The organism is Streptomyces sp. NPDC002853 (assembly GCF_053591915.1).
Map to the genome: position 1 here is coordinate 332190 of NZ_JBSFUS010000005.1, position 57671 is coordinate 389860.

Genomic DNA, 57671 nt, shown 5'->3' on the forward strand with positions numbered 1-57671 from the left:
CCTCACCCGAAGTGCTGCGTGCGCCTCTCGTTGTTGAGTTTCCCTTTACCCGCTCCCTCGGTCCCGTGCAGAGCGCGTTTCTCACCGGGCTGCGTGAGCGCACCGTGCTCGGGGTCAGGACCACCGACGGGCGCACGCTCGTTCCGCCCGTCGAGTACGACCCCGTGACAGCCGACGAGATACGCGATCTGGTCGAGGTCGCCGCCACCGGCACCGTCACCACCTGGGCCTGGAACCACGAACCCCGCAGGGGACAGCCCCTGGACCGCCCCTTCGCCTGGGTCCTGGTGAAGCTCGACGGCGCCGACACCGCCCTGCTGCACGCCCTGGACGCGCCGGGGCCCGACGCCGTCGAAACCGGCATGCGCGTCCGGATCCGCTGGGCCGGCGAACGTGTCGGCGCCATCACCGACATCGCCTGCTTCGAGCCGGACGACACCCCGGCGGGAGACGAACCCCGTCCGCACACCGGGGAGTTCGCAGACCCCGTCACCGGCATCATCGCGGCCGCCCGCCTCGACTACACCTACGCGCCGGGCCGCGCCCAGACCGCCTACATCAAGGCACTCTCCGACAGGAAGACCGTCGGCGAGCGCTGCCCCTCCTGCCGCAAGGTCTACGTCCCGCCCCGCGGCGCCTGCCCCACCTGCGGCGTCGCCACGACCGAGCGGGTCGAGGTCGGGCCGCGCGGCACCGTCACCACGTACTGCATCGTCAACATCAAGGCGAAGAACCTCGACATCGAAGTGCCCTACGTCTACGCCCACATCGCCCTCGACGGCGCCGACCTCGCCCTGCACGCACGTATCGCGGGCATCCCCTACGACCAGGTGCGGATGGGTCTGCGCGTCGAGCCGGTGTGGACCGAGGGCGCCCGCTTCCCCGATCACTACCGGCCCACGGGCGAGCCGGACGCCGACTACGACACGTACAAGGAGCTGGTGTAGATGCCGTCCGCCAAGCAGTCGGTGATGCGGCCCGTCCGGGACATCGCCATCGTGGCCTTCGGTCAGACCGACCATCTGCGCTCCACCGACGAGCTCTCCGAGGTGGAGATGCTCATGCCGGTCCTGCACCAGGTACTCGCCGCCACCGGCCTGAAGACCAGCGACATCGGCTTCACCTGCTCGGGTTCCTCGGACTATCTCGCGGGACGCGCCTTCTCCTTCACGATGGCGCTCGACGGGGTGGGGGCCTGGCCGCCGATCTCCGAGTCGCACGTCGAGATGGACGGGGCGTGGGCCCTGTACGAGGCGTGGACCAAGCTGCTCACCGGCGACGCCGACACCGCGCTCGTGTACTCCTACGGCAAGTCGTCCCCCGGGTCGGTGCGTGACGTGCTGACCCGGCAGCTCGACCCGTACTACGTGGCGCCCCTGTGGCCTGACTCGGTCGCCCTCGCCGCACTTCAGGCGCAGGCCCTGATCGACGCGGGGGACACCGACGAGCCCGCCCTCGCCGGGGTCGCGGCGCGCAGCCGCCGGGACGCGTCCGGCAACCCGCACGCGCAACTGCGCGAAGCGGTGCCGCAGGGCGACTACCTCGTACGCCCCCTGCGTACCGGTGACTGCCCGCCCATCGGGGACGGCGCCGCCGCCGTGATCCTCGCGGCGGGGGACCGGGCCCGCGAACTCTGCGAACGGCCCGCGTGGATACGGGGCATCGACCACCGCATGGAGGCGCACAGCCTGGGCGTGCGCGACCTCACCGACTCACCGTCCAGCCGCCTGGCCGCCGAGCGCGCCGGTGCCTTCGAACGCCCTGTGGACACGGCCGAGTTGCACGCCCCCTTCACCTCCCAGGAGGTCGTCCTGCGCAAGGCGCTGAAGCTGGGCGACGAGGTCGCGGTGAACCCCTCCGGGGGCGCCCTTGCCGCGAACCCCGTCATGGCCGCCGGACTGATCCGGCTCGGCGAGGCCGCCGCCCGCATCCACCGCGGCGAGTCGGACCGGGCCCTGGCGCACGCCACATCGGGCCCGTGCCTGCAGCAGAACCTGGTCGCCGTCCTCGAAGGAGAACCGTCATGAGTGGGGTGAATGGGGCGGGCAAGGAGCCCGTGGCCGTCGTCGGGATCGGCCAGACCAAGCACGTCGCCGCCCGGCGGGACGTGTCGATCGCGGGCCTCGTCCGTGAGGCCGCCCAACAGGCTCTCGCGGAAGCCGAGTTGACGTGGGCCGACATCGACGCCGTGGTCATCGGCAAGGCGCCGGACTTCTTCGAGGGCGTCATGATGCCCGAGCTGTACCTCGCCGACGCGCTCGGTGCGGTGGGCAAACCCATGCTGCGCGTCCACACCGCGGGCTCCGTCGGCGGCTCCACGGCCCTGGTCGCGTCGAACCTGGTCGCGGGCCGCGTCCACGGCACCGTGCTCACCCTCGCCTTCGAAAAACAGTCGGAATCCAACGCGATGTGGGGGCTCTCCCTCCCCATCCCCTTCCAGCAGCCGCTGCTCGCGGGCGCGGGCGGCTTCTTCGCCCCGCACGTGCGCGCGTACATGCGGCGCACCGGCGCCCCCGACACGGTCGGCTCGCTCGTCGCGTACAAGGACCGCCGCAACGCCCTCAAGAACCCCTACGCCCACCTGCACGAACACGACATCACCCTGGAGAAGGTGCAGGCGTCGCCGATGCTCTGGGACCCGATCCGCTACTCCGAGACCTGCCCGTCGTCCGACGGGGCCTGCGCGATGATCCTCACCGACCGTGCGGGCGCGGCCCGTTCGCCCAGGCCGCCCGCGTGGATGCACGGCGGTGCCATGCGCAGCGAGCCGACGCTCTTCGCCGGCAAGGACTTCGTGTCGCCGCAGGCGGGCAAGGACTGTGCCGCCGACGTCTACCGGCAGGCGGGCATCAGCGACCCGCGGCGTGACATCGACGCCGTCGAGATGTACGTGCCGTTCTCCTGGTACGAGCCGATGTGGCTGGAGAACCTGGGCTTCGCCGAGGAGGGCGAGGGCTGGAAGCTGACCGAGTCGGGTGTGACGGAGCTGGACGGCGATCTCCCCGTCAACATGTCGGGCGGCGTCCTTTCCACCAACCCCATCGGCGCCTCGGGCATGATCCGCTTCGCCGAAGCGGCACTTCAGGTGCGCGGCCAGGCCGGCGAGCACCAGATCGACGGGGCGCGCAGGGCGCTCGGACACGCTTACGGAGGCGGCTCGCAGTTCTTCTCCATGTGGCTGGTCGGCGCGGAGCCGCCCACGACGTGACGGGTGTGTCGGACCGGGCGGGCGGGTGTCCTCCTGTCGCGGCCTGTCCGGTACCGGAACCGAAAGCTAGGCTGGCGGGCGGACGACGCATCGGGAGGAGCACGGACGTGGCCGAAGGCACCATTCAGCAGCATCCGCTCGCAGGTCAGCAGCGCCCGCTCGCGGGCTGGGACAAGCCGGAGCTCGACCTCAGCACAGCGGACTGGCAATCGAGCAGCGAGGGGCGGGGTGATGTGGAGATCGCCTTTGTCGAGGGCTTCATCGCGATGCGCAACGCAGGCCGTCCCGAGAGCCCGTCCCTCATCTTCACTCCGGCGGAGTGGGGAGCGTTCGTGCACGGCGCGCGTGCGGGGGAGTTCGACCTGACGTAGGCCGTGCGGGGCGTTGTGACCCCTCGTCTCCGGCTGTCGCGACCGCTCGCGGCTCGTGCCGTGCTGACCTGGTGACCTCGGAATCCGCCGCCGGCCCGCCTTCGAGAACGGGGCAGGGACCGGCAGCGGAGACGGTCGACCTTGGCCTTGCGCCGGAGACGAGGAAGCCATGAGTGACGACACCCCCGTTGAACCTGTCGCGGCCGTCGACGGACCGGTCGTCGTGGCCGTCGACGGGTCGGCCGGCAGCGACCACGCCCTGGAATGGGCGCTGACCGCGGCGCGCCTGCGGGACGCGCCGCTGCGGATCGTGCACGTTCGGCAGTACGCGATGCCGCTCGCCGACGGTCCGTACATGCCGGCCATCGACCACCGCCCGGACGCCGACCCGGTCGTCGACCGGGTGCGCGCGGCCCTGGAGGGGCGGGCGCAGCTGCCCCCGCTGACCGTCGAGGTCATGGAGGGCACCCCGGGGCGGGACATCCCCCGGCTCGGCGACGCGGCGCGGCTGCTTGTCCTCGGGTCACGCGGGCGCGGCGGCTTCGCCAGCCTGCTGCTCGGCTCGAACGGCATCGCGTGCGCGCGGGAAGCGGCGTGCCCCGTGGTCGTGGTGCGGCCGGACAAGCAGCTCACGGCGGGGGCCGAGCCGTGCGTGGTGCTCGGTCTGGACGCGCTCTCCCCGCACGAGTACACGATCGGCTTCGCCTTCGCGGAAGCGGCTCTGCGCGGCGCGGTGCTCCGGGTCGTGAGCGCCTATCCCGGGCCTGTCCTCGTCTATACCGCCACCGGCGACTTCGTGACCTCGGCGGAGGCGGACGCGGCGACCGCGGCGCAGTACACCGAGCTGGCGGGTGAGCAGCTCGCGCCCTTCCAGGAGCGGTACCCGAACGTGCGCGTCGAGCGGGAGGTCCTGCCGGGGGACGCGGCGGGTCTCCTGGTGGACGCCTCGCGGGAGGCCGAGCTCGTGGTGGTGGGACGACACCACAGCCGCAGGTCGCTGGGGCGGCTGATGGGATCGGTGACCAACGCGGTGCTGATGCACGCGAAGGGCGCGGTCGCCGTGGTGCCTCCGGAGTCCCGGTAGGGGCGGTCTCACCCTCCGGCCCGGTCCCTGAGCCTCACCGCAGCACCACGCATCCCCGCCCCTCCAGCCTCCGCAGCAGCACCTCGGGCACGTCGACCTCGTTCCAGCGCAGGTCGAGTTTCTCCAGCGCGGGCAGGTCGCCGATCCAGGGCGGCAGCTCGCGCAGGCGGTTGGCCCGCAGGTCGAGCCGCCGCAGCAGGGGCAGTCCCCGCACGGCGTCGGGGACCCTCTCGAACTCGTTCTCCCGCAGCTCCAGTTCGCGCAGCTCGCGCAGGCAGCCGAGCGATTCGGGGAGCGAGGAGAGGCGGTTGCCGCGCAGCCACAGTTCACGCAGGGCCGTCAGGGCGCCCAGCGACGAGGGGACCGAGGTGAGGCGGTTGTGCTGGGCGCGCAGTTCCACCAGGGCGTCCAGTGAGCCCAGCGTGTCCGGCAGCGCGGTGAGCCGGTTCTCGCCCACGTTGAGATAGGTCAGCCGCTTCAGGTTGCCCAGGGAGTCCGGCAGCGACGTGAGGCGGTTGTCGTGGACGTAGAGGAAGCGGCTCAGGGCGGTCAGATCTCCCAGCTCCGGCGGGAGCTCGGTCAGGGAGTTGTGGCCCAGGTCCAGTGTGTGCAGTGAGGTCAGGGTGCCGATCCGGGCCGGGAGGCGTGTGAGCGCGTTGTCGGGCAGCAGCAGCACCTCCAGGGACGCGTGGTGCCACACCTCGGCGGGAACGTCGCTCAGGCCGCCGTGCCAGTAGTTGAGTACGTTCTCGGAGCCGACCGTCACGTGTGGACCCTTCGCCCGGGGTGGATGCCCCATGGGATTTCGATGGACAGGGGATGACCATGCCCCATCGCACCGCTGTGGCCGAATCGGCTCCCGGCGGGCCCCACGGGCGTAACCTGAAGTGCCTGAAGTCCAGGGCCCGCGCCGCGAGAAGCGCCCGGCGCACCACCGTGGCGAGGGGTGTCCCATGGTGCATCACGTCACGCACGGCAGGCGGATCCTCTTCGAGCGTGAAAGTGAACTCGCCGCGGTCGACGAGGCGTTGAGCGAGCTGTGCGGCCTTTCGCGGGACGGCTCCGAGCCGCCGGACAGGGCCCGCGGCGCCCTCATCGCCTTTGCCGGGCGAGCGGGCCTCGGCAAGACCTCCCTGCTCGCCGAGGCGCGGCGCCGCGCCGTCGCCAAGGGCTGCACCGTGGCACCGGCCCGCGGCGGCGACCAGGAGCAGCGGGTCGCCTTCCACGTGGCGCGGCAACTGGTCCAGCCGCTGCTCGCCTCCGTCCCGGACGCGGAACTGCGGGACGTGCTCGGCAGTTGGTACGCCATCGTCGGCCCCGCCCTCGGGCTGTGCGCGCCGCCGGACGACGCGCCGCCCGACCCGCAGGGGCTGCGGGACGGCCTCGACTGGGTGCTCACCCACCTCGCCGTGCAGCGCGCCCCGCTGGTCGTCGTGATCGACGACGCGCACTGGGCCGACGCCGAGTCGCTGAGCTGGCTCTCCGCCTTCGCGCCCCGCGCGGAGGCCCTGCCGTTGCTGCTGGTCGTCGCCTACCGGCCCGAGGAACTGCCCGCGCACGCGGAGGAGTTCAGAGGTCTGCCCGGACGTGCCGGGCAGCGGCCCATCGGACTCGAACCGCTCAGCGCCACCGCCGTCGCCCGCCTCGTACGGGACTCGCTCGGCGCCCGTGCCGACGACGCGTTCTGCCGCGAGTGCTGGGCGGTGACCGCGGGCAATCCGTTCGAGGCCGTGGAACTGACCGCGAAGGTCCGCGACCGCGGTCTCACCCCGGACGAGGCCGGCGCGCATCTGCTGCGTGATCTCGCCGCGGCCGTCAAGGGCAGCGGCCTCGTCGGCCGCCTGGAGCGCCTCGGCACCTCCACCGTTCGGTTCGCCTGGGCCTGCGCCGTCCTGGGCACCTCGATCTCTCCGGCGCTCGCCGCGACCGTCGCGGGCATCGGCGAACGCGAGGCCGCCGACTGCGCGGACCGGCTGCGCCGCGCGCGGGTCCTGACCGGCGCCCACACCCTGGAGTTCGTGCACCCGCTGATCGCCACCGCCGTCTACCGCGCCATCCCCTGCGGCGTACGCGTCGCCCTGCACGGGCAAGCGGCCTGGAGCGTGGTCAACGCGGGACTCGGGGCGTCCGCCGCCGCACGCCATCTCCTGGAGGTCCACCCGACGGCGACACCTGGGTGGTGCAGCAACTGCGCGCTGCCGCCCGCGAGACCGTCCGCGCGGGCGCCCCCGACGCCGCGCGGCGCTACCTCGCCCGCGCCCTGCGCGAACCCCCGCCCTGGGAGGACCGTGCCGCCGTCCTCTACGAACTCGGCTGCGCGTCCCTCCTGACCGAACCGGCGACCACCGTCAACCACCTGCGCGCCGCGCTCGAGGAGCCCATCACCGATCCCGCCCTGCGCCACGGCATCGTCTACCGCCTTTCCCAGGTTCTCGCCCACTCCGACCGCCTTGGCGAGGCCTCCGACACCCTCGCCCGCGAGATCCGTCTGACCGCCGAGCCACGGGTGCGGATCCGGATGCAGGCCGAGCAGTTCATGTGGGACGCCTTCCGGGCCGACGAGCCGGACTCGCCCGCCCGTTCACGGCGCCTGGCCCGCCTCGCCGACCGGCTGCCGGGCCACGACCTCACCGAGCGGTACATCATCGGGCTGCGCGCCTGGGACGCGATGCTGCGCGCCGAACCCGCCGGGACGGCCGTGCGCCATGCCGAGCGCGCCCTGGTCGGCGGGCTCGGCTGGGCCGAGGAGGGCAGGGGCTTCGAGGTCCCCGTCCTGGTCGCGCTCACCTTCCTGTACGCCGACCGGCCGGGGCGGGCCGAGCAGCTGTTCGCCGCCGGGATCGCCGACTTCGAGCGGCAGGGCTGGCGCGGCGCCCATCTGTCGTTCGCGTACACGCTGCTCGGGTACGTGCGTTTCCGCCGCGGGCGCCTCGCCGAGGCCGAGGACTTCGTGCGCGCGGGGCTGCGCATCGCCGAACGGGTCGGACCGGGAACCCCCGCCCACTGGTACGCCGTCGGCATCCTCGTCGAGATCCTGCTGGCCCGCGGCCGCGTCGCCGAGGCCACCCGCGTCGCGGAGGAGTACGGCTTCGGGGCGCCGTTCCCCGCGGCCGTCGTCTTCCCCGACGCGCAGGCCGTGCACGGTGAACTGCTGCTCGCCCGTGGCCTCACCAAGGACGCGGCCGCCGAACTCGCCGCGGCGGGGCGCCGCCTCGACCCGCGTGGCATGCGCAACCCCGCCTGGTGTCCCTGGCAGCTGCACCTCGCGCTCGCCGAGGCCGAGGACGCCCCCGAGCGCGCCCTCGCCACCTCGTACGAGGCGGTCCGGCGCGCCCGCAGGTTCGCCACCGCGTCGGCGGTCGGGCAGGCGCTGCGGATCACCGCGGACGTCGCATCGGGATCCGTGCGCATCAAGCTCCTGGAGGAGGCCGTCAGCCATCTGGAGCGGTCGCCCGCGGCCTACGAACTCGCGTGTGCGCTGGTCCGCCTCGGCGCCGAACTGCGACGTGCGGGCCGTCCCAAGGACGCCGCCGATCCCCTCTACCGGGGGTTGGAGGCGGCCGTCCAGTGCGGCGCCGACGGCCTGGTCGAGCAGGCCCGCGACGAGCTGGCGGCGGCCGGCCTGCGCCCGCGCCTGCTGCACAGCACCGAGACCGACACGCTCACCGCGCGCGAGCGCACCGCCGCGGCGCTCACCGCGGGCGGCGCGTCCGCCGCCCGCGTCGCCGAGGAACTGCACACCGACGAGCCGGCGGTCGTGCGACTGCTGTCCGCCGTCTACCGGAAAGTGGGAACGGACCGCTCCGGTCTCGCCGCAGCACTCGCGCCCCACCACCCCCGCTGACCTCGCGCTGACCTCGCGCTGAACACGGTCCCGCCCGCCGCGCGCCTCGCGTGCGGCGCCGCCGCCCCCGCGCCGACAAGCACCGCGGGCCACGTACCATTGGCGCATGTCCTTCCTCCGCCGCCGCAGCTCCGCCACTCCCGCTGGCCCGGACTTCGATGTCCTGGCCATGGACCCGGGTGACTGGCCCGGCAACCTCGGCGCGGGTCTGCTGCCCGCCCCCGACGGCAGCTGCCAGGGCGTCTTCCTGCGCTACGACCTGTTCGGCGGGCGCGGCCCCGCGATGATCATCGGCAATCTGCCCGAGGGCTCCCCGGCACGTGAGCTCGCCGACGACGAGGTGCCCTTCGAGGTGGCCCAGCTGCTGCTCGCGCTGGAGAACGACGAGGAGGTCACCGTCGTCACCACCGAGGACATGCCGGTGATGCAGGGCGACAACCTCCTCATCGTGCGCCGGCTCAAGCTCTCGGAGAGCCGCATCTCCTGCGTGCAGTTCGACCGCAGCGACGGCGTCCTGGTCACCATCGCCGCCTGGGACCGGCCGATCACCGACGATCTGTACGCCCTCCTGAAGCCGCTGCCCGCGGAGCTCTTCCAGCAGGGCTGACACGCCCGGCCCAGCACAGGAATCCGGCCCACCCCTCCTGCCGGAGGGGTGGGTTTTGTCATGCGCCTTGCCAGGCCAGTCATCGGACTTTTAACGTGACCGGTCATGACTCCCGGGATCTCGCGAAGAACCACGATGAAGTCCGCCGTAGGTGGAGCAGCCGTACTGGCTACGGCCAGAGGTGTGCTCGCCGGGCCTGCGGCCGCAGATGAGGGCCGACCCGACGAGCACGACACATCCGATGAATCGCTGCTCTGGTACGCGGTACCTGCCGCCGACTGGGAACGCGAGGCCCTTCCCATCGGCAACGGCGCGCTCGGTGCCATGATCTTCGGCACCCTCGCCTCCGAGCGGCTCCAGTTCAACGAGAAGACCCTGTGGACCGGCGGCCCCGGCTCCCGCGAGGGCTACGACCACGGCAACTGGCGCGAGGCCAGACCCGGCGCCCTCGCCGCGGTGCAGAAGGAACTGGACGAGAAGGGCAAGCTCGCCCCCGACGCGGTCGCCGCCGACCTCGGCCAGTCCCGCCGCGGCTACGGCGCCCACCAGACCTTCGGCGATCTGCACCTGGACATGCCCGGCGGCCCGGCCGAGCCCGACGCCACCTACCGCCGCGCCCTGGATCTGCGCACCGGCCTGGCGACCGTCACGTACACCCACCAAAATGTGCGCCACGAGCGGGAGTTCTTCGCGTCCTGCCCCGACGGCGTGCTCGTGGGCCGCCTGGCCGCGGACCGCCCCGCGAGCGTCACCTGCACCCTGCGACACACCTCGCCCCGCGCCGACTTCACCGCGAAGGCGAGCGGCGACCGGATCGCCGTACGCGGTGAACTCGCCGACAACGGACTGAAGTTCGAGGCGCAGCTGCGTGTCATGCACCAGGGCGGCACGCGCACGGCGAACGCGGACGGCAGCATCACCGTCAGCGCCGCCGACCACGTCTGGTTCGTGCTCGCCGCCGGAACCGACTACGCCGACACCTACCCCGACTACCGCGGAAGCGACCCGCACGCCCGCGTCACCGGCGCCGTCGACAAGGCCGTCGCCCGCGGCCACGGCGCGCTGCGCGCCCGTCATCTGCGCGACCACCGCGACCTTTTCGGCCGCGTCACCCTCGACATCGGCCAGGCCGCACCCGCCGATGTCCCGACCGACCAGCTGCTCAAGGGGTACGGGTCAGGTGCGAGCGCGGCCGACCGAGCCCTGGAAGCCCTCTTCTTCCAGTACGGCCGCTACCTCCTCATCGCCTCCTCACGGCCGGGCTCGCTGCCCGCCAATCTGCAGGGCGTGTGGAACAACAGCACGACGCCGCCCTGGTCGGCCGACTACCACACCAACATCAACCTCCAGATGAACTACTGGCTCGCCGAGGCCGCCAACCTCGCGGAGACCACCGCCCCCTACGACCGCTTCGTCGAGGCACTGCGCGCGCCGGGGCGGCGCACGGCCAAGGAGATGTTCGGCTCACGGGGCTGGGTGGTGCACAACGAGACCAACCCCTACGGCTTCACCGGCGTCCACGACTGGTCGACCGCCTTCTGGTTCCCCGAGGCGGCCGCCTGGCTCACCGCGCAGCTCTACGAGCACTACCGCTTCGGCGGCTCCATCGAGTACCTGCGCACCACCGCCTATCCGGTGATGAAGGAGGCCGCCGAGTTCTGGCTCGACAACCTGCGCACCGACCCCCGCGACGGTACCCTCGTCGTCACCCCCAGCTAGTCGCCGGAGCACGGCGACTTCACCGCGGGTGACTCCATGGCCCAGCAGATCGTGCACGACCTGCTCACCAACACCCTGGAGGCCGCGCGCGTGCTCGGCGACTCGGCCGCGTTCCGCGCCGAGCTCGAGAAGACCCTTGGCAAGCTCGACCCCGGCCTGCGCGTCGGCTCCTGGGGACAGCTCCAGGAGTGGAAGGCCGACCTGGACTCAAGGACCGACGACCACCGCCACGTGTCCCACCTCTACGCCCTGCATCCCGGCCGCCAGATCCAGCCCGGCAGCGAGTGGGCCGACGCCGCGAAGGTCTCACTGACCGCGCGCGGCGACGGCGGCACCGGCTGGTCCAAGGCGTGGAAGATCAACTTCTGGGCGCGGCTCCGCGACGGCGACCACGCGCACAAGATGCTCGGCGAACAGCTCAAGTCCTCGACGCTGCCCAACCTCTGGGACACCCATCCGCCGTTCCAGATCGACGGCAACTTCGGGGCGACATCGGGCATCGTGGAGATGCTCCTGCAGAGCCAGTTCGACGTCATCGAGGTGCTGCCCGCGCTGCCCGCGAGCTGGCCCGACGGGTCGGTGCGCGGCCTGCGGGCCCGCGGCGGGGCACGCCTCGACGTCGAGTGGTCGGGCGGCCGGGCCACCCGCATCGTGCTCACCGCCACGCGCACCCGCGAACTGACCCTGCGCAGCGACCTGTTGAAGGGCGGCGAGAAGACCTTCAAGGCCCGCGCCGGACAGCGCCACGTCTTCGACTGAGTACCCGTCCACCCAGACGTCAGGGCCGGGCCCGCCCCCACGCGAACCCGGCCCTGACCGTCCTCGGCGCTCTAGGAGCCCGAGCGCACCACCTTCACGTCGGCCGCCCGGACGTATGCCACGCGATGCCCGAACTGCACCTTGTAGTACATGTCCTTGCCGCGCACCACCTTGTGCGGCGTCGTGTCGAACGTCGGCGCGTAGAAGTACTCGCCCGGCACCTTGCCCCCGGTTGCGTACTTCTGGCCCGCGAGGAGCTTGTACGGCAGCGGCGTGACCGGCTGCACCGGGACGCCCGCGGGGTACGCCTCCTTCTCCGGGTAGGCCCGCCCGTACACCGGGACCTCCGTGGCGTCTGCCTTCGGCGTCACCACGAGCCCCTTCGCGTCGACGGCCGTCGGCTGCTTCCTCGGGTTCTTGAACCACGCCTTCTGGCCCAGGTACCAGACAGCGGTCCAGTCGCCCTTGCGGTCGGCGACCGCGTACTGCTGGCCGGTGGAGAGGCGGGCCCCGGTGTCGTTGACACCGATCGTCGATTCGCCGCCGCCGGGCCGCAGGCCGATGTCCTTGATGAGCGGTGCGTCGTCACGCGGCTCGGTGTGCACGCGTACCGCGGCGGAGCCGTGCGGCACGCACTTCTCGCCCGGCTTGACGCAGCCCGTGTACTCCGGCCGGTTCTTGGAGTACTCGGGCGCCACCGTCACAAGGCCGCCGTTCGGGCCCGCCGTGCGCTTGAACGGCTTGCCCATCAGCGTGAAGTAGTGCTGCCAGTCCCAGTACGGTCCGGGGTCGGTGTGCATGCCCGCGATCGTCGACGGCAGCGTGCCCGGGACGTTGTCGTGCCCGATGATGTGCTGTCGGTCCAGCGGGATGTCGTACTTCTTCGCGAGGTACTTCACCAGGCGCGCCGACGAGCGGTACATCGCCTCCGTGTACCAGGTGTCGGGCGCCGTCAGGAAGCCCTCGTGCTCCAGGCCGATCGACTTGGAGTTCACGTACCAGTTGCCCGCGTGCCAGGCGACGTCCTTGGCCTTCACGTGCTGGGCGATGTGGCCGTCGGTGGAGCGCAGCGTGTACTGCCAGGAGACGTACGTGGGGTCCTGCACCATGTTGAGGACGCCTTCCCAGCGGCCCTCGGTGTCATGGACGACGATGGTGTCGATGCGCTGGCTCCTGGGCCGGTCCGCCAGGTCGTGGTTGCCGTAGTCGTCGTTGCCGTTCGGGTCCTTGAACTCCTCGTACGGCGCCGGGATCCACTCGCACGACACGGTCGAGGGGCACTCGGTCTCGCCCTTCGGCGCTTTCCGCAGCCCCATGCCCCGGACCTGCGCGGCATCCGGCTTCAGGCCGGCGACCGGCGCGAGCGCCACATGCTGGCCGGCGTCCGTGGTCCGCGACTGGCCGTCGTGGATGACGGCGAAGACGTCGTTGGCGTACGTCGCCGCGGTGGCCTGGTCGTCCGCGCCGGAGAAGCGGGCGATCGCGCCGTACCAGTCGGCCGGGTCGTCGCTCAGGGGCTTGCCGAGCTTCTTCTGCGCGGCGGCGAGCAGGGCGGCGCCGCCGCGTACGTTGGCGGCGGGGTCGGTGCGCAGCCGCTCGGCGGGGAGACCGCTGACCTCGGCGGCGCGGCGCAGGGTCTTGAGCCGGGCGGGCAGTTCGGAGTTCTCGGGGACCTCGGCCGTGAACTCCTGCGGCTTGAGGACTCCCCGTGACGCGTCGCCGCGCGGGTCCTCCTCGCCCTCGCTGTGGTGCGGGGCCCCGGCGACCGCGGTGCGCGCGTCGGTGAGGTGCATGGGGCCGTAGCCGCCGGTCACGCTCGGCGCGCCGCCGTGCGCGTCCCAGCGGGACTGCAGATAGGACACTCCGAGCAGCACGCTCTGCGGTACGCGGTATTCGGCCGCCGCGGCCGCGAAGGCGCCCTGCAGCTCTTGCGACGGGGCTCGCCCGGGAGCGCCGGACGAGGGCGCGGCACCGAGCAGCGGAAGCAGCAGGCCGGCGGAGACAAGAGCGCCCGCAGTCCTGACGGCGCGTCTGCGCGCGGCAGGGGTGCGGGCGGTGGCGGATCCTCGCAATGCAGCCTCCTGGGACGGTGAAGCGTGATGGGGCGTGCGGGGCCGGGCGTGCGTCAGTGGTACCGGCTCGCCGACGATCCGTCAATCATGCCCAGGACAGCGGATTTCCCATGTCAGCGCCGGTCCCGGCGGGTTTCGCCCCAGGAGGCGGCACGGCCTGCGACGCGTCAGTGGATTGGACCAATAGGGTGTGGTCCGGTCGGATGGGGCTTGCTCTCCTCGGCGGGCTGATCCCGCTCAGCGGGCCGCGCCCGACAGGGCCCGGTCCACCTGCCGCGGGGACAGCGCGTGCTCCACGGCCAGGATGCCCGCGCCGATCGCCGCCGCGTTCTCACCCGTACGGCTCGGCTCGATCCGCAGCACATGGGTGGCCAACGGGTGCGACCGCCGGTACACCGCCTCCCGTACGCCCGCGAGGAGCTGGTCGTGCACCGCGGCGAGCGCGCCGCCGACCACCACCGTGTCCGGGTTGAAGAAGTTCACCAGGCCCGCGAGCACCTCGCCCACCGCACGGCCCGCCTCACGCACCATGCGTACGGCGTCACGGTTCCCGGACTTCACCAGGCGTACGACATCACTGCCCGAGGTCGCCGGCAGGCCCAGCTCGGACAGCTTGCGGGCGAGGGCGGCGCCGCCCGCCACCGCCTCCAGGCAGCCGGAGTTGCCGCACCGGCACGGGTCCTCGATGTCACCCACCCGGATGTGCCCGATGTCGCCCGCGCTGCCCTGCGCGCCCCGGTGCAGCCGGCCGTCGGCGACGATGCCGCAGCCGATGCCCGTACCCACCTTGATGTAGAGCAGGTAGCGCGTGTCGGGGAAGGCGCGGCGCTGCTCGGCGAGCGCCATCACGTTCACGTCGTTGTCGACGAGGGCCCGGGGCCCGAACCGCTCGGCGAAGAACTCCGGGATGGGGAACTGGTGCCAGCCCGGCATGATCGGCGGATCCACCGGGCGGCCCGTCGAGAACTCCACGGGCCCCGGCACCCCGACCCCGATGGACTGGAGCGACGCGGAATCGCGCCCGGTCTCCTTGAGCAGGGTGTGCAGTGTCCGCTCGACGTGGCCGAGCACCTCCTGCGGGCCGTCCGCGATGGAGATCGGGTCCTCGCGCAGGGCGAGCATCTCCCCGCCGATGTCCAGGAGGGCGACCCGGCAGTGCGAAGCGCCCAGGTCGACGCCCGCGACGGCGTGTTCACGCGTGCGCAGGCGCAGCCGCCGCGGGGGCCGGCCGCCCGTCGAGCCGCCGTCCGCCTCCTCGGTGAGGAAGCCGTGCGCGATCAGCGCGTCCACCCGCTGGGACACCGTCGACCGCGCGAGCCCCGTCATCCGGGCGATGTCGGCGCGGGTCTCCACCGCCCCCGTACGGAGCAGGGCGAGAACTTCGCCGGGTGTCGACGGTACGGAAACGGGGTGATCCGGCGCTCCAGACATGGCAGCAACCTTAGGGACGAGTTTGGCTGCTCACAAGGCTGATGCTGTTCGACGATCGACCTAAGTACCCGTCAACTTGCTTGTACAGAAAGCTGCTTGGACCCTTGACAGGTCAAAGCTCCCTCATCACATTGCTCTGCAGACCGCTGCCGAAGGAGCCGAGGGTGCAGGCGATACAGGCGACGCAACAGATGTTGGCGATGCGCGGGGTGTCCAAGAGCTTTCTCGGGGTGCGAGTGCTGCACGGCGTGTCGCTCGACCTCGCCGCGGGCGAGGTGCACGCCCTTGTCGGCGAGAACGGCGCCGGCAAGTCCACCTTGATGAAGGTCCTGGCGGGCGAGCACGTCCCCGACGAGGGCAGCATCGTGCTCGACGGAACGGAGCATTCCTTCAGCCACCCGGCGCAGGCGCAGGCCGCCGGGGTCGGCATCATCCATCAGGAGTTCGCGCTGCTCGCGCACCGGACGGTCGCCGAGAACGTCTTCCTGGGCCGCGAGCCGACCCGCTACGGCCTCGTCGACCGGCGCGCGATGGAGACCCGCACGGCGGAACTCCTCGCGGAGGTCGGCGTATCGGGCATCACGCCGCGCACGTACATCCGCGACCTGTCCGTGGCCCGCCAGCAGACCGTCGAGATCGTCAAGGCGCTCGCCTCCGACGTCCGCGTCCTGGTCATGGACGAGCCGACCGCGCCGCTCGCCGACCACGAGGCGGGCCTCCTGCACGACCTCGTGCGCCGCCTCGCGGCCCGTGGCCTCGGCATCCTGTACATCTCGCACCGCCTGCGCGAGGTCTTCGAACTCTCGCAGCGGATCACGGTGTTGAAGGACGGCCGCCACATCACGACGATCCGCACCCAGGACACCGACACCGACCAGGTCGTACGCGCCATGGTGGGCCGGGAGCTGAGCGCCTACTACCCGCCGCGCGCCGATCCCGACGACATCGGCGAGGTACGCCTCACCGTCACGGGCGGCGGCAACGACCGGCTGCGCGGCATCGACCTGACGCTGCGCGCCGGGGAGATCACCGGCATCGCGGGACTGGAAGGCTCCGGCCGTACCTCCCTCGCGCGGGCCCTGTTCGGCGCCGCCCCGTTCACCGGCGGGGTCATGACGGTGAGCGGCGAAGCCCTGCGCCCCACGAACCCGCGGCAGGCCATCCGCGCCGGGATCGCCCTGGTGACCGAGGACCGCAAGGCCGAGGGGCTCGCCCTGCGGCAGTCCGTGCGCGACAACGCCCTGCTGGTCACGCGCGCCGTGCCGGCCCGCGGGGAGCCAACCGCCGCCCGCGACCTCACCGCACTCCTCGAACGGGTACGGCTCCAGGCGCGCGGCGAGGACCAGGAGGCCCGCTACCTCTCGGGCGGCAACCAGCAGAAGGTCGTCATCGCCAAGTGGCTCGCCGCCCGCCCCCGCGTCCTGCTGTTCGACGAACCGACCCGGGGCGTCGACGTGGGCGCCAAGGCCGCCATCCACACCCTCGTCCGCGAACTGGCCCGCGAGGGCATCGCCGTCCTGATCATCTCCTCCGAACTGCCCGAACTCATCGGCATGAGCGACCGCATCCTCGTCATGGCCGAGGGCCGCATCGCCGGTGAACTGCCGGCGGGGGCGAGCGAGGAGGACGTCATGCGCCTCGCCACGAGCGCCGCGTCCGAAGACCCGACCGCCCCGTCCGGAGAGGAGTCCGTCGCGTGAGCGGTACCGCCCCCACCACCGTCGCCCCACCGCCTGCCGTGCAGACCCGTGCCCCGAGCCGCAGCAGGCTCACCGACCCCGCCGTCGGTGTCTGGCTCGCCGCCGCGGCCGTCACCGCGCTCGGCTGGATCGTGGTCGCCGCGCGCGGCGGTGACTTCCTCACGCTCTCGAACGTCGTCGGCATCCTGCAGAACTGCGTCGCCCTGGGCCTGGTCGCCGTGGGGCAGACCGCCGTCATCCTCACCGGATCCCTCGACCTGTCGGTGGCGTATCTGATCAGCCTCGGCACGCTCGTGGCCGCCACCACCATGGAGGACGGCAGCGTCGTCACCGCGGTGCTCGCCGTGCTCGCCCTGTCGGCGGCCGTCGGACTCGCCAACGGCCTCATCGTGACCGGGCTGAAGGTCAACGCGTTCATCGCGACGCTCGGCACCGCGTTCATCCTGCGCGGCTGGATCGAGGACAACTACACGGGCCCGGCGGGCAAGGTCCCCGCCTCCTTCCAGCACCTGGGCTACGACCGGATGGGCCCGATCCCCGTCTCGCTCTTCCTGCTCGCGGCCGTCGCCGCCGCGATGTGGCTGATCACCCGCCGCACCCGCTTCGGGCACCACCTGTACGCCACGGGCGGCGACGAACACGCGGCCCGCCTCTCCGGCGTCCGAACTCGCCGCACGATCATCGCCGCCCACGTCCTGTGCTCGCTCTGCGTCGGCGCCGCCGCCCTCTTCCTCGCCTCACGGCTCGGCGCGGGCGCCCCCTGGGCCGGCACCGAAGCCCGCTACGACCTGGAGTCGATCGCCGCCGTCGTCCTCGGCGGCACCATCCTCGCGGGCGGCCGCGGGGGAGTGGTGGGCACCCTGGGCGGCGTCCTGGTGCTGGCCGTGCTCGACTCCGTCTTCAACCAGCTCGGCGTCGACCCCTTCTTCAAGAACGTCGTACGCGGCGTCGTCATCATCGCCGCCGTCGCGATCTACGCCCGGCGCGGCAGCAGGAGGTCCGCATGAGCACTCAGGCCGCAACAGTGACCCCGTACAAGCGGGTTGCCCGCTCGCTCGGCACCGGAGCACCCGTCTACGCACTCCTCGTCGTCCTGCTCGTCGCGCTCGCCGCCTCCGACCCCGGCTTCTACGAACCCGACCGCTTCCTCGCCTTCGTCAAACGCGCCGCGCCCCTGGTGATTCTCGCCGCCGGGCAGTATCTGGTCATCGTCTGCGGTGAGTTCGACCTGTCGGTCGGTGCGATCGTCACCGCCGGCGTCGTCGCGGCGGCCGAGGTGTACGGCTCGTTCCCGGACGCTCCGTGGCCGCTCATCACGGCGGGCCTGCTGCTCGCGGGCGCGGTCACCGGCCTCGTGAGCGGGCTGATCACCACCCGTCTGAGAGTGCCCTCCTTCATCACCACGCTCGGCATGATGCTGATCCTGGAGGGCGCCGTCTTCTTCTGGACGGGCGGTTCCCCGCACGGTCAACTCGCTGAAGGCTTCCGGCAGATGGGACGCGGCACCGCCATGGGCTGGCTGCCCTGGGCGGTCCTCGCCTGCCTCGTCGCGGGCATCGTCGCCGTCCTGCTCATGCGCTCCGACTTCGGCCGTACGCTGATCGCGACCGGGGACAGCGAACGCGCCGCCGCCCTGGCGGGGGTCCGCGTGCACCGCGCCCGCGTCATCGCCTTCGTCCTGTCCGGCGTGGCGGCCGCGCTCGCCGCGGTCCTCGTCGGCGGCTTCTCCGGGGTCTCCGCGCAGGCGGGCCGCGGCTACGAGTTCGAGGCGATCACCGCCGTGGTCCTGGGCGGAGTCGTGCTCGGCGGCGGCCGGGGCAGCGTGGTCGCCGCGATGGCGGGCGCCTTCTCGCTGCAGGCCCTGTTCACGCTGCTCAACCTGCAGGGCGTATCGGGCGCCCTGGAGTCCACCGTCCAGGGCGTCATCGTCATCGCCGCGGTCGGGCTCGGGGCCGCCGACTGGTCCCGGCTGCGCCGCCGTCGTAGTACCCACTCCTCGGGAGGCAGACCCTCGTGATGCACAGCCCCATGAACCCCCTGAAGCGCAGGCGGGCGCTGGTACCCGCCGCCGCTCTCCTCGCGGGCGCCCTGCTCGCCTCCTGCTCCAGCGACACACCACCCGACTCGCCCGCCGCGGCCTCACAGTCAGGCTCCGAAGAGGGCGGTGACAAACCCTCCAAGTTCTTCGAACAGGCAGAGTACGAGCGCCAGTTGAAGCTCGGGAAGGAAACCCCCGAGGGCCCGGACGCCAAGCCCTGGGAGCAGATGCTCGAACCGAAGATGACCGACACCGCCCAGTACAAGAAGAAGGGTTCCGGCGGCACCCACCTCTGTTTCTCCAACGCCGGTGTCTTCAACCCCTGGCGCCAGGTCGGCCTGAAGAACATGAAGGCCGAGGTCGAACTCCACAAGGAGATCAGCGACTTCACCGTCCTGGACGCCCAGGGCAAGGACGACAAGCAGATCTCCGACATCCAGGAGCTCGCGGGCAACAAGGACTGCGACGCGCTCATCGTCTCGCCGAACACCACCGCCACCCTCACCCCCGCGGTGAAGGAGGCCTGCGGAAAGCTCCCCGTGATCGTCTTCGACCGGGGTGTGGAGACCGACTGCGCCGTCACCTTCGTCAACCCCATCGGCGGCTACGGCTACGGCGCGGTCGCCGCGGACTTCCTCGTCGACAAGGTCAAGCCCAAGGGCAAGATCCTCGCCCTGCGCATCTCGCCCGGCGTGGACGTCCTTGAGACCCGCTGGTCGGCGGCGAAGCTCGCCTTCGACAAGGGTGAACTGGACGTCGTGGACGCCAAGTTCACCGACGGCGACCCCGCCAAGACGAAGTCGATCGTCGCCGACGCGATCTCCCGGCACGGGTCCATCGACGGCGTCTGGATGGACTCCGGCGCCACGGCCGTCGCCGCCGTCGAGGCGTTCGAGGACGCGGGCGTCGACGTCCCGCCGATCACCGGCGAGGACCAGCAGGACTTCCTCCAGGCGTGGAAGGACAAGAAGCTCACCGCGATCGCCCCCACCTACCCGACCTTCCAGTGGCGCACGCCGGTCATCGCCGCCCTGCGCATCCTGGACGGCAAGGAGGTCCCCAAGGAGTGGAAGCTGCCGCAGCCCACGGTCACCCAGGCCAACCTCGACGAGTACCTCCAGGAGGGCATGCCGCCGCTGCACTACGCGATGTGCGGCTGCCAGGACCTGCCGGGCTTCCCGGAGAACTGGGGAGGCAAGAAGTGACGTACACCGGCTGGCAGTTGGGTGCCAATCCGTGGATCTGGCACTCGCCGGTCACCGCCGATGTGCTCGGCGAGACACTGCCGCGCCTCGCGGACTGGGGCTTCGACTGCGTGGAGCTGCCCCTGGAGCGGCCCGGCGACTGGGAGCCTGCCGCAGCGGCGAAGCTCCTCGGTGCCACGGGCCTGACGCCCGCGGCCGTCGTCGCCGTCATGCCCGACGAGCGCAACCTCGTCCGTGCGGACCAGGGGACGCTGCGCGCCACCCAGGACTACCTCCGCCGCTGCGTCGACGCGGCGCACGCGATCGGGGCGCCCGCGGTGGCGGGCCCGGTGTACGCGGCGGTCGGCCGCACCTGGCGGATGGACCGGGCGGCGCGAGTGGCAGCGTACGAGGAGTGGCGCGAGCACATCGCCCCGGTCGTCGAGTACGCGGCCCGCGCCGGTGTCCGTATCGCCGTCGAACCCCTCAACCGCTACGAGACGAGCCTGTTCAACACCGTCGCCCAGACCCTGGAGGGCCTCGAAGGCCTGCCCGAGGAATCGATCGGCGTCGCCCTCGACACCTACCACCAGAACATCGAGGAGCACTCCCTGCCCGAAGCGGTTCGCGTGGCGGCAGGGCGCATCGCACACGTCCAGGTGTGCGCCAACGACCGCGGCGCCCCCGGCGCCGACCACCTCGACTGGCCCGGCTTCCTGCGCGCGCTGAGCGAGTCCGGCTACCGAGGGCCGCTCTGCGTCGAGTCGTTCACGGCCCACAACGACGCCATCGCCGTCGCCGCCTCCGTCTGGCGGCCCCTCGCGGCCAGCCAGGACGCGCTCGCGACCGACGGGCTCGGCTTTCTGCGCCGGGCAGTGGCCGCCCTCTGACCTCCGGCAATCCCGCACGTCCGTCCGTCCTTCCCCACAGAGAGGACCACCACTCCATGGACTGTCATGTGCGTGACATGAATCCGCGTGACGCGAAAGGGTTACGAAGAACGGTCATCGCCGTCGTCGCGGCGCTGCTCCTCGCGGTCGGGTTCCTGCCCGCCACCTCCAGCGCCGCCGACAAGGCGCCCGCCTTCCGCGCGCTGCTCTTCACCAAGGCCGTGGGCTACGTCCACGACTCCATCCCGGCCGGCGTCCAGATGGTCAAGGAACAGGCCGCGGCGAACAACTTCGAGGTCGTCGAGACGGCCGACGCGACCGTCTTCGACGACGCGAAGCTCAAGGACTTCGACGTCATCATCATGCTGCAGAACTCCGGCATGGTCTGGGACACCGACGCCCAGCGCGACGCCATGAAGAAGTACGTCAAGAGCGGCAAGGGCGTGGTCGCCCTGCACAACACCCTCGACATGGGCGTCGAGGACTCCTTCCCCTGGTGGGACGACCTCATCAACGCCGGTGCCCACATGCCCGCCCACTCACCGGGCGTCCTGAAGGGCACCGCCAAGGTCGCCGACCGCGTGCACCCCTCGACCAAGGGCCTTCCCGAGCGCTGGGAGCGCCCGGAGGAGTGGTACAACTTCGACAAGAATCCCCGCGGTGACGTGCACGTCCTGGTCACCGCCGACGAGACCACGTACGACCCGGGCGGCTCCAAGATGGGCGCCGACCACCCCATTTCCTGGTGCCGCAACGCCGAGGGCGGCAAGGTCTGGGCCACCGCCATGGGCCACGACAAGGCCTCCTACACCGAGCCCGCCTTCCGCGAGCACGTGCTGGGCGGCATCCAGTGGGCCGCGGGCAACAAGCCCGGCGACTGCGGCGGCACGGTCTGGTCCGGCTACGAGAAGACCGCCCTGGACGACAACACCGCCGACCCGATGGAACTGGACGTCGCCAAGGACGGCAAGGTCTTCTACGTCCAGCGCAGCGGCGAGGTGAAGATCTTCGACCCGAAGAGCCACTCCACGTCCACGGCCGGCAAGCTCGACGTCTACACCGGCGGCGAGGACGGCCTCGTCGGCATGGAACTCGACCCCAAGTTCGCCACCAACCGCTGGATCTACCTCTACTACGCCCCCGCCAAGGCGACGGACGACGTCAACCGCCTCTCCCGCTTCACGGTCAAGAAGGACAACACGCTCGACCTCGCCAGCGAGAAGAAGCTCCTGGACGTCCCCGCCTACCGCGACCGCACCTTCCCCGAACCCGGCCACACCGGCGGCGCCGTCGAGTTCGGCCCGAACCGCACGCTCTACCTGGGCGTCGGCGACGACGTCCCGCCCAACCTCGACCCCAACTGGCAGGGCTACGCCCCGCTCGACTGGCGCGAGGGCAAGCAGATGCTGGACGCCGCCCGCACCGCCGGCAACACCAACGACCTGCGCGGCAAGATCCTGCGCATCAAGCCCACGGACAAGGGCGGCTACACCATCCCCAAGGGCAACCTCTTCGCCAAGGGCACCGCGAAGACCCGCCCCGAGATCTACGCCATGGGCTTCCGCAACCCTTTCCGCTTCACCGTCGACCCCAAGACGGGATACGTGCACGCCTCCGACTACGGCCCCGACCGCGGCGCCCCGACCACCGACCGCGGACCTGAGGGCCTGGTCGAGTACAACGTCATCAAGAAGGCGGGCAACTTCGGCTGGCCCTTCTGCCACGGCAACAACCAGGCGTACGCCCCCTACAACCCCGACACCCAGGAAGTCGGCGCCAAGTTCGACTGCGCCAAGCCCACCAACCCCTCGCCGAACAACACCGGCCTCAAAGACCTGCCGACGATCTCGCAGCCCGAGATCTGGTACGGCTACGGCGAGTCCAAGGAGTTCCCGGAAATGGGCGCGGGCGGGTCGGCGCCGATGAGCGGCCCCGTCTACCACTACGACGCCAAGAACCCCTCCAAGACGAAGTTCCCCGCCTACTTCGAGGGCGCGAGCTTCTTCTACGAGTGGGCCCGCGACTCGGTCAAGGAGATCCGCTTCGACAAGAGCGGAAAGCTTCTCAAGATCAACGACTTCCTGAAGTCGGCCAAGTTCGCCAAGCCGATGGACATGACCTTCGGGCCCGACGGCTCGCTGTACGTCCTGGAGTGGGGCAGCGAGTTCGGCGGCGGCAACAACGACTCCGGGCTCTACCGCATCGACTACGCCCAGGGCCAGCGCACCCCGCTCGCCCAGGCCAAGGCCTCCGCCACCAACGGCCCGACCCCGCTGAAGGTCGACTTCTCCAGCGAGGGCAGCAAGGACCCGGACGGCGACCCGCTCTCCTTCGCCTGGGACTTCAACGGCGACGGCACCTACGACTCCACCGACGCCAGCCCCTCCCACACGTACGACACCAAGGGAGACTTCAACGCCCAGCTGAAGGTCACCGACTCCACCGGAAAGTCCGGCTACGCCAACGTTCCCGTCACCGCGGGCAACACGGCACCCAAGGTGAAGGTCGAGACCCCGGTCGACGGCAAACTCATCGAGTTCGGCGACAAGATTCCCTACAAGGTCACGGTCACCGATCCCGAGGACGGCACGATCGACTGCTCCAAGGTCACCGTCAACCCGGCCCTCGGCCACGACGACCACGAGCACCCCACCACCGACATCCCCGGCTGCGAAGGCACGGTGGACACCGGCGACCTGGGCGGCCACCCCGAGGGCGCCGACCTCACGTACGTCCTCAACGCCAAGTACACCGACAAGGGCGGTGACGGCGTCAGCGCCCTCACCGGCTACGGCCGCTCCGTCATGCACCCCAAGCACAAGCAGGCCGAATACCACGACGACCAGTCGGGCACCCGCATCGTCTCCCAGGAGGGCGCCGAGAACGGCAAGCGCATCGGTGACATCAGTGACGGCGACTGGATCGCGTACAGCCCGATGAGCGTCGAAGGCGTCAGCAAGGTCAGCTACAAGCTGTCCTCGCCCTACGGCGTCGGCTCGATCGAACTGCGCGCGGACGCCCCGGACGGCAAACTGCTCGCCACCACGCCCGTCCCCAATACCGGGGGCTGGGACACCTATCAGGCCACACCCGACGTGCCGGTCGAGAACCTGTCCGGCACCCACAAGCTGTACGTGGTCTTCAAGTCGCCGCAGAACAATTCCTTCGACGTGGACGCGGTGCAGTTCACCACGTCATAGTCACCCGGAAGTAGCCGCCGGAAGTAGCCGACCGGAGTCGCCGGGGGCATAGAAAAGTCCGCAGTGCGCCACTTTCCAAGGCGCACTGCGGACCTTCCCCCCCGGGTCAGCGAGTGCCGACGGCCGCACGCACGGCCCGACGGGCCAGCTGGCAGTCGTCGTGCAACCGCCGCAGCAGCAGCCGCTGCTCCTCACCGGATGTCGCGGCACCGGGATGGGCGGGCCCCGGCGCCGCAGGCGACGCGTCGTGCATGGATCGCTGCACGGCCATCTCGTACGTACGGATCTCCCGGGTCAGCACCAGCATCAGGTTGACCAGGAACGCGTCACGCGCCGCCGGGCCCTGCTCCTGCGCCAGCTGACTGATCTCGCGCCGCGCGACCGGTGCGTCACCGAGCACCGACCACAGCGTCGCCAGGTCATAGCCCGGCAGATACCAGCCCGCGTGCTCCCAGTCCACGAACACCGGACCGGCCGGGGACAGCAGGATGTTCGAGAGGAGCGCGTCACCGTGGCAGAACTGCCACGTGCCGTGCTGCCCGGCCGAGTGCGCGATGCCGTGCAGCAGCTTCTGCAGATCGCCCATGTCCCGGTCGGTCAGCAGCCCCAGCTCATGGAAGCGGTTGATCCGCTTGCCGTAGTCCATGGGCCTGCCGAACAGCTCCTGCGGTGGACGCCACCGGTTGAGATGGCGAATGGAGTTGAGCGCGAGGCGCACGTCCGCGCGCGGCGGCGGCTCAACGGGGTGGCGGGACAGCGCGGCGACGCGCCCCTGCATCCGCTCGATCACCAGCGTGCAGTCCTCGGGGTCCGCGGCGATGAGCCGCGGGGCCCGGACCGGAGGACGGTGCCGGACGAACGAGCGGTATGCCGCTATTTCGTGCCGGATCCGCTCGGCCCACGCGGGCGAGTGGTCCAGTAAACATTTGGCGATCGCGGTGCTGCGTCCTGTCGTTCCCACGAGCAGTACGGTGCGTCCGCTGCGGCGGAGCACCTGTACCGGGTTGAACTCCGGACAGATGCGGTGCACCGAGGCGATCGCGGTGCGCAGTTGCGCCCCCTGGGGGCCTGACAAGTCGAGTCTCCCGCTGAGCGGTTGCGTGCCGGGCCCCGGAACGCGTCGCGTCCGGCCGGCGCCGAGCGACCCGGCCGCGGGGCGCGCGGGCTCCAGATACGGGCCGCTGCCCGGCTGTCGGCTGTGCAGCGGCCGGGGCGGGGCGGACACGGAGGACGATGCTGTGTACATGGGCGAAACAGATCCCTTCGTGTGCCAGCGAATTGCGGCGCCTCCCGTCCCCGGCCCCGTTGGGAGCACCCTGGGGAATGTCCCGCGGTGGACCGGGTCGGGGTGGCGCATTCCTACCTGACACCCGGCGTCCCCTGGCACACCATGTGGCGCACCCTGGCGAACCCTGGCGAATAGTCGCCCAGCAACTGACAGAGGGTTACTGTCAACTCAGCCGAGAACCTGGGGGCTTGACGTGAACGGACAACCCAACACCCGACTGTCGGACCTTTTCGGCCTGGCAGGCTGGTCCAAGGGGGAGCTCGCGAGACTGGTGAACCGGCAGGCGGCGGCCATGGGGCATCCGCAGCTGGCCACCGACACCTCGCGGGTACGGCGATGGATCGACATGGGAGAAATCCCGCGCGATCCCGTGCCCCGGGTGCTGGCGGCTCTGTTCACCGAGCGTCTCGGCCGTGTCGTGACCATTGAGGATCTTGGTCTGGTCCGGCACGGGCGCGTGGGGAAGCAGCGTGGCGACGGGAGTGTGGAGCACCCCGACGGCATGCCGTGGGCGCCCGAACGGACAGCCGCGGTCCTCACCGAATTCACGGGAATGGACCTCATGCTCAACCGACGCGGCTTGGTGGGCGCGGGTGCCGCGCTCGCCGCCGGCTCCGCACTGACCGGCGCCATGCACGACTGGCTGCACACCGATCCGGCCCTTGCTGCCGACGCTCCCCGATCCGACCATCCCCTGCACGCCGACCCCGCTGGGTTCGACCGCTACGAGGCCGCCCCCATCGGGTCGCAGGAGATCGAGGAACTGGAGACCTCCGTCGAGGTGTTCCGAGCCTGGGACGCCTCCCGTGGCGGAGGGCTGCAGCGCAAGGCTGTGGTGGGGCAGCTCAACGAAGTGGGCGGCATGCTCGCCTACCGACACCCCGACCATCTCCAGCGCCGCCTGTGGGGCGTCGCTGCCAATCTCGCCGTCCTCGCGGGCTGGATGTCGCACGACGTCGGCCTGGAGCCCACGGCACAGAAGTACTTCGTGATCGCCGCGCACGCGGCCCGGGAGGGCGGCGACCGGCCACGCGCCGGTGAGGCCCTGTCCCGGGCCGCGCGCCAGATGGTGCATCTGGGGCGTCCCGACGACGCACTGGACCTGATGAAGCTCGCCCAGTCGGGCTCGGGCGAGGAGATGCTGCCGCGCACGCAGGCCATGCTCTACACCATCGAGGCCTGGGCACAGGCGTCGATGGGCAAGGGCCAGGCGATGCGCCGCACACTCGGCATCGCGGAGGATCTCTTCGTCTCCGACAAGGGGGACGTACCACCGCCCAGCTGGATGCAGATGTTCGACGAGGCGGACATGCACGGCATGCAGGCCCTGGCCTTCCGCACCCTCGCCGATCACGACGCGTCCGCCGCCAACACCGCTCAGCGCCATGCCCGGGAGGCCATCGACCTGCGGGCCAAGGGCCGCGACCGCTCCCAGATCTTCGACTACATCTCGCTGGCATCGGCATGCTTCATCGCCGACGACCCCGAACAGGCCGACCGCTACGCACGGTTGGCGCTGGTCTCGATGGGGTCGAACTCCTCGCTGCGCACCTGGGACCGGCTGCGCGAGATGTACCGCCTGACGGCTCAGTACTCGGGCTACCCGAAGATCGAGGACCTGCGCGAGGAGATCAAGCTGGCCCTGCCCAAGGCCTCGGCCAAGTCCGGAGGTGGCAGCCGGGTCCGCGCATAGGACCCGGCACGGCTCGGGGGGTCAGGCACCCACCCGGGCGACCAACAGGCAGGCGTCGTCCTCGCGTGGGGCCACGCCGAACTCTTCGACGACCGTCCTCACACAGTCCTGCGCACCCCGCGTGTCCGTGAAACGTGGCGCGAGCGCGAGCAGCCGGCTCGTGGCCGCGTCCCTGGCGCGCCGGGGAACAAGCCCGTCGGTGTGCAGCAACAGCAGGTCGCCGGGCTCGAGTTGCACTTCGGCCTGCTCGTACGTGGCTCCGGAGGTCGCTCCGAGGATCACTCCACCCGGTGGCGTCAGCGCGCGCCCCGTCCCGTCGCGGAACAGCAGCGGGGCGGGGTGTCCCGCCTGCGCCCAGCTGAGGGTGCGGGTGGCGGGGGTGTACTGGCAGCAGACGGCGCTGCCGAGGGCCGGTTGCGCGGTGCTGTCCAGTAACTGATTGAGCCAGCCCATCAGTTGGGCGGGACGGACCCCGGCGACGGCCATGCCGCGCACCGCGCCGAGCAGCATCGCCATGCCCGACGTGACGGTGACGCCATGTCCCGTGAGGTCACCGACGCTGAGCAGGAACTGGCCGTCGGGCAGCTCCATCGCGTCGTACCAGTCGCCGCCGATCAGTGAGCTCGTGGAGGAGGGGAGGTAGTGCGCGGCGAGATCCAGTGCCGCGGGTCCGCCGTGCGGGAACCGCAGGGAGCCGCGCCACGGCGGCAGCACGGCCTCCTGCAGTTCGACCGCGAGCCGGTGCTCTGTCTGCGCGATGTGCCGCTGGCGCTGCAACGAGTCACGGGTCTCGCGCACCACTCGCTGGCTGCGGCGCAGCTCGCTGACGTCCCGCAAGACCGCCCACATCGAGGCGGTGCTGCCATCAGCGGCGAGCACGGGCTCGCCCATCATGTGCACCTGCCGGACGCCGCCGTCGGGGCGCACGATACGGAACTCGCCGTCGATCGGCTTCCCGTCGATCAGGCAGTCCGTGACCATGGCCGTCAGCATCGGCTGGTCGTCGGCGTGCACCAGGGAGGGCAGCTCGTCGAGGGAGAGCGGGGGAGCTTCCGGGGCCCGCCCGAGGATGTGGTACAGCTCGCCCGACCAACTCGCCTCGTCGTTCAGGAGGTTCCACTCCGCGCTGCCGACCCGGCTGAGCAGTGAGCCGTGCTGCGGTTCGAGCGGCGGGGGAATGGCCGGAGCGGCGGGCTCGGCGGCTGCTTGCGCGGGTCCGTCCCGCAACTGCGCGAGGTGGTCGTCCAGGTCGTTGAGCTGATGGACCGCAAGGTCGCACAGGGCGCGTCGCCAGCGCCCCTGCGGATCGCTCTGGTCGGGCACGGCGTCTCGGCGTACGGCGTCGACCTGGCCGCGGAGCCGACGTGTCTGCGTGATCAGCGCCTCGACCGAGCCGCGCTCGGGCGGCTGGGCGGAAGGGCGGTCCGCGAAGACATGGGACGGCATGAGGTGCTCCGTTGAGGATGCGGTGCGACCAAACGGGCGGGATGGACCGCTAATGACTTTCGCACAGCGGGGGGTGGCCCGTAAGGGATTTGGCAACACACGACGCGGGGTTGCTTGTGGCATATGTCTGTGTCCTTCGGAACGATATGTTCCGGTGGCGCGATCCCGATCACCCGCGCAAGTAGCGGATGACGGCGAGCACGCGGCGGTTGTGGTCATGTGACACGGGAAGCCCGAGCTTGTCGAAGACGGCGGCCACATGCTTCTCCACGGTCCCGGCCGAGACGACGAGACTCTGCGCGATCGCCGCGTTGGACCGGCCCTCGGCCATCAGCGAGAGCACCTCGCGCTCCCGGTCGGTGAGCGGCGCGAGTTCCTCCGCGCGGCGTCCGGCCCCGGCCAGCTGCGTGACGACCTCGGGGTCCAGAGCCGTACCCCCGGCGGCCACCCGCTCCAGGGCGTCGGTGAACTCCGCAACGTTGGCGACGCGGTCCTTGAGGAGGTACCCGACGCCCGCCGAACCCGCTGCGAGCAGCCGCGTGGCGTACTTCGTCTCCACGTACTGGGAGAAGAGCAGCACGCCCGTGCCGGGGTGGTCGCGGCGGATGTCGATGGCCGCGCGGAGCCCTTCGTCCGTGTGCGTCGGAGGCATCCGGATGTCGGTCACCATGACGTCCGGACGATGCTCGGCGACCGCTGCCCGCAGCATGTCCGCGTCGCTCACCGACGCACAGATCTCGTGCCCGCGCTCCTGGAGCATCTGACCCAGCAACTCCCGCAGTACGGCGGCATCCTCGGCGATCACGACGCGCATGGCGGAATGCTCTCACGCGTGCAGCGGCAGCTCGACCGTGACCGCCGTCGGCCCGCCTTCGGGACTTCTGACATCCATCCCCCCATCGACCGTGCGTACGCGTTGCATGAGTCCCGCGAGCCCGCTTCCCGCGCCGGCGTCCGCACCACCACGCCCGTCGTCACCGACCTGCAGAAGAAGCCGGCCGTCCAACTGGGCCACCGTGATGGAGGCCCGCCGGGCCCCGCTGTGCTTGATGACGTTCGCGAGCAGCTCCGCCGCGCAGAAGTACGCGATGGTCTCGATGGCCGGGGTCGGCCGCTCCGGTATCTCCGTCACCAGGTCGACGGGGATGCTGCTGCGTGCGGTGAGCGTGGCGAGCGCGTCCGGCAGCCCGTCGTCGAGGACCGGGGGATGGATGCCGCGGGCCAGGTCCCGCAGCTCGGTGAGGGCCTCGGTGGCGTGATGATGGGCCCCGTCGACGAGTTGACGCAGGCGGGCGACATCCAGGGGCCCGCCGCCTTGGCCGTCACCGGTGTCCTCGCTCTCGCCCAGCCGCTGTCTGATCATGTCGAGGCTCATCGCCACCGCGACGAGGCGGACCTGCGCCCCGTCGTGGAGATCACGCTCGACCCGGCGGAGCAGCGCCACCGAGTCGTCCACGGCGAGCGCTCGCGTCTCCTCCAAGTCCCGCACCCGATCGGCCAGTTGTCCCGGTCCGAGCAGGGCGCCGATCAGCCAGCGATCCGCCTCGGTCACCAGACGGGTCACCCAGGGCGCGCACAGCAGGACGCCCGCACCGACGGCGACCGCGAGGAACGTGCCGCCGAAGGTGTCCGCGTCCGGACTGCCGAAGAGCAACGGCGTGAGGACCGGCATGCCCTCGCGGGAACCAGGCTCGGGACGTTGCCCGAAGAGCGCCCACCGCACCGGCGCCGTGAGGTCGATCAGCCCCACGAGCCACCACAGGACGGCGTACGCCCCCAGGCAGCCGACCGGCAGCTTCGCCAGGACATAGGCAGCCGACCGCCAGCCGGCCCCGTCCGAGAGCCGGGCGTCGAGTCGGTTGACCAACCGCCCCTTTGGACGCAGTGGCGGCGGCGCGACCGTCCGGTCCCCGAGGAACAGGGCCGCGAGGCGCCGATGCGCGCCGCCCAGCGCGCGGGCCAGTTGCAGCCCCGTGATGAACAGAAGCGCCCCCAGCACGGCGAACAGCACCGACACGGTGAAACCCGCGCCCAGGGCCAGCGCCACCGCGAGGAGCACGCCGCCCAGGAGAGCCAGCGGAAACCCGATCAAGCAGTACGCCGCCTCGGCCCACGCCCGCCGGGTGAGAGGGGCGCGTCCCACGGCTCGTACGACCGCGCGCGCCCCTCGTGTGCCCGTCGGTGGCCCGGGGTGCTCCGGCGTGCCGGAGGTGGTGGAGCCGTCGGCCCGCGGTCGGGCCGTCGGACCGTCCCGCTCCGTGAGACCTTGCGCCTCCGTCATCCCAACTCCTGCTGCAGACCTGGTGGGGCCGGACAACCTCACGTTAGGCCCCCGCCGTGGCCCGCCGGAACGCGGATTTCCTCCGTCTGGCCTGGGGGTTTTCCCCCAGACGCCGGGGCGCGGACCAGCGCGGATAGACTCCTGCGCATGGTTCGATCGTCCCGTGGTGAGGCGACCCCCGGGATGTGGCGGCGCGAGGCGGGCACCGTGACGCGCCGGGCCGAGGCGCTGCCGGCGCAGGCTGCGGCGGGCGCCATCCTTGCCGGGTTCCGGGTGGTCCGCGCTCCCACGGAGTGGTCCCCGCACGCGCATCCCCTGCATGAGCTCGTATGGGTGCGCGGGGGAACGCTGACGTCCCGGGTGGGGGACCGTGTCTTCACCGTGGTCGAGGGGCACGGGCTGTGGATGCCCGCGGGAGTGGTGCATGCGGGCCGGGCGACGGCGGGTGCGCGGTTCTCCGACGCCTTCTTCGCCCTCGATCGCACGCCGTTCGCGTTCGAGGAACCGAAGGCGATCGCGATGACGCCCTTGCTGGAGTCGCTCCTTACCCATCTCTCCCGTACGGATCTTGACGCGGAGGCCAGGGCGAGGGCGGAGTCGGTCGTCTTCGACGTGATCCAGCCCTCGGAGCGGCAGTTCTCCCTGCAGCTGCCGGGAGACCCCCGTATCGACGCGATAGCCGAGGCCCTGCTGGACGATCCCGCCGACTACCGCTCGCTGGAGGAGTGGGCGCGACGCCTGGGGACCAGCGACCGCACGATCACCCGCGCCTTCCGTCAGACGACAGGTCTCTCCTTCGCGCGGTGGCGCCAGATGCTGCGCGTGCACCGGGCGCTGATGCTCCTCGCCGAGGGCTTCGACGTGACAACGGTCTCCGAGGTGCTCGGCTACGCCCAGCCCAGCTCCTTCATCGCCGCGTTCCGGCGGGTCATGGGGACCACGCCTGGCGCGTTCTTCGACGCGGGGACGGCGCACGGCACACCCGGCGATGTCCGGAATTCCGTATCGCGTGACCAGAACTCCTGATTGTCGACGCGGCAAGCGGAATATAGCCTTCTCCGAGTTAGGTAACCCTTAGTTGGTGCTCGCCGCGCACGGCGCTGTCCGTGCGCGGGTGAGCGCGCGGCCTGACCGGTGAAGCCGGACGGAGGGGTGCCGCAGCCCTCGCCCCTCCGATCGTCCGGACCCCTTCATGTTCACGAGCCCATTTCGGCCTGCCGCAAGAGCGGTGACCGGCCCCGCCGCTCCGGTGGCCGCCCTCCACGGGCACGACCTGGTGCTCCGCTACAGCGGCAAACCGGTCGTCCACGGCGTCTCGGTCGCCCTGGAACCCGGCCGTGCGACCGCCCTGGTGGGGCCGAACGGCAGCGGCAAGTCCACGCTGCTGCGCGCGCTCTCCCGCCTGCACCGGGTGGACGGCGGCCGGGTGACACTCGGCACACCCGACGGACAGAGCGCACCCGAAGGACGAAGCGCACCCGAAGGACGGCGCGAGCGTGACGCGGCCCTGCTCAGCCCCCGGCAGTTCGCGCGCGAGGTCACGCTGTTCTCCCAGTCCAGGCCCGCTCCCCAGGGGCTGACGGCCGCGGAGGTCGTCGCGTTCGGACGCCATCCCTACCGACGTGGCTTCGCCGGACCGACCGCCGAGGACCGGACCGCCGTCGACCACGCCATGGGGGTCACCGGAGTGCGGGACATGGCGGGACGGCAGGTCGGAGAACTCTCCGGCGGGGAGATGCAGCGCGTCTGGCTCGCGGCCTGCCTTGCCCAGGAAACCGGCGTCGTGCTTCTCGACGAGCCGACCAATCACCTGGACCTGCGCTACCAGTTCGAGACGCTCGATCTTGTACGGGATCTCGTCGAGGAACACGGCATCGCGGTCGGGATCGTGCTGCACGACCTCGACCAGGCATCCCGTGTCGCGGACACGCTCGTCCTCATGAGTTCGGGCCGGGTGTACGCCGCCGGCACTCCCGCCGATGTCCTGACCGCCGAGAACATCGGCGAGGTCTACGACATCCGGGTCGAGGTGAGCTCCGACCCCCGCACAGGCCGCCTCCGCATTGACCCACTCGGGCGCCACCTGTCCTGAACACGTCGGCACGCCTCCGCGTCGCTTACGCATCATTTGAGAAAGAGGACCCTTCATGAACCGTGCCCGTCGCCTGGCGGCATCAGCCTCCACCGGGCTCGCCCTGCTCGCCGCAACGGCCTGCGGTACGACCGACGTCGACAAGGCCACGGCCGGCAGCGGCGCCGACGCGTCCCCCTCGTCGAAGAGCTGCGCCAAGGACACCACGAACACCTCGACGAAGCCGGTCTCCTTCAAGGACGGCGTCGGCCGCCAGGTGAAGCTCGACAAGCCGGCCGAGCGGATCGCCGTCCTCGAATGGCAGCAGGTCGAAGACGCGCTGACCCTGTGCGTCACCCCCACCGCCGTCTCCGACGCGAAGGGATACCGCACCTGGGTCAGCGCGGAGAAGCTGCCCAAGGGCGTGACGGACATCGGCACCCGTGAGGAGCCCGACCTCGACACCCTCTACGCGGCCAAGCCCGACCTCATCGTCGTGGAGGCGTTCGACGCCAAGGACGAGATGATCAAGAAGCTGGAGAAGCGAGGCGTCCCCGTGATGGCCACGCGAGGAGCCGACCCGAAGGACCCGATCGGGAACATGCGGAAAGTCTTCGGCATGATCGGCGAGGCCACGGGACGCACCGAGCGGGCCGGCCAGGTGCTCAAGGAGTTCGACCAGCACCTCGCGACGGCGAAGAAGAAGGTCACCGACGCCGACCTGCCGACGAAGGACTTCCTGTTCTTCGACGGATGGCTCGAGGGAGGCAATCTCACCGTCCGCCCCTACAGCGACGGCGCCCTGTTCACCGAGATAGGCAAGGAACTCGGCCTGCGGCCCGCATGGACCAACGACGTCAACAAGAAGCACGGTGACGGCGGTGTCGACCCCGCCTACGGCCTCGCGCAGACCGATGTCGAGGGCCTCACCGGGGTGGGCGACGCCAACCTCTTCTACGCCAACGACGAAGGCGCGGGCGGCTACGTGTCGGCGCTGCGGAAGAACCCGATCTGGAAGACCCTCCCGGCCGTCAAGGAAGGCCGCGCCCACGCGTTCCCGGCCCGGGTGTGGGGCGCAGGCGGCCCGCGCTCCAACGAGCAGGCGATCGACGCCTACGTCGACGTACTCGACAAGAAGTGAGCACCGTACGCACAGCCGCACCTGAAGCGGGACCGCTGCCGCGCCGCGAGCGCGGTGGCGGCCCCGCCGGGGCGGCCGTCCTGGCGGTCCTCCTCGTCGCGACCGTCCTGGTGGGCATGTGGCACCTGACCCAGGGGACATCGGGCGTCGGCGTATCCGACCTGCTGCGCCATTTCGCCGGGGAACCCGCGAACAGCGGCGGCGCACCGGTCGGCGAGATCCTCACCGGCTCACGGCTGCCGCGCCTGCTCGCGGGCGTGGCGGTGGGTTTCGCCCTCGGCTGTGCCGGCACGCTGCTCCAGTCCGTCACGCACAACACGCTCGCCTCGCCCGACACCCTCGCCGTCACGGCCGGCGCCCACTTCTCCCTCACGCTCGTCGCCGCCTTCGGCCTCGCCGTCCCGCTGTGGGCGTCGGGCGCCGTCGCCTTCGCCGGTGGCCTGGTCGCGGCGGCACTCGTGCTGCTTCTCGCGGGCCGGGCCGCGGGCACCGCCGGCACCCGCCTCATCCTCGCCGGATCGGCGACGGCGATGGCATTGGACGCCGCGACCGGCATGCTCCTCATCCTGTTCGACCAGAACACGACCGGTCTCTTCGCCTGGGGGAGCGGCTCACTCGCGCAGTTGAACATCGACGCGTCGATACGCGCCATCCCTCTCATCGGCGTGATGCTGTGCGTCGCCCTGGCGCTGTCCCGGCGGCTTGACGTGATGAACCTCGGGGACGACACCGCGTCCACCCTCGGCGTACCCATCCGAAGCACCCGCGTGCTCGCCGTGGTCTGCGCGGTACTCCTGACCAGCACCGCGGTCACCCTCGCCGGCCCGATGGCCTTCGTCGGTCTCGGCGCTCCCGTGCTGGCCCGGCTGATCGCGGGGCGGGTCCGCGCGCTGCGCGGGCACCTGCTCCTGATCCCGGCGGCCGGCCTGCTCGGCGCGCTGCTCATCCTGCTCGCGGACGCGGTTCTGCGTGCGGTGCAGGGGGCGGACGGGGCCGCGTCCATTCCCACCGGTGTGCCGACCGCGCTGCTCGGCTCCGTCGTGATCGTGGTCCTCGCGCTGCGGCTGCGTGACACCGGCCGGCTCCGGCAGCCCCCGCGTACGCGCGTCGCCGTACGGTCCCGCCGCGCGTACCTCCTCGTCGTGTCCGGCGCCGTGGCACTGCTGGCCGTGGCCGCCCTCGTGGCGGTCCTGGCCGGAAGCCTCTGGCTGCGGACAGGAGACATCGGCCTCTGGGTCCAGGGCACCGCCCCGGACCTGATCGGCCAGGCGCTCGACGACCGGGTCCCGCGGGTGACCGCCGCGATCCTCGCCGGCGCGGCACTCGGTCTGGCCGGCTGCGTCGTGCAGAGCACCGTACGCAACCCCCTCGCGGAGCCGGGGGTGCTCGGCATCACGGCGGGCGCCGGGCTCGGCGCGGCGAGCGTCGTCACGTCGGGTCTGCCCGGGGGCCGACCGGTGCTCATCGCGGTCGCCGTCGCGGCCGGGCTCGCCACCTTCGCGGTGATCGCCCTGCTGGCCTGGCGCGGCGGCTTCCTGCCCGACCGGTTCGTGCTGATCGGCATCGGCATGGGGTACGGCCTCAGCTCCGTCACCACCTTCCTCCTGCTGCGCGCCGACCCGTACAACACGCCCCGGATCTTCACCTGGCTCTCCGGCACGACCTACGGGCGCACGTTCCCCGACGTCGTCCCGGTCGCGGTGGCGCTGGCCATCGCCCTTCCCGTGCTGCTGGCCCTGCGCGGCCGGCTCGACCTGCTGGCCGTCGACGAGGACACCCCGCGCATCGTCGGTGTCAGGGTGGAACGCACCCGCTTCACGGCCCTGGCGATCGCCGCGGTGCTCGCCGCGCTGAGCGTGATCGCCGTCGGCGTCGTCGGCTTCGTGGGGCTCGTCGCCCCGCATCTCGCCCGCTCCCTCGTGGGCGCCCGGCACGGCCGCGCGATCCCGGTCGCGATGCTGCTCGGCGGGGTGCTCGTGTGCGTGGCGGACGCTCTCGGCCGCACGCTCGTCGCGCCCGCGCAGGTACCGGCCGGCCTCATGATCGCCCTGGTCGGCGCACCGTACTTCGTGTGGGTGCTCCGGAAGTCCCGTTGAAGAACCGCGCCTCCCGCCCCGTCCCGCCGCTAGGAGCACCCAGCATGTCGCCCCATCAGAAAACGCCGACGCGGCCCGAAGAGCCCGTGAAGAGCGTCGTCGTCCCCTACGAGCGGGAGACCCCGCCGGCCCAGCTGGCGCGGCTCGCCGACCACGAGGTGTCGGAGCGCTGGCGATCGGTCGACCGCTCCGCCCATGGCCCGCACATCGTGGCCATACCCGGTGACGACGGCGAGGACTGGGCCGCTGCCGCGCTCGTCACGGCCCGCCCGGGCACGGCCTATCTGAAGATCGTGGATGCCGTCGGCGACGTACCGGCAGCCGTGGAGGCGGTCGTCGCCCACGCCCGCTCCCGAGAGCTCGCGCAGCTCAAGTGGGAAGGGTGGTCGGCGAGCCCCGAGGACGCCGCTGGCACCGGCTTCGCCCCCCTGAGCCCTCCGCTCACGCAGTCGGAGGGGGCGGCGGGACCGGCCGCCGGTTACGTGCGCTGGCTGGTCGACGGCGTGCTGAGCGAGCCTCCGTACTACGGGCAGAGCACGCACTTCACCTGCGGCGCCGTCACCGCCCTGGTCGCGCAGACGCACGCGGGAAGGATGCCGCGGGAAGCCCTTGACCGGCAGGCGGAGTTGAGGCTGTGGCGCGATGCCACCAACTTCCTCGCGTGCGAGCCCATCGGGCTTGGCGTCGCCCTGAGCCGAGCCTGGCCCGTCTCCCCGGTCACGGTCCACCTGGACACCGACCGGCCGGTCATGCTCGACCACTACCCGGAGAACGACCAGGAGTGGCGGGCCCTGCTCCAGCGCGCCTCCCGCGCGGACGCCGAACGCGTCGGTGTCCCGATCGACCCGAGCCGCCTCTCCCTGCCCGCGATCCGGGAGGCGATCGGCCGACGCGAGCACGTGCTGCTCCTGCTCTCGCTCGCCCGGATGCAGGGGTTCGACGTGCCGCACTGGGTGCTCTGCCACGGCGTCGTACCCGGCGCCGTCGTGATCGAGGACCCTTGGGCCAACGCGGCGACGGGGGACACCTGGGTCGACGCCCACCTCCTGCCGGTCCCCGACCCGTCGCTCGACGCGATGTCGGCCATCTCGCCGGAAGGCTTTCGCGGCGCGGTGACCATCGGCCGAGTCCCGCTACTTCGAGAGGGAAGTGACAGCGATGCAGATTCGTCCCACCACCGATGACGACCTGGACGTCTTCGTCGACACGGTTCACGCGGCCTTCGGGCACTTCCCGGAAACCCCCGTCGCGGGCGGCGGTCGCTGGTGGTCCGCGCTCGAGATGGACCGCGGTCTGCTGGCCCTGGCAGCGGACGGACGGCCCGTGGGCACCGCCGCCGCGTACTCCTTCGACCTCACCCTGCCCGGCCAGATCTCCGCTCCGGTCGCCGGGGTGAGCGCGGTCGGCGTCCTGCCGTCGCACCGGCGACGCGGCGTGCTCGGCGCGATGATGCGGCGTCAGCTCGCCGATGTGCGGGCCCGGGGTGAGTTCTGCTCGGTGCTCCTGGCTTCCGAGGCGCCGATCTACGGCAGGTTCGGCTACGGACCTGCGACCTTCACCGCCCGGCTCACGGTGCCGCGCCACCGAGCCGCCCTCGCACTGCCCCGGGCGCGTGCGACGGCCGACGTACCGGCGACCGGCATGGACAGCGGGTCCGGCGGGTCGGTCGAGGTGCTGCGGCGTGCCGAGTGCGGCGAGATCCTCGAAGAGGTCTACGACCGGTACCGCCGCGCCCAGCCCGGCGCGCTGTCCCGGCCGCACCGCTGGTGGGCCCTGGGAGCGGGGCAGCCGCCGGTCTCGTCCGCGCCGCGCTACGTCGCCGTCCACCGGGACGCCGACGGCACGGCGGACGGCTACGCCAGTTACTCCGTCGGCGAGCCCGACACCCTGACGGTCGACGAGACCATAGCCACCGATGACGCGGTGTTCACCGCCCTGGCCCGGTTCGTGCTCGGACACGACCTGGTCGCGCAGGTCGTGTTCCGGCATCTCCCGCCCGAGCACCCGCTGCGCTGGCAACTGGCCGATCTCCGAGCCGGCGCGATCGGCGAACACACGGACTGGCTGTGGGTGCGTCTCCTCGATGTGCCGCGTTCCCTGACCGCACGCGGCTGGTTCACCGACGGTGAGTTGATCCTCGACGTCGACGACCCGTTCCTCGGCGAGCACGGCCGCTACCTGCTGACGGTCCGCGACGGCGAGGCAGCCTGCGTCCCCACGGACCGACAGCCCGACCTGTCCCTGGACGTACGTGACCTGGGCTCGCTCTACCTGGGCGGCACCGCCCCGAGCACACTCGTCCGCGCGGGACACATCCGCACCCGCCACCCGGACGCCACCGCCCTCGCGGACGCCCTCTTCCGCACGGAACGCGCCCCGCACTGCCTGCACTGGTTCTGACGTAGGGTCTGCGCGTCGCGAACGTGGAAGAGCAGGGGGGTAGCGGCGATGTGGTCCGCATGTCGTGGAGCAGTGGGTGCGGTGGCGGCCGCTGGGCTGGTCGTGGCCGTCGCGGGGTGTTCGGCGCGCGGTTCGGCCGAGGCCGTGGAGCCGAAAGAACCGGCGTCAGCGTCGGCGTCGCCATCTCCATCGTCATCGCCGGGCCCGGCCGCACCGCTGACAGCCCCGCAGTTGAAGGATCTCCTGCTGCCGGACGGGGCGGTGCCGGCGATCGAGAGTGCCCCGGCGCAGGGGCCCGTGCCCAAGTACGATCCGCGGGTTCTGGTGCCGGGGCCGGGCTGCCAGGACGTGTTCGACGCGCTGGTGGCACACGACGCGACCACGTCCGTGATCCAGGACTTCTGGTGGCGCGAGGACCAATGGGGTGGGCGGACCTGGCTGGCCTCGTATGCCGGGGACGGTGCGTCGAGGGAGTTCCGCGGGCTCGCTGACGGGCTCAAGACGTGCAAGACCCTGGTGGGGCAGACCCCGGAAGGGAAGCTCAACTCCCGTATCTCCGTGTCGAAGGCACCCGACGGCCTCGGTGACGAAGCCGTCGCCTTCGACCTGAGCATGGACGGCCCCAAGGGCACCGTGCTGACCGACCACCACATCTGGGTGCGGGTGGGCTCCCTCACCGTGGAGTTCAGCGACCGGGGCGCACAGCGCACCCCCGGCTTCCCTCTCGATGTGGTGGCCGGCAAGCAGCTTGATCGGCTCGCACACGTTGATCGGCTCACCCAAGCCCCGCGTGGCTGACGCGGCGGAGCCGACGGTGCGTCAGGCGCAGTGTTCGGCCTTCTCCTGCTCCGTCATGGGGCGGGTGTGCTGCGTCTTGGTGCTCGGCGCGCCGGGCTTCGGGCCGGTCGCGTCGAAGGGTGCGTACCAGATGTAGTGGCCGTGGAACTTGTCCTCGAAGTGCAGCTCGTAGGTGCCCTTGACGCGCTGCAACTGCGACTCGCGCGTGACCCAGCCGACCTCCCCGGGACGGACGTCGACGTTGGTCGTGGCGGTCTCGGTGTGCGAGCTCTCCCAGGTGTGCCCGTACGAGGTCTCGATGCTCACCTTGAACACCTCGGCGAAGCCGTACTCCGCGCTGAGCGAGACGCCGACGCTGTTGGACTCGCCGGTCGTGTCCGCCCAGGAGATGCTGGAACGCTGCAGGTCCGGCGTGCAGTTGTAGGCGCTGTCGCCCACCTGGTGCGCCTCGCCCATCGAATCGGTGCCGGGGCCGTCGGGGTGGAAGACGCACGAGTCGGTGCCGTTGTCGCACTTGTCGAGCAGCTCACGAATGGTGGGGGGTTCTTCGTCGGCCTGCGCGGCGGGCGCGAGGGCAAGGCCGCCCGCGGTGGTCATCGCCGCCAGCAGGATGGCGAGACGGGTACGGGTACGGGTACGGGTGATCATGTGTGATCTCCAGTGGGGGGGAGGGTGACGCTGGTGGGGGGCTGCGGCGCACGAAGGCGCGAGCGCGGCAGTGATCTAGCGGCAGTGATCCAGCGGCAGTGATCTAGCTGAAGCCGATCGACTGGGTGCGGTTGTTCATCATCTGGCCGACGTCCGAGGTGTTCTCGTCGAACGGTCCGTCGCGGTCGCCGCCGAGGTTGGGCTCGGGGTAGAGCCAGATCGCGCAGTTGCCCCAGGGCTGCACGGAGGAGATGCGGTTCTTCCAGTCGTCGCCGAGGTCGTACTGCCAGTTGACCCAGCCGTCCTTCTCGCACAGCGAGGGGCCGCTGATGGTGAGCGTGTCACCCGAGAAACCGGGATCGCTGAAGAACGTTCCCTGGATGACGTCTCCGGCCTGCGCGCGGAACGAGGACGAGTTGACGGCGGCCCGTGGGGTGGCCGGCGCGTCCGTGACGCTTCCGTCGCTTGCTCGGGCCATGGCCTCGGCGAACGTGCCGAAGCAGGCCTGGTCGCCGGTGGTCGCGTCCAGAACGCAGTGTCGCGCTGTCGGTCCGTCCGCTCCGGTCGGTTCGTCGGCTTCTGCCGACTGGATCGAGACGGTGCAGATCAAGCCGGTGGTGACCGCGAGCGCGGCCCGCGTCAAACGATCACGGCGCGTATTTCGTGTCGCCATACGGATTCCTCCATTTCTGGCGTGGGCACATCACCATCCTGTGTAGTGGCTCCGGCGCCGCGTCCGGGGCTGGAATCTCGAATTCCTGTGCCAATAGAGGCAGTTGAGATGACTCGGGCAGCGTTGGAGGGGACTTCGGGCACGACGAAGGGGCAAACGGTCAGAAACGGAGACCGTCCGGAGCGGCCGTCAGCACTGCGCGAAGACGTACCCCTGTGCCCCCTTGGGGCGCACCTCGCGGTCGCGCAGAGTGATGGACAGGCGAGAGCCCCAGGAGTCACAGGCGTTGCGGTAGTCCTTGCGCGTGTACTCGACGGCGAAGACCTTGTCGTCGTACGCGTCGGCGAAGTCGCCGCACTCCTTGTACGCCGCGCACTCCTCGACCACGGCGAAGTCGAAACCGACACGACGGCGCTCGGGAAGCAGGTCGGTGGTGTTCTTCTGGGCGATGGCCAGGCCACGGCTGTGCGCCCGCTCGGCGAGCAACTCGGCGAAGGCGGCGGCGTGCTCGGTCGTGAGGAGATCGTCCGAACGCTCGTAGGAGTCGAGGTTGTCGGGTTCCACGGCGTCGTAACCCGACTTGGCGCAACCGTCGATCCACGGCCCGACGACGTCCATCAGCTGCCGGCGCTTGCCGGGTGTCGAGATGTCCAGGAGCGGCTCCTCCCAGTCCTCGTCGATCACCAGGGAGCCCTCGTCATTCTTCAGGAGGAGGCCGGGGTGGTTCTTCTTCCACCAGGTGATGGCCTTGCCCGGCTGGGTCTGGAAGGCGTTGACGTAGCACACGTTGTAGAGGCCGTCGGCCGGTGCGGCGGAGCGGTCGCGGGAGACCGCCTCCACGGCGTCGTCGGGCGGGTAGGCGCCGCCGAGCTGGTAATCGAAGACGGCGTCCGCCTCCGGCGCGCGTACGGCGCTCGACCGGTCCGTGGCCGGTGTGTCCTTGCCGTCGTCGGCGGTGCAGGCGACGGTGGCCAGGAGGAGGGCGGCGGCGCAGGCGGCCGGCCGGGCAGAGCGCGAGCGGAACAGGGGGTACGGGCGGTGCATCGGAGACTTTCGTTCGGGGCGGCTGCCGAGGGGGTTCCGTGTGGCGAAATGTGACGCGATGTCGATCTTACGTACGTCAGCCGGGGCCTCGCGCGCAGGATGACGGTCAGGCGGGCGCGGGGCCGTTCAGGGCAGGACCACCGAGCGGGTCAGATGGGCCGGTCTGTCGGGGTCGCGCCCCGCGTCCTCGGCGAGCCGCACGGCAAGACGCTGGGCCAGCACGAGTTCCGCGAGCGGGTCGAGCTCGGAGCAGCGGAGGTACGCACCGGTGGCCTCGATCCGGGCGGTCAGCTCCGCGGGCAGCGGGCACAGGCTCCACACGGCGCGTCCGGGACCGGCCACCGCGATGGGCCCGTGGCGGTACTCCATCACCGGGTAGGACTCGGTCCACCGGGCGGCCGCCTCACGCACCTTGAGCGCCGCCTCGTGCGCGAGCCCGGCGTGCCAGCCGTCGCCGAGGAAGGTCAGCTGCTCCGCCGCCACCAGCCGTGGATCGAGCGGCGCGCTCAGGGCCGTGGCCACGTCGGTCAGCGCCCGGTCGGCTGCGTGCCCCAAGTGGGCCAGCAGAAGGACCAGTTGAGTGGTCGGATAGCGGGTCTGTACGACGGATCGTTCGTCGGCGTGGTCGAGGATGATCACGTCGTCGGCGGCGCGCGCGGCAGGCGACCGGGGCACCGCCGTGATCGTGGTGACGCGCGCGGAGGAACGGGCCGCCCCGAGGGCGGTGAGGATTTCGGTGGTGGTGCCGGAACGGGTGAGGGCCAGGATGCGGTCGTAGGGCCGGTGCAGCCGGGCCGCGGATGCGGGGAAGGCGTCGGTGGGACCGTGCCCCAGATCCTCCCGCAGGTGCGCGTAGGCCTGGGCCATGAACAGCGACGTACCGCAGCCGATCACGGCGACCCGCTCGCCCTTGTCGGGCAATGCCTGAGCGTATTCGGGGAGTTGCTTGAGCGCGTATTCCCAGCACTGCGGCTGTGAGTCGATTTCCTGGCTTGTGAGTGACATGGCGGGTGCCTCCTTCGTCAGGTCAGGGGAATGCGATGGGCCGGGTGGGCAGTCGGCCGGTCAGCCGCCCAGCAGAGGGCGCAAGGACGGCTGGAGGCGATCCGCGTGGGCGCTGACCATCTCGTCGCACAGCCGCCAGATCTCTTCCACGGGCAGGGCCGCCGCGGTGGCCGGGTCGGTCATCGCGGCGTGCCGGATGTGGCGTGGCTCATCGTCGAGGGCGGCGCGTACGACCAGGTCGTTCATGCTGAGATACGTGCGGTTGAGCGCCGCGAGCTGCGGGGGCAGCGATCCCACGCGGGTGGGCTGGATGCCGGAGGCGTCGACGAGGCAGGGGACCTCGACCACCCCGTGGCCCGGGAGGTTGTCGATCAGGCCGTGGTTGGGGACGTTGCCGTAGACGGTGCGCGGGGTGCCGGTCACGATGCTGTGGATGATCTGCGGGGCGTACTCCATGGTGCCCTCGACGGTGAGCGGTTCACCGGTGGCCAGGGCGTCGCGGGTGTGGTGATAGGCGGCGACGTTCTCCTCGACGATGCCCAGGTAGGCGCCGACCGGCAGGCGCAGGCGCTCGATCTCGCTGTCGTGGTGCAGGTACCAGGGGACGTACTCGGAGGAGTGTTCGCTGGTCTCGGTGGGGTAGTAGCCGAGCCGCCGGTACATGTCGACGCGCACCCGGCGCCGCAACTGCGCGTCGTCGGCGATGAGTTCGTCGAGTCGTGGATAGAGATCGCGCCCCTGGTGCTCGAACCGCAGCACCCACGCCTGGTGGTTGACGCCGGCCGCCCGGTAGGTGATCTCCTCGTACGGGACGTCGATCAGCTCGGCCAGATCCCGCATGGTCCAGTACACGGAGTGGCACAGGCCCACCACCCGGGTGAGGCCGGTGGCCTGGGTGAGGTACTGGATGTTCATGGCCATGGGGTTGGTGTAGTTGAGGAGCCAGGCGTCGGGGCAGAGTTCGGCGATGTCCTCGCCGAGGGCCTTCAGGAGCGGGAAGGTGCGCAGGGCGCGGAAGATGCCGCCGATGCCGAGGGTGTCGCCGATGGTCTGGCGCAGCCCGTACCGGGCCGGGACGTCGAAGTCGGTGCGGGTGGCCTCGGCCATGCCGACCTGCACGATGTTGATGACGAAGTCCGCGCCCGCCAGGGCCTCGCGCCGGTCGGCGTGGCCGGTGACGGTGGCGTGCGCGCCGAGGTGGCCGGCGATGTACTCGGCGGCGGCCCGCGCGGTGGCCAGGCGTTCGGCGTCGATGTCGTGCAGGGCGATGTGGGCGCCCTTGAGCTCGGGGAAGGCGAAGAGGTCGGCGAGCAGACCCTGCGTGAAGACGACGCTGCCGGCGCCGATGAAGGCGATCCTGGGGTGGGTCATGAGGCGTGCGCTCCGCTCGGGGTGGTGTGGGCGAGGACTTCGTCCCGCGTGGGCTGGGCCGGGGTGCCGCCGTGGGCGCGGGTGGACAGCGACCCGCAGGCGACGGCGAACCGCAGCGCCTCGTGCGGGGGCCGTCCGTCGAGGAGGGCGGCGATGAACCCGGCGTTGAAGCTGTCCCCGGCGCCGACGGTGTCGACGGGGGTCAGGGGGAGGCCGGGCGCGGTCAGCAGGGTGTGGCCGTTGTGGCACAGGGCGCCCGCGGCGCCGTTCTTGACGACGGCCAACGGGACGCGGGCGGCGAGGAGTTCGGCCGCGCGCTCCGGGCTGCCGCCGGCCGGCGCCCCTGCCAGGTGCAGGGCCTCTTGGGCGTTGGGCAGCAGGATGTCGGTCTCGGCGAGCACGGCGTCGAGGGCTGCCTGGTCCCACCGCCCCGACGGGTCGTCCTGGGTGTCCAGGGACGTGCTCGCGCCGTGCCATCGTGCGGTGCGCAGCAGCCGGGGCAGGTCGGCGGCCAGGCGGGGCTGCAGGAAGTACGAGGAGGCGTGGACGTGCCGGGCGTCGGCGAGGAGCTCCTCGGGCACGTCGTCGCCGCTGACGGCGGTCAGGGTGCCCGGCGAGGTGAGGATGGCGCGGTCCTCGCCCCGGGTGAGCACGACGGTGAGCGGGGTCGGCCAAGAGGCGTCCATCCGCAGGGCCCCGGTGTCGACGCCGCGTGCGGTGAGCGCGTCGCGCATGTAGCGGCCGGCCTCGTCATCGCCGACGCGCCCGGCGAAGGCCACCTTCAGGCCCAGGCGCGCGGCCCCGCACGCCATGATCGCGGCCGATCCGCCGGGGGTGAGGGCCCCGGCGTCGACGAGTTGTTCGCGCTGGCCGAAGGCGAGTGGGCCGGTGAGCGGGCCGAGGACGACATCGGGATTGGCGTCCCCGATGACGAGCAGATCGTACGAGTGGGGCATCGGTTTCCTTCGGGTCGTGCGAGGGAGCAGGGAGAGGCGGGAAAGGTCAGCCCTTCAGGCCGCTGGAGGTGACCGAGCGGATGAAGGCCTTCTGGGCGAAGAGGAACGCGAGCAGGACGGGCAGAACGGTGATCACGTTGCCCGCCATCACCGCGGACCAGCGGGTGTGGTGCTGCCCCTGGAAGGTGGTGAGTCCCAGTTGCAGCGTGTACTGGGTGTCGTGGTTGATCGCGATCAGCGGCCAGGTCAGGTCGTTCCACGTGGTGAGGAAGGTCAGTACGGCCACCGTGGCGAGCGCGGGCCGCGCCAGCGGCAGCACGATCGACCAGAGCACCCGCAGCCGCGAACAGCCGTCGATCCAGGCGGCCTCCTCCAGTTCCCTCGGCAGCGAGAGGAAGAACTGCCGCAGCAGGAACACCGCGAACGGCGTGACCAGGGAGGGCACGATCAGGGCGCCGAGCGTGTCGATGAGGCCCAGCTTCTTCATCACCAGGAAGGTGGGGATCATCGTCAGCTGGAAGGGCACGGCCATCGTCGCCAGCATCAGAACGAGCAGCGTCCGCGAGCCGCGGAAGCGCATCCGTGCGAACGCGTAGCCGCCAAGGGCGCCGAAGACGAGGTTCGATGTGACCGCGACGGCGGAGACGATCGCGGAGTTCAGCAGCCAGCGCGGGAACATCGCGTTGCCGAGCACATAGCGGTAGCCGCCCAGATCGATGCTCGAAGGCCACAGCGCCGGCGGGAACCGATTGATCTCGGCGTTGCTCATCATCGAGCTCAGGAGCAGCCAGATCAGCGGCACCGCGAAGAGCAGCGCCAGTGGCGCGAGCAGTGCGTGCCAGCCGCTGAACGGCAGCCGGAAGCGGCGGTGACGCAGGGCGGCGGGCTCGGTGGCCCGGCGCGCGGTGGCCTCGGGTGCGGTGGTGGTCGCGGTCATCAGGCGGCTGCTTTCGTACGAAGGGTGCGCCCACGGCCAGGGCCACGGCCACGGACCACGCGCAGCACGACGGTCACCACGAACAGGGCGAGCGCAAGGACGTAGGCGGCCGCGGCGCCGTATCCGGCGGTGAAGTTCTTGAAGGCCTGCTCCCAGATGAAGTAGACGATCACGGTGGTCGACCCGAGGGGCCCGCCCTTGGTGGTCACATAGACCAGGTCGAAGACCTGAAGGGACTGGATGGTCTGCCACAGCAGCAGGAACACGCTGACCGGGGAGAGCGCGGGCAGTGTCACGTGCCGCAGCAGATGCCACCGCCCCGCGCCGTCCAGGCGGGCCGCCTCGATCAGTGACCGGTCGACGTCCTGCAGTGCGGCCAGGTAGATGACGGTGCACAGCCCGGTGCCGCTCCACAGCGTGATGGCGACCAGGACGAACAGCGCCTGCGAGGAATCGGTGAGGAAGCCCTGCGGAGAGATCCCCAGGCGGTGGAGCACGGAGTTGGCCGCCCCGAACTCGGGGTCGAGGATGAACGAGAACAGCACGCCCTGGGCGGTGGCCGAGATGACGAACGGCACGAAGAACAAGGTGCGGTACAGGCCGACGAAGCGGATCCGGCGGTTCAGTGCCAGGGCGAGGGCAAGTCCGACGGCGATGCTCAAGGGCACGTACAAGAGGGTGTAGAGCAGGGTGTTGCGCACGGCCTGGCTGAAGTGCGGGTCCTGGGACAGCGCCCGGTAGTTGTCAAGGCCCACCCAACGGCTGGGCGTGACCAGGTCGTTGGCCTGGAAGGACAGCAGCAGCGACCACACGACCGGCAGGACGCTCAGACCGAGGATGACGAGGACGGCGGGGGAGACGAAGGCCCAGGCGGTGGCGGTCTCGCCGCGGCGCCGGCGGCGCAGGGCGCGTCGGCCGGACGCGTCCGGCGGCAGGGTCAGGGGGCGGGGAAGTGGCGGCATATCGGTCCTCAACGCGGGATCAGCAGGGCGGCGTTGGCCTCTTCGGCGCAGGAGCGCACCGCGTCGGCGGGGCTCTTGCGGCCGAGCAGCACGGAGACGACCGCCTGCCCGAGGGACTGGGAGATGCGGGGGTAGGCGGCATGCACGGGGCGGACCCGCGCCGATGTGACCGCCTCGGTGAACACCGGAAGGCCGGGCATGCCGGCGGCGTGCTCGCGCCAGGCCGGGCGGTCCTGGCTGCGCCGGCTCAGCGGGAGACTGCCCGCCTCCACGGCCCAACGGCTGTCCTGGGCAGGCTGGTTGAGCCAGGTGACGAAGGTGCGGGCCGCCTTCGCCCGGGCCTCGCCGTTGTCGAAGACCGTCCAGGTGTCGGGGCCCGAGATGGTCACGGGGCGGCGGCTGAAGCTGGGCATCGGCACCACGTGGTGGTCGACCTTGGCCTGGGTGATGTCCGGCAGCTGCCAGGGCCCGGTGGGCACCATGCCCATCCGTCCGGAGAGGAAGACCTGGTACATCTGCTCGCTGCCGGGCTTGGGGTCGACGTACACGCTCTTGTCGCGCACCAGGTCCCGTACGACCTCAAGGGCGCGTACGCCCTCCTGAGCGAAGCCGATGCCGTGCCCGTCGTCGGCGATCACGTCGCCGCCCAGGTCCCACACCATCGGCCACATCCGCCAGACGGTGTCCTCGTCACCCGTGCCGGGCCAGCCGGTGCCGAAACGGCCGCGGGAGGCGTCGGTCAGGCGGCGTGCCGTGTCGGTGAACTCCTGCCAGGTCCAGCCGGGTTCGGGCAGGTCGAGCCCCGCCTCGGCGAATAGTTTCTTGTTGCAGACCACGGCGAGGCAGTCCAGGAGCGCCGGCACCGCACGGACCCGGCCGTTGATCGTGACTGCCTGCCGGGCCGGAGCCCAGAAGTTGCGCCACGGCGTAGGTCCCTCCCGCACATGGGCGGTCAGGTCGACCACCTCGGGGCTCCGGGCGACGCTGGCCAGGTCGGAGCCGAAGACGTAGGCGATGTCGGGATAGGAGCCCGCGGCGAGCGCGGCGGTGATCTTCTGGAGCATGGCGTCGGCGAGGACACCGCCGCCCATGTCGACGCGGATGTCGGGATGGGCGGCGTGGAAACGGGCCACCAGACCTTTCAGGACCTTCGCGGCGGTGTCCGTCTGCCCGTGCCACAGCTGGATGGTCACCCGCCCGTCGGGCCCGACCCCGTCGGCGGGCCCGGTGCCGCAGCCGGCCAGCGCGCCCCCGCCCGCCACCATCGCCGCCGCGCCGCCCGCACGCAGCACACCGCGCCGTGACGGCCCGCCCGGCGCTCGGGGTCCTGTGCTCATCACTGCCTCCAGGGGGATGGGGTTTGCCCGCGGCGCGGAAGGTCCATGGGCACGCGGGGGCCATGGGCCGGGGCGTCCATGGCGAGGGAGGGGGAGAGGCCGGAAGGGCCGGGAATTCAGCAGGTCCGGCGGACGTGTCCGTCACTGCCCGCGGGCGTCACGTCGACGTCGCGGCGCACGATGCCCAGCCGGTCGCCGAAGCCCGCGCAGGCCTTGCGCAGTCCGGCGTCCGTGTACTCGATGACCAGGACGTCGTCGCCGAACGCGGAGGTGTAGTCCCCGCACTCGTCGTACGCGCCGCACTCCTCGGCGACGGCGAAGTCGAGCCCCGTCCGATGCCGCTCACCGGCCAGCTGAGGAGTGTTCTTCTGCGCGACGGCCAGGCCCTGGTCGTGGGCGTGCGCGGAGAGCAGCGCGACGAAGGACATGGCCTGATCGGCCGTGAGCAGGTCGGGGAAGCGGGTGAAGGTGTCGTAGTTGTCCGGCTCGACGGCCTGGAAGCCCTGGTCGGCGCAGCGGTCGATCCAGCCGCCGACCTTGGCGGCGATGCGCTCCCGCTTGCCCGCGGTGCGGATGTCCAGGACGGCCTCGCCCCAGTCGCCGTCGTACACGACATCGCCGTTGTCGTCCCGCAGCAGCAGGTCGGGGTCCCAGTCGTCCTCCGCTCCCGGCTGGGCCTGGAAGGCGTTGAGGTAGCAGATGTTGTACAGGCCGGGCGCGGGGGCCGCCGCCGCGTCCCGGCTGACGGTCTCGACCCCGGCGGGCGGTGTGTACGCGCCGCCTATCTGGTAGTCGAACCCGGCGTGCCGCGGCGGCAGCGGGGCGGCGGTCGCGCCCGCGGAGGCGGTCGACGGGGCGAGCAGGCAGGCGGCCGCGGTGGCCGTGAGGGCCGCGGACGCGGCGACACCCCTGCGCAGAACACGATTGAGGCTCATCTCAGAGCTCCAGATGTCTGGGGGCACGTCCCCGCCTCGGACACAAGAAGGGTCCTGGCGACTCAGTCCGGGCTCATGGCCGAGGCCAACTACCGGCTAGGCGTACCTCTGCGCCGAGTGCTCGGCATCGGCGTGCCAGGGAGTTAATCGAGCAGCTTCGGTCATGTCAAGAGATGCGGACTGGAGAGCACTTGGCCGACTCGCGCAAAAGCGCGCACGAATCGTGCGGGACTCTGCTCGAAAAGGCGTCCGGGGTCTATGCTCGCCCAGTGCTGAGAAGCGACCGCCAGGCGCGGATACTTGAGCATGTCGCCGCCCAGGGCAGCGCGGACGTCACGCAGTTGGCCGGGCTGCTCGGCGTCTCGCAGGCGACGGTGCGCCGCGACCTGCGGCAGCTGAGCGACCAGCGACTCCTTGAGCGCACGCACGGCGGCGCGGTCCTCGGCGGTGTGAGCATCGAGGTGCCGCTCAGGCACCGGATCGACCAGCGCTCCCCGCAGAAGCAGGCCATCGCGCGGGCCGCCGCCCGGCTGGTCCCCGCGGGTGCGGTGGTCGGGCTCACCGGCGGCAGCACCACCACGGAAGTGGCCAGGCTGCTCGCCGACCGCGGCCCCGTCACGATCGTCACCAACGCCGTGAACATCGCGGCCGCCCTCGTCCTGCGCCCGACCGTCACCCTGATCGTGGTTGGCGGCACCGCCCGCAGCGAGAGCTACGAACTGGTCGGCCCCATCGCGGAGAAGACCCTCGCCGACCACCACACGGACATCGCGTTCCTCGGCGTGGACGGCATCAGTGCCGCCCACGGGTGCACCACGCACGACCAGTTGGAGGCGGCCACCGACCGCGCCTTCGCGGGACACAGCAGCCGTACCGTCGTGGTCGCCGACCACACCAAGATCGGCAGAGCGACGTTCGCCAAGATCTGCCCGACGGTCGGCGTGCACACCCTCGTGACCGACGCCGGAGCGGCCGGAGGTGAGCTGGAGGCCATCGCCGCCCTCGGCGTGCGGGTCACCGTCGCGTGAGCGCCCTCGACGCGGGGGTTTCAGTGCGCGATCGAGTCGATCAGCTCGCGCGCGCCCTGGCGGAGCAGCGTGACCGCCACGGACGTGCCGAGCGTCGCCGGGTCGAGCGGCCCTGCCCACTCGTGGGCGTTGAGGACGGTCTTGCCGTCCGGGGTGAAGACCCGGGCGCGCAGCGAGAGGTCGCCGCCCCGCTCGCAGCGCGCGTACCCGGCGATGGGGGAGTTGCAGTGCCCCTGCAGGACGTGCAGGAACATGCGCTCGGCGGTGGCCTCCCGCCAGGCCTCCGGGTCGCCGAGGCCCGACACGGCGTCGATGGTCCGCGTGTCCTCCTCGCGGCACTGCAGCGCCAGGATGCCCGCGCCGATCGGCGGGCACATCGTCTCCACCGAGAGCACCTCGGTGACCACGTCCATACGGTCGATGCGCTCGAGGCCCGACACCGCGAGCAGCAGCGCGTCCGCGTCGCCGGCGGCCAGCTTCTCCATCCGGCGCCCGGCGTTCCCGCGCATCGGGACGCACTGCAACTCCGGGTGCGATGCGGCGAGTTGCGCGATGCGGCGCACCGACGACGTGCCGATGCGGGTGCCCGCGGGCAGCTCGTCCAGGGTGAGCCCGCCGGGATGGATGAGCGCGTCACGGATGTCGTCGCGCTTGAGGAACGCGGCGAAGGTGGTGCCCGCCGGGAGCGGCCGGTCCGCCGGTACGTCCTTGACGCAGTGCACCGCGAGGTCCGCCTCGCCGGCGAGCAGCGCGGCGTCGACCTCCTTGGTGAACGCGCCCTTGCCGCCGAGCTTCGCGAGGTCCCCCATCCAGCGGTCCCCGGAGGTCGTGACCGGTACGACCTCCGTCCGGATCCCGGGGTGCAGCGCGGCGAGTTCGGCGCGTACGCGCTCCACCTGGGCCAGCGCCATGGGGGAGGAACGGGAGACGATGCGGATCAGCTCAGGAGCGGACATGCGCACCACGATAGGCGCTTGCCACGGCAGTCTGTTAAAGGGCTCCGCATCGAACCGCGGGCCCCGGTGGATCCGCTCGGCCCGGCCGGCCCTGGCGTGCGCGACGCCCTCGGGCCTCATAGCGTGAGAAGCAGCCGGTCACCGTCCTGCCCCCGCGCGGGTCCCGGCGTCCGTCACCTGGGAGGTTCCATGTCAGCCGCCGCCGCTCACCAGCGGTCCCCGATCGTTCTCGAACGCATGGCCCCCACCCATCTGGCCGACGTACTCGCCCTGGGACGTGAGCTGTACGACACCACGGTGAAGCCGTACACCTCCTGGTCGCTCTCGGCGATCGCCCGGCATCTGGACGCCGATGCCTCCTCCTGCTGGGTGGCGCTCGACGGGGGCGAGCTCGCCGGGTTCGTCCTTGGCTCGATGGGGTTCGACCAGCGCACGGACTGGGGGAACCTGGAGTGGATCGCCAGCGCACCCGCCCATCAGGGCAAGGGCGTCGCCAGCCATCTGGTGCAGGCCTGCTGCGCGACGCTGACCGCCGCCGGTGCCACCGCCGTGGTGACCGACGTCGAGTCGCGCAACACGGCGTCCGCCACGCTGATGCGCCGCAACGGCTTCGAGGAGAGCGTGACGGTCACCCTCTTCGTGCGCGAGGCACCGGACCCGGTGGCCTGACGGACTAACCCGCGCAGTCCTTGCCCGGCTCCAACGGCGGTGCCTCGACGCCCAGGTGGGACTTGCAGCGTGGGGTGTTCCCCGCGTCCTCATGCCAGGAAGCGGGCCGTGGGCGGATGAAGACGGCTGCCGCTGCCGCCGCGAGGACGAACAGGCCCGCACAGCCCACGGCCGCCTTGCCGAACGCCGAGTTCAGAAGGTCGGCGTCCGCGTACGCCGTCCCGGACAGGCCCACCGCGAGCGGCAGCGCGGCGACGACCAGCATCTGGGCCACTCGCGCCGCGGTGTTGTTGACGCCGCTGGCCAGGCCCGCGCGCCCGGCGTCGACCGAGGCGAGGACCGTGGCGGTCAGCGGAGCCACGAACAGGCTCATCCCCAGGCCGAGGACCACGACCGCGGGAAGGACCTCGGTGACGTACGCGGCCCCGGGCTCGATCCGCAGCATCAGGAGCGCACCGGCGGCCGCGATCAACGGCCCCGCGACCAGCGGCAAGGTGGGCCCGACCCGCCGCGCGAGATCGCCCGCGGCCGCCGAGAGCAGCAGCATCAGGACCGTGATCGGCAGCGTTGCCGTGCCCGCTTGCAGCGCGTCGTAGCCCAGCGTCGTCTGCAACTGCACCGGCAGCATGAACAGGAGCCCGCCGATGGCCGCGTACAGGCACAGCGTCATGATGTTGGCCGCGCTGAACAGGCGGGAGCGGAAGAGGGAGAGCGGCAGCATCGGGTTGCGGCGGCGGTGCTCGACCACGACGAAGGCGACACCCGCCGCGAGCCCGCCGAGCCCCGGCAGAAGCGCCGCCGCCTTCGACGCGTCTCCCGCGGCGCCGATCAGCGCGAAGCTGATGCCCGCGAGGAACAGCGCCGCCAGGCACGCCCCCGTCACGTCGAACGGCTTCTCGGCGGCGCCTTCGGCCCGGCTCTCCGGGACATGGCGGACCGCGAGGAGGACGAGGGCCGCCAGCGGCACATTGATCAGGAAGATCCACCGCCAGCCGGGCCCGTCGATCAGCCAGCCGCCCAGGAAGGGCCCGACGGCGCCCGCCACCCCGCCAAGACCCGACCAGGCGCCCACCGCGCGTGCCTGGTCCTTCGGCCGGAACGACGTACGGACCAGGGCGAGCGACCCCGGCGTGAGGAGCGCGCCGCCGATGCCCTGCAACGCCCGCGCCGCGATGAGCGTCCCGGCGTTCTGGGCGAGCCCGCACAGGGCCGAGGCGACGGCGAACCACACGACGCCGATGACCAGGGTGCGCCGCCGCCCGATCCGGTCGCCGAGCGCCCCGCCGAGCAGCAGCAGCGCGGAGAGGGTGAGCATGTAGGCGTTGACGACCCACTGCAGGGACGCGAGGGACGTGTCCAGGTCCCGGCCGAGGGTGGGCAGGGCGACGTTCACCACCGTGCCGTCCAGCATCGCCATGCCGGACGCGAGTACGGCGCAGGTGAGCACCCAGCGGCCCCGTGCCGAGGCCAGCGTGACGCCCCCGTCGCCGTCCTGCGCGGGTGAAGCCTCCGCTGCGGTTGCCATCGCCCCTCCGTCCTACATGTGCACCGCGCCGCCGCCCGCGTCCGAGTGGACCGGAGCTCCCCTGCGGTACAGCACGACCGTAACGATCAGCCCGACCGCGAAGAAGACCGCCGACCACGTGTACGCGGTCGAGTAACTCTCCATCGCGGACTGGGCCTTCACCTGTGGCGTCGGATCCCTGCCCACGAGGTAGTTGGCCGCGGCGCTCGTGGCCAGGGAGTTGAGCAGGGCCGTGCCGATCGAACCACCCACCTGCTGGCTGGTGTTGACCATCGCCGATGCCACTCCCGCGTCGTGCGCGGCGACGCCGGCGGTGGCCATGCTCATCGCCGGTGCGAAGACCAGGCCGAGGCCGAGACCGGCGACGAGCAGCGGCGGCAGCACGTGCGCCGCGTACCCGCTGTGCACGTCGAGTGCGGTGAGCCAGGCCATCGCGGCAGCCGCCAGGCCCATGCCGAGCGGCACGATCGGCTTCGCGCCGAACCGCGGCACGAGCACGTTGGTCGTGACGACCGAGATCACCACCATGACGGCGACCATCGGCAGGAACGCGAGCCCCGTCTTGACCGGCGTGTAGCCCAGGATCTGCTGGAGGTAGTACGTCAGGAACAGGAAGACGCCGAACATGCCCGCACCGGAGATGAACATCGCGAGGAACGACGCCCCGCGGTCCCGGTCGAGCACCACCCGCAGCGGGAGCAGCGGATGAGCGGCCCGCGTCTGCCACCAGGCGAACGCCGCCACGAGGACGGCGCCGACCACGAGGAAGCCCCAGGTGTCCACGTCGCTCCAGGCGTGCGTCTCGGCATTGGAGAAGCCGTAGACGATGCAGAAGAGGCCCGCGGAGACCAGCAGGGTGCCCGGGACGTCCAGCTTCGGCCGGTCGGCGGGCCTGCCGCCGTGCAGCAGCCGGGCGCCGCCCAGCATGGCGAACACCGCGAAGATCAGGTTCACGTACAGGCACCAGCGCCAGTCCAGGTACTCGGTCAGGATGCCGCCGAGGAGCAGACCGACCGCACCGCCCGCGCCCGCGATGGCGCCGTAGATGCCGAACGCCTTGGCGCGTTCCTTGGGGTCGGTGAACGTCGTGGTGAGCAGGGACAGCGCGGCGGGCGCCAGGAGCGCGCCGAACACGCCCTGCAGGGCGCGGGCCACCACCAGCATGGTGAAGCTGGACGCCGCGCCGCCGAGGGCCGAGGCGAGCGCGAATCCGCCGAGTCCGGCGAGGAAGACCACTTTGCGGCCCACCAGGTCGGCGATGCGCCCGCCGAGGAGCAGCAGGCTGCCGAAGGCGAGCGCGTAGGCGGTGACGATCCACTGGCGGTTGCCGTCGCTGAACCCGAGGTCCTGCTGGGCCGAGGGCAGCGCGATGTTCACGATCGTCGCGTCGAGGACCACCATGAGCTGGGCGATGCCGACGATGCCGAGGATGAGCCAGCGGTGCTCGTGGCTGCCGCCGCTGGGATGCGGGGGAGCGGAGGCGCTGGATCCTGCGGTCTGTCCCGCTTCGAAGGGCTCGGGCGCGGGCGAGCGGTCCATCGGTGCCTCCAGACGTCCCCCCGCCTCTCAAGACATCCCCGTCACACCGTAGACGCGCTGCTCAGGGCCCGCGACCGGGGCGCGGTGGGGCCCGGTCGCGGAGCCGGCGCAGGGTTCTCGGGGTGGTCAGCTCTGCTGGCTGATGTTGACCATCCAGGGGATGCCGAAGCGGTCCGTGCACATGCCGAACACGTCGCCCCACATCTGTTTCTCCAGCGGCACGGCCACCGAGCCGCCGGAGGACAACTTCTCCCAGTAGCCGCGCAGCTCGGCCTCGTCGTCGCCGCTGAGGCTCACCGAGAAGTTGTTGCCCGGGGTGTGGTCCATGCCGGGCGGTGTGTCGGCGCCCATCAGGGTGAAGCCGTTGGGTGCCTCCAGCATGCCGTGCATGATCTTGTCGGCGGACGGGGTGTCCTGCTGGCCGGCTTCACCGAAGGTGTTGAGCGCGAGCTCGCCGCCGAAGACCTCCTTGTAGAACTCCAGGGCCTGGCGGGCGTCGCCGCCGAAGCTGAGATACGGGTTGAGGCGCGAGACCATGAAAACCTCCCGGAACGGGGTGGAACGGTCAGTTGCGCGGAGACTAGCGCGGGGCACCGACAACGGCCCGGCGAGCGACGGGCGCGCGTCCGGGCGGAGGGCACGCGGGGACGAGACGGGCATACGACACGTCGTCCCCTGATGGACGGAAAGTCCGCTGCATGTAGCGTGCAGCCATTTGTCGCACCCGGTTATTCAATCTTCATCAAATCCGGTCCGGCATCCGGACGGACCCCTTGTGTGCGGACTGTATGCGAAATACGTTCTGCCGTATTCCTTGATCGTCCACGATCAGCCCGGAACCACCCTGGCGGAGGTACCTACCCGTGCGCCGAAAAGCGGTTGCCCTCGCGGCAGTTGCCCTGGTGATGTCCCTGACGGCGGGCTGCGGCTCCCTGCAGTCCTCGGCCACCGAGGTCGGCGGTGAGCGCATGACCGACGACCGTCCCGTGCGCGACGGCGGCACCCTCACCGTCGCCCTCAACGCCGACCCGGACAAGCTCGACCCGACCCTCGCGCAGACCCTCGTGGGCCGCACCGTGTTCGCCGGGATGTGCGAGAAGCTCTACGACATCGACGAACACGGAACGGTGATTCCGCAGCTCGCCACCGCCCTGCCCAAGACGTCGAAGGACGGCCGCACCGTCACCTTCGGCCTGCGCAAGGGCCTCAGGTTCAGCGACGGGACCAAGCTGGACGCGGCCGCCGCCGTCACCTCGCTGCTGCGCCACCGCGACCTCGCCGGCTCCGCGCGCGCCACCGAACTCGCCCCGCTCGCCGGGGCGAGGGCGACAGGCCCGTACACCGTGCAGCTCGCGCTCAAGCAGGCATATGTCCCCCTCACGGCCGTCCTCGCCGACCGCTCCGGCATGGTGATGTCGCCGACCGCGCTCAAGAAGTACGGCAAGAACTTCACCAACCACCCCTCCTGCGTGGGCCCGTTCAAGTACGTGGAGCGGGTCGGCGGCGACCGCATCGTGCTCGCCAAGGACCGGAACTACTACGCGGCCGACCGGGTCCACCTCGACAAGGTGATCTACAAGCCGATACCCGACGGCAACGTACGCCTGGCCAACCTGCGCTCCGGAGACATCCAGGTCGGCGACCAGATGACACCCGTCGACGTACGCAGCGCGCTCACCGAGCCCGACCTCCAGCTCTTCAACTCGCCCTCGCTCGGCTACCAGGGCATCGGCTTCAACGTCGGAAACGTCAAGGGCCTGGGCGAGAAGCCGGGTCGCATCGACACACCCCTCGCACAAGAGCCCCGGGTCCGCGAGGCCTTCGAGCTAGCCATCGACCGCGACCTCATCAACAAGGTCGTCTTCCAGGGCATGTACGAGCCCGCCTGCGGCCCCGTCTCGCCCGAGTCCGCCATCGCCCCGGGCGTCAAGGCGAGTGCCTGCCCCAAGCGGGACGTCGGCAAGGCAAAGCGGCTCCTCAAGGAGGCGGGTGTGAAGACACCGGTCCGCATCGAGCTGAAGGTGTCCACGACCCCCGAATCCAGCCGCCTCGGGCAGGTCGTGCAGGCCATGACCAAGGAGGCGGGGTTCGCGGTCACGCTGCGCCCCACCGAGTACGCCACGATGCTCGAGGAAACCGACTCCGGGCGCTACGACGCCTTCACCAGCGGGTGGTCAGGGCGGCTCGACCCGGACGGCAACATCGCCAGCTTCCTCCAGACACGCGGCGCGATGAACGCCTACGGGCTCTCGGATCCGGACATCGACCGGCTGGTCGAGCGCGGCCGCGCCGAGGCCGACCCGCAGGAACGCACCAAGATCTACGGGGAGTTGACCCGGCGTGCCCAGGAGCGACGCGGGCTCATCTACCTCTACCGCCAGAAGAACTACATCGTCGCCGGCAAGGACGTCGCGGGCGTGCGCGTCTACGGCGACGGCCTGGTCCGCGTCTCGACTGCGGGGTACACCCGATGAGCCTGAGTCCGCCGCGTCCGAAGGCCGCTCGCCCGAGCGCCCTGCGCCTGAGCCCCATGACGTCCTATCTGCTCACCCGCCTGCGCCAGTCCCTCATCACGCTCGTCCTGGTCAGCATGGTCGTCTTCGCCGGTATCCGCGCCCTGCCGGGCGACCCGGCGCTCGCGCTCGCCGGTGAGGAGCGCAGCCCCGAGGCGCTCGCCGCCATCCGCGACAGCTACGGCCTGAACGACAACATCGTCGTCCAGTACGGGCGCTTCATCGGCCATGCGATCACCGGCGACCTGGGGA

General features: G+C 71.3%; 45 protein-coding genes and 2 pseudogenes (2 of these 47 cut by a window edge). 26 read left to right on the plus strand and 21 right to left on the minus strand.

All coding sequences use genetic code 11. The annotated features are described in order from the left end of the window. From ACWD02_RS16140 to ACWD02_RS16160, 5 genes are all read left to right on the plus strand, one after another. Positions 1–947 carry the 3' portion of a Zn-ribbon domain-containing OB-fold protein gene (locus ACWD02_RS16140; protein WP_451210196.1) on the plus strand. It extends 13 nt beyond the left edge of the window, so only the last 947 of its 960 coding nucleotides appear in the window; its start codon lies off the left edge, out of view; the stop codon is at positions 945–947. Then, a complete protein-coding gene (locus ACWD02_RS16145) occupies positions 948–2027 on the plus strand; it encodes a thiolase domain-containing protein (protein ID WP_451210199.1) in 1080 nt (359 codons plus the stop codon). Then, a complete protein-coding gene (locus ACWD02_RS16150) occupies positions 2024–3208 on the plus strand; it encodes a thiolase domain-containing protein (RefSeq protein WP_451210201.1) in 1185 nt (394 codons plus the stop codon). Before ACWD02_RS16145 ends, ACWD02_RS16150 begins: the two co-directional genes overlap by 4 nt. 107 nt (positions 3209–3315) lie before the next feature. Further along, positions 3316–3579 (plus strand): DUF397 domain-containing protein, encoded by a 264-nt coding sequence (locus ACWD02_RS16155; protein WP_336605706.1) that lies wholly within the window; start codon positions 3316–3318, stop codon positions 3577–3579. 169 nt (positions 3580–3748) lie between these two features. Further along, positions 3749–4663, plus strand: coding sequence for a universal stress protein (locus ACWD02_RS16160; RefSeq protein WP_451210203.1), 915 nt, complete (start codon positions 3749–3751; stop codon positions 4661–4663). A 34-nt stretch (positions 4664–4697) separates the two neighbouring features. On the opposite strand, the gene ACWD02_RS16165 is transcribed toward ACWD02_RS16160, so the two are convergent. After that, positions 4698–5462, minus strand: coding sequence for a leucine-rich repeat domain-containing protein (locus ACWD02_RS16165; protein ID WP_451210206.1), 765 nt, complete (start codon positions 5460–5462; stop codon positions 4698–4700). A gap of 154 nt (positions 5463–5616) precedes the next feature. On the opposite strand from ACWD02_RS16165, the pseudogene ACWD02_RS16170 reads away from it, so the two are divergent. From ACWD02_RS16170 to ACWD02_RS16180, 3 genes and pseudogenes are all read left to right on the plus strand, one after another. Further along, positions 5617–8507 (plus strand): annotated as a pseudogene (locus tag ACWD02_RS16170) (ATP-binding protein). Positions 8508–8613: 106 nt separating this feature from the next. Then, positions 8614–9114 (plus strand): hypothetical protein, encoded by a 501-nt coding sequence (locus ACWD02_RS16175; protein WP_451210209.1) that lies wholly within the window; start codon positions 8614–8616, stop codon positions 9112–9114. Positions 9115–9363: 249 nt separating this feature from the next. After that, positions 9364–11592, plus strand: a pseudogene (locus ACWD02_RS16180) (glycoside hydrolase family 95 protein). Positions 11593–11663: 71 nt separating this feature from the next. Here ACWD02_RS16180 and ACWD02_RS16185 read toward each other — a convergent pair. Both ACWD02_RS16185 and ACWD02_RS16190 read right to left on the minus strand, forming a co-directional pair. Continuing rightward, on the minus strand, positions 11664–13664 hold the full coding sequence (locus ACWD02_RS16185; protein WP_451210212.1) for an N-acetylmuramoyl-L-alanine amidase: 2001 nt from the start codon (positions 13662–13664) through the stop codon (positions 11664–11666). A gap of 237 nt (positions 13665–13901) precedes the next feature. Beyond that, positions 13902–15095 carry an ROK family protein gene (locus tag ACWD02_RS16190; RefSeq protein ID WP_451210215.1) on the minus strand — a complete coding sequence of 398 codons (1194 nt, stop codon included), beginning with the start codon at positions 15093–15095 and terminating at the stop codon, positions 13902–13904. Positions 15096–15286: 191 nt separating this feature from the next. Here ACWD02_RS16190 and ACWD02_RS16195 point away from each other — a divergent pair, with 191 nt between their 5' ends. The 6 genes from ACWD02_RS16195 to ACWD02_RS16220 all read left to right on the plus strand — a co-directional run bounded on the left by ACWD02_RS16195 (position 15287) and on the right by ACWD02_RS16220 (position 24107). Then, positions 15287–16795: a sugar ABC transporter ATP-binding protein gene (locus tag ACWD02_RS16195; protein ID WP_451210792.1), complete on the plus strand. Its 1509-nt coding sequence runs from the start codon at positions 15287–15289 to the stop codon at positions 16793–16795. Further along, entirely contained in the window at positions 16792–17802 is a 1011-nt protein-coding gene (locus tag ACWD02_RS16200) for an ABC transporter permease (RefSeq protein WP_451210218.1), read from the plus strand. Before ACWD02_RS16195 ends, ACWD02_RS16200 begins: the two co-directional genes overlap by 4 nt. Then, a complete protein-coding gene (locus ACWD02_RS16205) occupies positions 17799–18812 on the plus strand; it encodes an ABC transporter permease (RefSeq protein WP_451210221.1) in 1014 nt (337 codons plus the stop codon). The genes ACWD02_RS16200 and ACWD02_RS16205 overlap by 4 nt, the downstream gene beginning before the upstream one ends. A gap of 11 nt (positions 18813–18823) precedes the next feature. Further along, on the plus strand, positions 18824–20038 hold the full coding sequence (locus tag ACWD02_RS16210) for a substrate-binding domain-containing protein (RefSeq protein ID WP_451210224.1): 1215 nt from the start codon (positions 18824–18826) through the stop codon (positions 20036–20038). Continuing rightward, positions 20035–20907: a sugar phosphate isomerase/epimerase family protein gene (locus ACWD02_RS16215; protein ID WP_451210226.1), complete on the plus strand. Its 873-nt coding sequence runs from the start codon at positions 20035–20037 to the stop codon at positions 20905–20907. The genes ACWD02_RS16210 and ACWD02_RS16215 overlap by 4 nt, the downstream gene beginning before the upstream one ends. A 77-nt stretch (positions 20908–20984) precedes the next feature. Beyond that, positions 20985–24107, plus strand: coding sequence for a ThuA domain-containing protein (locus tag ACWD02_RS16220; protein WP_451210795.1), 3123 nt, complete (start codon positions 20985–20987; stop codon positions 24105–24107). A 106-nt stretch (positions 24108–24213) separates the two neighbouring features. On the opposite strand, the gene ACWD02_RS16225 is transcribed toward ACWD02_RS16220, so the two are convergent. Next, on the minus strand, positions 24214–25353 hold the full coding sequence (locus tag ACWD02_RS16225) for an aminoglycoside phosphotransferase family protein (protein WP_451210229.1): 1140 nt from the start codon (positions 25351–25353) through the stop codon (positions 24214–24216). A 235-nt stretch (positions 25354–25588) separates the two neighbouring features. Between ACWD02_RS16225 and ACWD02_RS16230 the strand changes: the two genes are divergently transcribed. After that, the gene (locus ACWD02_RS16230) at positions 25589–27088 is read left to right on the plus strand and encodes a DNA-binding protein NsdB (RefSeq protein ID WP_451210231.1); all 1500 of its coding nucleotides are present in this window, start codon (positions 25589–25591) and stop codon (positions 27086–27088) included. A gap of 21 nt (positions 27089–27109) precedes the next feature. Here the strand turns inward: ACWD02_RS16230 and ACWD02_RS16235 are convergent, their stop codons facing one another. The 3 genes from ACWD02_RS16235 to ACWD02_RS16245 form a co-directional block, all read right to left on the minus strand. After that, positions 27110–28534: a PP2C family protein-serine/threonine phosphatase gene (locus tag ACWD02_RS16235; RefSeq protein WP_451210234.1), complete on the minus strand. Its 1425-nt coding sequence runs from the start codon at positions 28532–28534 to the stop codon at positions 27110–27112. A gap of 169 nt (positions 28535–28703) precedes the next feature. Further along, the gene (locus tag ACWD02_RS16240; RefSeq protein WP_451210237.1) at positions 28704–29348 is read right to left on the minus strand and encodes a response regulator; all 645 of its coding nucleotides are present in this window, start codon (positions 29346–29348) and stop codon (positions 28704–28706) included. A gap of 12 nt (positions 29349–29360) precedes the next feature. Continuing rightward, complete coding sequence (locus ACWD02_RS16245) at positions 29361–30815, minus strand: sensor histidine kinase (protein ID WP_451210241.1); 1455 nt, start codon at positions 30813–30815, stop codon at positions 29361–29363. Between the two features lie 147 nt (positions 30816–30962). Here ACWD02_RS16245 and ACWD02_RS16250 point away from each other — a divergent pair, with 147 nt between their 5' ends. The 7 genes from ACWD02_RS16250 (at position 30963) to ACWD02_RS16280 (ending at position 39321) form a co-directional block, all read left to right on the plus strand. Beyond that, the gene (locus ACWD02_RS16250) at positions 30963–31841 is read left to right on the plus strand and encodes a helix-turn-helix domain-containing protein (RefSeq protein ID WP_451210245.1); all 879 of its coding nucleotides are present in this window, start codon (positions 30963–30965) and stop codon (positions 31839–31841) included. 166 nt (positions 31842–32007) lie between these two features. Then, positions 32008–32907 carry an ABC transporter ATP-binding protein gene (locus ACWD02_RS16255; RefSeq protein WP_451210248.1) on the plus strand — a complete coding sequence of 300 codons (900 nt, stop codon included), beginning with the start codon at positions 32008–32010 and terminating at the stop codon, positions 32905–32907. 55 nt (positions 32908–32962) lie between these two features. After that, entirely contained in the window at positions 32963–34027 is a 1065-nt protein-coding gene (locus tag ACWD02_RS16260; RefSeq protein WP_451210251.1) for an iron-siderophore ABC transporter substrate-binding protein, read from the plus strand. Next, positions 34024–36123 (plus strand): iron ABC transporter permease, encoded by a 2100-nt coding sequence (locus ACWD02_RS16265; protein ID WP_451210254.1) that lies wholly within the window; start codon positions 34024–34026, stop codon positions 36121–36123. Before ACWD02_RS16260 ends, ACWD02_RS16265 begins: the two co-directional genes overlap by 4 nt. Positions 36124–36167: 44 nt before the next feature. Further along, positions 36168–37307, plus strand: a complete 1140-nt coding sequence (locus tag ACWD02_RS16270) for a peptidase C39 family protein (protein WP_451210257.1) — start codon at positions 36168–36170, stop codon at positions 37305–37307. Next, complete coding sequence (locus ACWD02_RS16275) at positions 37282–38523, plus strand: GNAT family N-acetyltransferase (RefSeq protein WP_451210260.1); 1242 nt, start codon at positions 37282–37284, stop codon at positions 38521–38523. Before ACWD02_RS16270 ends, ACWD02_RS16275 begins: the two co-directional genes overlap by 26 nt. 231 nt (positions 38524–38754) lie before the next feature. Beyond that, positions 38755–39321: a hypothetical protein gene (locus ACWD02_RS16280; protein WP_451210263.1), complete on the plus strand. Its 567-nt coding sequence runs from the start codon at positions 38755–38757 to the stop codon at positions 39319–39321. Positions 39322–39342: 21 nt separating this feature from the next. Here the strand turns inward: ACWD02_RS16280 and ACWD02_RS16285 are convergent, their stop codons facing one another. The 10 genes from ACWD02_RS16285 to ACWD02_RS16330 all read right to left on the minus strand — a co-directional run bounded on the left by ACWD02_RS16285 (position 39343) and on the right by ACWD02_RS16330 (position 49189). Then, positions 39343–39969 carry a hypothetical protein gene (locus ACWD02_RS16285; protein ID WP_451210266.1) on the minus strand — a complete coding sequence of 209 codons (627 nt, stop codon included), beginning with the start codon at positions 39967–39969 and terminating at the stop codon, positions 39343–39345. Positions 39970–40072: 103 nt separating this feature from the next. Continuing rightward, a complete protein-coding gene (locus tag ACWD02_RS16290; protein ID WP_451210268.1) occupies positions 40073–40642 on the minus strand; it encodes a hypothetical protein in 570 nt (189 codons plus the stop codon). 189 nt (positions 40643–40831) lie between these two features. Continuing rightward, positions 40832–41686: an endo alpha-1,4 polygalactosaminidase gene (locus ACWD02_RS16295; protein WP_451210271.1), complete on the minus strand. Its 855-nt coding sequence runs from the start codon at positions 41684–41686 to the stop codon at positions 40832–40834. Positions 41687–41812: 126 nt separating this feature from the next. Then, a complete protein-coding gene (locus ACWD02_RS16300; RefSeq protein ID WP_451210274.1) occupies positions 41813–42691 on the minus strand; it encodes an SIS domain-containing protein in 879 nt (292 codons plus the stop codon). A gap of 60 nt (positions 42692–42751) precedes the next feature. After that, a complete protein-coding gene (gene melA / locus ACWD02_RS16305) occupies positions 42752–44062 on the minus strand; it encodes an alpha-galactosidase (protein WP_451210277.1) in 1311 nt (436 codons plus the stop codon). Next, complete coding sequence (locus ACWD02_RS16310; RefSeq protein WP_451210280.1) at positions 44059–45018, minus strand: carbohydrate kinase family protein; 960 nt, start codon at positions 45016–45018, stop codon at positions 44059–44061. Before ACWD02_RS16310 ends, melA begins: the two co-directional genes overlap by 4 nt. A gap of 46 nt (positions 45019–45064) precedes the next feature. Further along, complete coding sequence (locus tag ACWD02_RS16315) at positions 45065–45955, minus strand: carbohydrate ABC transporter permease (protein WP_451210283.1); 891 nt, start codon at positions 45953–45955, stop codon at positions 45065–45067. Then, positions 45955–46917 (minus strand): carbohydrate ABC transporter permease, encoded by a 963-nt coding sequence (locus tag ACWD02_RS16320; RefSeq protein WP_451210286.1) that lies wholly within the window; start codon positions 46915–46917, stop codon positions 45955–45957. The genes ACWD02_RS16315 and ACWD02_RS16320 overlap by 1 nt, the downstream gene beginning before the upstream one ends. A gap of 8 nt (positions 46918–46925) precedes the next feature. Next, positions 46926–48254, minus strand: coding sequence for an ABC transporter substrate-binding protein (locus ACWD02_RS16325; RefSeq protein WP_451210289.1), 1329 nt, complete (start codon positions 48252–48254; stop codon positions 46926–46928). Between the two features lie 116 nt (positions 48255–48370). Further along, positions 48371–49189, minus strand: coding sequence for an endo alpha-1,4 polygalactosaminidase (locus tag ACWD02_RS16330; RefSeq protein ID WP_451210291.1), 819 nt, complete (start codon positions 49187–49189; stop codon positions 48371–48373). Positions 49190–49458: 269 nt separating this feature from the next. Between ACWD02_RS16330 and ACWD02_RS16335 the strand changes: the two genes are divergently transcribed. After that, entirely contained in the window at positions 49459–50217 is a 759-nt protein-coding gene (locus ACWD02_RS16335) for a DeoR/GlpR family DNA-binding transcription regulator (RefSeq protein ID WP_451210294.1), read from the plus strand. Between the two features lie 20 nt (positions 50218–50237). On the opposite strand, the gene hemC is transcribed toward ACWD02_RS16335, so the two are convergent. Further along, on the minus strand, positions 50238–51173 hold the full coding sequence (gene hemC / locus ACWD02_RS16340) for a hydroxymethylbilane synthase (protein ID WP_451210297.1): 936 nt from the start codon (positions 51171–51173) through the stop codon (positions 50238–50240). 189 nt (positions 51174–51362) lie between these two features. Between hemC and ACWD02_RS16345 the strand changes: the two genes are divergently transcribed. After that, positions 51363–51842: a GNAT family N-acetyltransferase gene (locus tag ACWD02_RS16345; protein WP_451210300.1), complete on the plus strand. Its 480-nt coding sequence runs from the start codon at positions 51363–51365 to the stop codon at positions 51840–51842. A 4-nt stretch (positions 51843–51846) separates the two neighbouring features. Here ACWD02_RS16345 and ACWD02_RS16350 read toward each other — a convergent pair whose 3' ends face one another. From ACWD02_RS16350 to ACWD02_RS16360, 3 genes are all read right to left on the minus strand, one after another. Further along, positions 51847–53367, minus strand: a complete 1521-nt coding sequence (locus ACWD02_RS16350) for an MFS transporter (RefSeq protein WP_451210303.1) — start codon at positions 53365–53367, stop codon at positions 51847–51849. 12 nt (positions 53368–53379) lie between these two features. Next, positions 53380–54906, minus strand: coding sequence for an MFS transporter (locus tag ACWD02_RS16355; protein ID WP_451210306.1), 1527 nt, complete (start codon positions 54904–54906; stop codon positions 53380–53382). Positions 54907–55032: 126 nt separating this feature from the next. Next, positions 55033–55443 (minus strand): VOC family protein, encoded by a 411-nt coding sequence (locus ACWD02_RS16360; protein WP_451210309.1) that lies wholly within the window; start codon positions 55441–55443, stop codon positions 55033–55035. Positions 55444–55769: 326 nt separating this feature from the next. Here ACWD02_RS16360 and ACWD02_RS16365 point away from each other — a divergent pair, with 326 nt between their 5' ends. Together ACWD02_RS16365 and ACWD02_RS16370 are read left to right on the plus strand one after the other, a co-directional pair. Continuing rightward, positions 55770–57380 (plus strand): ABC transporter substrate-binding protein, encoded by a 1611-nt coding sequence (locus ACWD02_RS16365; protein WP_451210311.1) that lies wholly within the window; start codon positions 55770–55772, stop codon positions 57378–57380. 56 nt (positions 57381–57436) lie between these two features. Beyond that, positions 57437–57671, plus strand: partial view of an ABC transporter permease gene (locus tag ACWD02_RS16370; protein WP_451210797.1) — the 5' portion only. The gene runs 719 nt beyond the window's last position; the window shows 235 of its 954 coding nt (coding positions 1–235); its start codon is at positions 57437–57439; its stop codon lies off the right edge, out of view.

Excerpts from the sequence above, each read along its gene's own strand:
- ACWD02_RS16190 (WP_451210215.1), bottom strand. The coding sequence starts at position 15,095 with ATGTCTGGAGCGCCGGATCACCCCGTTTCCGTACCGTCGACACCCGGC.
- ACWD02_RS16260 (WP_451210251.1), top strand. The coding sequence starts at position 32,963 with ATGAACCGTGCCCGTCGCCTGGCGGCATCAGCCTCCACCGGGCTCGCC.
- hemC (WP_451210297.1), bottom strand. The coding sequence starts at position 51,173 with ATGTCCGCTCCTGAGCTGATCCGCATCGTCTCCCGTTCCTCCCCCATG.
- ACWD02_RS16355 (WP_451210306.1), bottom strand. The coding sequence starts at position 54,906 with ATGGACCGCTCGCCCGCGCCCGAGCCCTTCGAAGCGGGACAGACCGCA.
- ACWD02_RS16250 (WP_451210245.1), top strand. The coding sequence starts at position 30,963 with ATGGTTCGATCGTCCCGTGGTGAGGCGACCCCCGGGATGTGGCGGCGC.
- ACWD02_RS16285 (WP_451210266.1), bottom strand. The coding sequence starts at position 39,969 with ATGATCACCCGTACCCGTACCCGTACCCGTCTCGCCATCCTGCTGGCG.
- ACWD02_RS16235 (WP_451210234.1), bottom strand. The coding sequence starts at position 28,534 with ATGCCGTCCCATGTCTTCGCGGACCGCCCTTCCGCCCAGCCGCCCGAG.
- ACWD02_RS16175 (WP_451210209.1), top strand. The coding sequence starts at position 8,614 with ATGTCCTTCCTCCGCCGCCGCAGCTCCGCCACTCCCGCTGGCCCGGAC.
- ACWD02_RS16195 (WP_451210792.1), top strand. The coding sequence starts at position 15,287 with ATGTTGGCGATGCGCGGGGTGTCCAAGAGCTTTCTCGGGGTGCGAGTG.
- ACWD02_RS16320 (WP_451210286.1), bottom strand. The coding sequence starts at position 46,917 with ATGCCGCCACTTCCCCGCCCCCTGACCCTGCCGCCGGACGCGTCCGGC.
- melA (WP_451210277.1), bottom strand. The coding sequence starts at position 44,062 with ATGACCCACCCCAGGATCGCCTTCATCGGCGCCGGCAGCGTCGTCTTC.
- ACWD02_RS16270 (WP_451210257.1), top strand. The coding sequence starts at position 36,168 with ATGTCGCCCCATCAGAAAACGCCGACGCGGCCCGAAGAGCCCGTGAAG.
- ACWD02_RS16325 (WP_451210289.1), bottom strand. The coding sequence starts at position 48,254 with ATGAGCACAGGACCCCGAGCGCCGGGCGGGCCGTCACGGCGCGGTGTG.
- ACWD02_RS16210 (WP_451210224.1), top strand. The coding sequence starts at position 18,824 with ATGAACCCCCTGAAGCGCAGGCGGGCGCTGGTACCCGCCGCCGCTCTC.
- ACWD02_RS16350 (WP_451210303.1), bottom strand. The coding sequence starts at position 53,367 with ATGGCAACCGCAGCGGAGGCTTCACCCGCGCAGGACGGCGACGGGGGC.
- ACWD02_RS16205 (WP_451210221.1), top strand. The coding sequence starts at position 17,799 with ATGAGCACTCAGGCCGCAACAGTGACCCCGTACAAGCGGGTTGCCCGC.
- ACWD02_RS16255 (WP_451210248.1), top strand. The coding sequence starts at position 32,008 with ATGTTCACGAGCCCATTTCGGCCTGCCGCAAGAGCGGTGACCGGCCCC.
- ACWD02_RS16245 (WP_451210241.1), bottom strand. The coding sequence starts at position 30,815 with ATGACGGAGGCGCAAGGTCTCACGGAGCGGGACGGTCCGACGGCCCGA.
- ACWD02_RS16225 (WP_451210229.1), bottom strand. The coding sequence starts at position 25,353 with ATGTACACAGCATCGTCCTCCGTGTCCGCCCCGCCCCGGCCGCTGCAC.
- ACWD02_RS16345 (WP_451210300.1), top strand. The coding sequence starts at position 51,363 with ATGTCAGCCGCCGCCGCTCACCAGCGGTCCCCGATCGTTCTCGAACGC.
- ACWD02_RS16150 (WP_451210201.1), top strand. The coding sequence starts at position 2,024 with ATGAGTGGGGTGAATGGGGCGGGCAAGGAGCCCGTGGCCGTCGTCGGG.
- ACWD02_RS16300 (WP_451210274.1), bottom strand. The coding sequence starts at position 42,691 with ATGTCACTCACAAGCCAGGAAATCGACTCACAGCCGCAGTGCTGGGAA.
- ACWD02_RS16330 (WP_451210291.1), bottom strand. The coding sequence starts at position 49,189 with ATGAGCCTCAATCGTGTTCTGCGCAGGGGTGTCGCCGCGTCCGCGGCC.
- ACWD02_RS16315 (WP_451210283.1), bottom strand. The coding sequence starts at position 45,955 with ATGACCGCGACCACCACCGCACCCGAGGCCACCGCGCGCCGGGCCACC.
- ACWD02_RS16275 (WP_451210260.1), top strand. The coding sequence starts at position 37,282 with ATGCAGATTCGTCCCACCACCGATGACGACCTGGACGTCTTCGTCGAC.
- ACWD02_RS16360 (WP_451210309.1), bottom strand. The coding sequence starts at position 55,443 with ATGGTCTCGCGCCTCAACCCGTATCTCAGCTTCGGCGGCGACGCCCGC.
- ACWD02_RS16295 (WP_451210271.1), bottom strand. The coding sequence starts at position 41,686 with ATGCACCGCCCGTACCCCCTGTTCCGCTCGCGCTCTGCCCGGCCGGCC.
- ACWD02_RS16160 (WP_451210203.1), top strand. The coding sequence starts at position 3,749 with ATGAGTGACGACACCCCCGTTGAACCTGTCGCGGCCGTCGACGGACCG.
- ACWD02_RS16240 (WP_451210237.1), bottom strand. The coding sequence starts at position 29,348 with ATGCGCGTCGTGATCGCCGAGGATGCCGCCGTACTGCGGGAGTTGCTG.
- ACWD02_RS16145 (WP_451210199.1), top strand. The coding sequence starts at position 948 with ATGCCGTCCGCCAAGCAGTCGGTGATGCGGCCCGTCCGGGACATCGCC.
- ACWD02_RS16310 (WP_451210280.1), bottom strand. The coding sequence starts at position 45,018 with ATGCCCCACTCGTACGATCTGCTCGTCATCGGGGACGCCAATCCCGAT.
- ACWD02_RS16220 (WP_451210795.1), top strand. The coding sequence starts at position 20,985 with ATGAATCCGCGTGACGCGAAAGGGTTACGAAGAACGGTCATCGCCGTC.
- ACWD02_RS16165 (WP_451210206.1), bottom strand. The coding sequence starts at position 5,462 with ATGGGGCATCCACCCCGGGCGAAGGGTCCACACGTGACGGTCGGCTCC.
- ACWD02_RS16290 (WP_451210268.1), bottom strand. The coding sequence starts at position 40,642 with ATGGCGACACGAAATACGCGCCGTGATCGTTTGACGCGGGCCGCGCTC.